This is a genomic window from Massilia polaris (assembly GCF_012927275.1).
GTDB lineage: Bacteria > Pseudomonadota > Gammaproteobacteria > Burkholderiales > Burkholderiaceae_D > Telluria_A > Telluria_A polaris.
Genome location: NZ_JABBGG010000006.1, coordinates 1 through 53,483, shown reverse-complemented (window position 1 = coordinate 53,483; position 53,483 = coordinate 1). Strand labels below are relative to the sequence as shown.

Annotated in this window: 60 protein-coding genes and 1 pseudogene; 33 read left to right on the top strand and 28 right to left on the bottom strand. The window is 62.5% G+C overall.

The genetic code is table 11. From position 1 onward, the window contains the following. Positions 1-143: 143 nt before the first annotated feature. Positions 144-1,004, top strand: a complete 861-nt coding sequence (locus HHL21_RS11630; RefSeq protein ID WP_169465971.1) for a universal stress protein — start codon at positions 144-146, stop codon at positions 1,002-1,004. Positions 1,005-1,059: 55 nt separating this feature from the next. Here the strand turns inward: HHL21_RS11630 and HHL21_RS11625 are convergent, their stop codons facing one another. From HHL21_RS11625 to HHL21_RS11605, 5 genes are all read right to left on the bottom strand, one after another. Next, the gene (locus HHL21_RS11625) at positions 1,060-1,614 is read right to left on the bottom strand and encodes a glycine zipper domain-containing protein (RefSeq protein WP_169465969.1); all 555 of its coding nucleotides are present in this window, start codon (positions 1,612-1,614) and stop codon (positions 1,060-1,062) included. A gap of 96 nt (positions 1,615-1,710) precedes the next feature. Continuing rightward, positions 1,711-2,583: a M90 family metallopeptidase gene (locus HHL21_RS11620; protein WP_169465968.1), complete on the bottom strand. Its 873-nt coding sequence runs from the start codon at positions 2,581-2,583 to the stop codon at positions 1,711-1,713. Further along, positions 2,571-3,596, bottom strand: a complete 1,026-nt coding sequence (locus HHL21_RS11615; protein WP_169465965.1) for an LLM class flavin-dependent oxidoreductase — start codon at positions 3,594-3,596, stop codon at positions 2,571-2,573. Before HHL21_RS11615 ends, HHL21_RS11620 begins: the two co-directional genes overlap by 13 nt. After that, a complete protein-coding gene (locus tag HHL21_RS11610; RefSeq protein WP_169465963.1) occupies positions 3,593-4,360 on the bottom strand; it encodes a glutathione peroxidase in 768 nt (255 codons plus the stop codon). The genes HHL21_RS11615 and HHL21_RS11610 overlap by 4 nt, the downstream gene beginning before the upstream one ends. A 177-nt stretch (positions 4,361-4,537) precedes the next feature. Further along, complete coding sequence (locus HHL21_RS11605) at positions 4,538-5,152, bottom strand: winged helix-turn-helix domain-containing protein (protein ID WP_169465961.1); 615 nt, start codon at positions 5,150-5,152, stop codon at positions 4,538-4,540. Between the two features lie 308 nt (positions 5,153-5,460). Between HHL21_RS11605 and HHL21_RS11600 the strand changes: the two genes are divergently transcribed. The 3 genes from HHL21_RS11600 (at position 5,461) to HHL21_RS11590 (ending at position 7,938) form a co-directional block, all read left to right on the top strand. Beyond that, on the top strand, positions 5,461-5,727 hold the full coding sequence (locus HHL21_RS11600) for a collagen-like protein (RefSeq protein WP_169465959.1): 267 nt from the start codon (positions 5,461-5,463) through the stop codon (positions 5,725-5,727). Positions 5,728-5,948: 221 nt separating this feature from the next. Next, positions 5,949-6,959, top strand: coding sequence for an OmpA family protein (locus tag HHL21_RS11595; RefSeq protein ID WP_169465957.1), 1,011 nt, complete (start codon positions 5,949-5,951; stop codon positions 6,957-6,959). Positions 6,960-7,020: 61 nt separating this feature from the next. Beyond that, positions 7,021-7,938, top strand: coding sequence for a YihY/virulence factor BrkB family protein (locus HHL21_RS11590; protein ID WP_169465955.1), 918 nt, complete (start codon positions 7,021-7,023; stop codon positions 7,936-7,938). Between the two features lie 16 nt (positions 7,939-7,954). On the opposite strand, the gene HHL21_RS11585 is transcribed toward HHL21_RS11590, so the two are convergent. The 3 genes from HHL21_RS11585 to HHL21_RS11575 form a co-directional block, all read right to left on the bottom strand. Next, positions 7,955-9,169, bottom strand: coding sequence for an AI-2E family transporter (locus tag HHL21_RS11585; RefSeq protein ID WP_169465953.1), 1,215 nt, complete (start codon positions 9,167-9,169; stop codon positions 7,955-7,957). A gap of 65 nt (positions 9,170-9,234) precedes the next feature. Beyond that, positions 9,235-9,549, bottom strand: a complete 315-nt coding sequence (locus HHL21_RS11580) for a BON domain-containing protein (protein WP_169465951.1) — start codon at positions 9,547-9,549, stop codon at positions 9,235-9,237. A gap of 67 nt (positions 9,550-9,616) precedes the next feature. Then, positions 9,617-10,162, bottom strand: a complete 546-nt coding sequence (locus tag HHL21_RS11575; RefSeq protein ID WP_229496345.1) for a hypothetical protein — start codon at positions 10,160-10,162, stop codon at positions 9,617-9,619. A gap of 246 nt (positions 10,163-10,408) precedes the next feature. Between HHL21_RS11575 and HHL21_RS11570 the strand changes: the two genes are divergently transcribed. From HHL21_RS11570 to HHL21_RS11560, 3 genes are all read left to right on the top strand, one after another. After that, positions 10,409-10,879: an outer membrane lipoprotein gene (locus HHL21_RS11570; protein ID WP_169465949.1), complete on the top strand. Its 471-nt coding sequence runs from the start codon at positions 10,409-10,411 to the stop codon at positions 10,877-10,879. Between the two features lie 74 nt (positions 10,880-10,953). Further along, positions 10,954-11,106, top strand: a complete 153-nt coding sequence (locus HHL21_RS11565) for a DUF3309 family protein (protein WP_169465947.1) — start codon at positions 10,954-10,956, stop codon at positions 11,104-11,106. Between the two features lie 64 nt (positions 11,107-11,170). Continuing rightward, entirely contained in the window at positions 11,171-11,608 is a 438-nt protein-coding gene (locus tag HHL21_RS11560) for a hypothetical protein (RefSeq protein ID WP_169465946.1), read from the top strand. A 105-nt stretch (positions 11,609-11,713) separates the two neighbouring features. Here the strand turns inward: HHL21_RS11560 and HHL21_RS11555 are convergent, their stop codons facing one another. From HHL21_RS11555 to HHL21_RS11525, 7 genes are all read right to left on the bottom strand, one after another. Further along, on the bottom strand, positions 11,714-12,877 hold the full coding sequence (locus tag HHL21_RS11555) for a patatin-like phospholipase family protein (protein ID WP_169465944.1): 1,164 nt from the start codon (positions 12,875-12,877) through the stop codon (positions 11,714-11,716). A gap of 142 nt (positions 12,878-13,019) precedes the next feature. After that, entirely contained in the window at positions 13,020-13,400 is a 381-nt protein-coding gene (locus HHL21_RS11550) for a hypothetical protein (RefSeq protein WP_169465941.1), read from the bottom strand. A 26-nt stretch (positions 13,401-13,426) separates the two neighbouring features. Next, a complete protein-coding gene (locus HHL21_RS11545; RefSeq protein ID WP_169465939.1) occupies positions 13,427-13,813 on the bottom strand; it encodes a phage holin family protein in 387 nt (128 codons plus the stop codon). Positions 13,814-13,831: 18 nt separating this feature from the next. Beyond that, positions 13,832-14,176, bottom strand: coding sequence for an ElaB/YgaM/YqjD family protein (locus HHL21_RS11540; protein WP_169465937.1), 345 nt, complete (start codon positions 14,174-14,176; stop codon positions 13,832-13,834). A gap of 31 nt (positions 14,177-14,207) precedes the next feature. Further along, the gene (locus HHL21_RS11535; RefSeq protein ID WP_169465935.1) at positions 14,208-14,747 is read right to left on the bottom strand and encodes a ferritin-like domain-containing protein; all 540 of its coding nucleotides are present in this window, start codon (positions 14,745-14,747) and stop codon (positions 14,208-14,210) included. A 28-nt stretch (positions 14,748-14,775) separates the two neighbouring features. Next, positions 14,776-15,666 (bottom strand): OmpA family protein, encoded by an 891-nt coding sequence (locus tag HHL21_RS11530; RefSeq protein ID WP_169465933.1) that lies wholly within the window; start codon positions 15,664-15,666, stop codon positions 14,776-14,778. 63 nt (positions 15,667-15,729) lie between these two features. Then, positions 15,730-16,101: a DUF4398 domain-containing protein gene (locus HHL21_RS11525; protein WP_370659722.1), complete on the bottom strand. Its 372-nt coding sequence runs from the start codon at positions 16,099-16,101 to the stop codon at positions 15,730-15,732. A 189-nt stretch (positions 16,102-16,290) separates the two neighbouring features. Here HHL21_RS11525 and HHL21_RS11520 point away from each other — a divergent pair, with 189 nt between their 5' ends. The 3 genes from HHL21_RS11520 to HHL21_RS11510 all read left to right on the top strand — a co-directional run bounded on the left by HHL21_RS11520 (position 16,291) and on the right by HHL21_RS11510 (position 19,051). Beyond that, entirely contained in the window at positions 16,291-18,354 is a 2,064-nt protein-coding gene (locus tag HHL21_RS11520; protein ID WP_169465929.1) for an AsmA family protein, read from the top strand. Positions 18,355-18,494: 140 nt separating this feature from the next. Then, the gene (locus HHL21_RS11515; protein WP_169465927.1) at positions 18,495-18,806 is read left to right on the top strand and encodes a BON domain-containing protein; all 312 of its coding nucleotides are present in this window, start codon (positions 18,495-18,497) and stop codon (positions 18,804-18,806) included. 23 nt (positions 18,807-18,829) lie between these two features. Further along, positions 18,830-19,051 (top strand): YMGG-like glycine zipper-containing protein, encoded by a 222-nt coding sequence (locus HHL21_RS11510; protein ID WP_169465925.1) that lies wholly within the window; start codon positions 18,830-18,832, stop codon positions 19,049-19,051. A gap of 186 nt (positions 19,052-19,237) precedes the next feature. Here HHL21_RS11510 and HHL21_RS11505 read toward each other — a convergent pair whose 3' ends face one another. Beyond that, positions 19,238-19,876 (bottom strand): Crp/Fnr family transcriptional regulator, encoded by a 639-nt coding sequence (locus HHL21_RS11505; protein WP_229496343.1) that lies wholly within the window; start codon positions 19,874-19,876, stop codon positions 19,238-19,240. 364 nt (positions 19,877-20,240) lie between these two features. On the opposite strand from HHL21_RS11505, the gene HHL21_RS11500 reads away from it, so the two are divergent. The 4 genes from HHL21_RS11500 to HHL21_RS11485 all read left to right on the top strand — a co-directional run bounded on the left by HHL21_RS11500 (position 20,241) and on the right by HHL21_RS11485 (position 22,329). Beyond that, a complete protein-coding gene (locus HHL21_RS11500; RefSeq protein ID WP_169465920.1) occupies positions 20,241-20,918 on the top strand; it encodes a glycine zipper 2TM domain-containing protein in 678 nt (225 codons plus the stop codon). Positions 20,919-21,099: 181 nt separating this feature from the next. Further along, a complete protein-coding gene (locus tag HHL21_RS11495) occupies positions 21,100-21,327 on the top strand; it encodes a hypothetical protein (protein WP_169465917.1) in 228 nt (75 codons plus the stop codon). Positions 21,328-21,416: 89 nt separating this feature from the next. Then, positions 21,417-21,563, top strand: a complete 147-nt coding sequence (locus HHL21_RS11490; protein ID WP_131422801.1) for a lmo0937 family membrane protein — start codon at positions 21,417-21,419, stop codon at positions 21,561-21,563. Positions 21,564-21,666: 103 nt separating this feature from the next. Further along, positions 21,667-22,329 carry a YiaD family glycine zipper/OmpA-like lipoprotein gene (locus HHL21_RS11485; RefSeq protein WP_169465916.1) on the top strand — a complete coding sequence of 221 codons (663 nt, stop codon included), beginning with the start codon at positions 21,667-21,669 and terminating at the stop codon, positions 22,327-22,329. A gap of 76 nt (positions 22,330-22,405) precedes the next feature. Here HHL21_RS11485 and HHL21_RS11480 read toward each other — a convergent pair whose 3' ends face one another. The 4 genes from HHL21_RS11480 to HHL21_RS11465 all read right to left on the bottom strand — a co-directional run bounded on the left by HHL21_RS11480 (position 22,406) and on the right by HHL21_RS11465 (position 28,959). Next, positions 22,406-23,011 carry a response regulator transcription factor gene (locus tag HHL21_RS11480; protein WP_169465914.1) on the bottom strand — a complete coding sequence of 202 codons (606 nt, stop codon included), beginning with the start codon at positions 23,009-23,011 and terminating at the stop codon, positions 22,406-22,408. Then, complete coding sequence (locus tag HHL21_RS11475; protein ID WP_169465912.1) at positions 23,008-24,111, bottom strand: sensor histidine kinase; 1,104 nt, start codon at positions 24,109-24,111, stop codon at positions 23,008-23,010. The genes HHL21_RS11480 and HHL21_RS11475 overlap by 4 nt, the downstream gene beginning before the upstream one ends. 19 nt (positions 24,112-24,130) lie before the next feature. Continuing rightward, a complete protein-coding gene (locus tag HHL21_RS11470) occupies positions 24,131-25,945 on the bottom strand; it encodes a CIA30 family protein (RefSeq protein WP_169465910.1) in 1,815 nt (604 codons plus the stop codon). A 197-nt stretch (positions 25,946-26,142) separates the two neighbouring features. Further along, positions 26,143-28,959 carry a M16 family metallopeptidase gene (locus tag HHL21_RS11465; protein ID WP_169465908.1) on the bottom strand — a complete coding sequence of 939 codons (2,817 nt, stop codon included), beginning with the start codon at positions 28,957-28,959 and terminating at the stop codon, positions 26,143-26,145. Positions 28,960-29,186: 227 nt separating this feature from the next. Between HHL21_RS11465 and HHL21_RS11460 the strand changes: the two genes are divergently transcribed. Beyond that, entirely contained in the window at positions 29,187-29,681 is a 495-nt protein-coding gene (locus HHL21_RS11460; protein ID WP_229496341.1) for a DUF3617 domain-containing protein, read from the top strand. Positions 29,682-29,719: 38 nt separating this feature from the next. Here HHL21_RS11460 and HHL21_RS11455 read toward each other — a convergent pair whose 3' ends face one another. After that, positions 29,720-30,556, bottom strand: coding sequence for a branched-chain amino acid aminotransferase (locus HHL21_RS11455; RefSeq protein WP_169465905.1), 837 nt, complete (start codon positions 30,554-30,556; stop codon positions 29,720-29,722). Between the two features lie 187 nt (positions 30,557-30,743). On the opposite strand from HHL21_RS11455, the gene HHL21_RS11450 reads away from it, so the two are divergent. Both HHL21_RS11450 and cls read left to right on the top strand, forming a co-directional pair. Continuing rightward, positions 30,744-32,837: a site-specific recombinase gene (locus HHL21_RS11450; RefSeq protein ID WP_169465903.1), complete on the top strand. Its 2,094-nt coding sequence runs from the start codon at positions 30,744-30,746 to the stop codon at positions 32,835-32,837. Beyond that, the gene (gene cls / locus HHL21_RS11445) at positions 32,834-34,228 is read left to right on the top strand and encodes a cardiolipin synthase (protein WP_169465901.1); all 1,395 of its coding nucleotides are present in this window, start codon (positions 32,834-32,836) and stop codon (positions 34,226-34,228) included. Before HHL21_RS11450 ends, cls begins: the two co-directional genes overlap by 4 nt. Before the next feature lie 45 nt (positions 34,229-34,273). Here cls and HHL21_RS11440 read toward each other — a convergent pair whose 3' ends face one another. Both HHL21_RS11440 and HHL21_RS11435 read right to left on the bottom strand, forming a co-directional pair. After that, on the bottom strand, positions 34,274-35,110 hold the full coding sequence (locus HHL21_RS11440; protein WP_169465899.1) for a metallophosphoesterase family protein: 837 nt from the start codon (positions 35,108-35,110) through the stop codon (positions 34,274-34,276). Between the two features lie 92 nt (positions 35,111-35,202). Continuing rightward, positions 35,203-35,916, bottom strand: coding sequence for a phosphatase PAP2 family protein (locus HHL21_RS11435; protein WP_169465896.1), 714 nt, complete (start codon positions 35,914-35,916; stop codon positions 35,203-35,205). Positions 35,917-36,056: 140 nt separating this feature from the next. Here HHL21_RS11435 and HHL21_RS11430 point away from each other — a divergent pair, with 140 nt between their 5' ends. Beyond that, on the top strand, positions 36,057-36,269 hold the full coding sequence (locus HHL21_RS11430; protein ID WP_169465893.1) for a hypothetical protein: 213 nt from the start codon (positions 36,057-36,059) through the stop codon (positions 36,267-36,269). A gap of 135 nt (positions 36,270-36,404) precedes the next feature. Beyond that, positions 36,405-37,289, top strand: a complete 885-nt coding sequence (locus HHL21_RS11425) for a dienelactone hydrolase family protein (protein ID WP_169465891.1) — start codon at positions 36,405-36,407, stop codon at positions 37,287-37,289. 94 nt (positions 37,290-37,383) lie between these two features. On the opposite strand, the gene HHL21_RS11420 is transcribed toward HHL21_RS11425, so the two are convergent. Further along, entirely contained in the window at positions 37,384-37,836 is a 453-nt protein-coding gene (locus HHL21_RS11420) for a hypothetical protein (protein ID WP_169465889.1), read from the bottom strand. 75 nt (positions 37,837-37,911) lie between these two features. Continuing rightward, positions 37,912-38,811, bottom strand: coding sequence for a porin (locus HHL21_RS11415; RefSeq protein ID WP_169465887.1), 900 nt, complete (start codon positions 38,809-38,811; stop codon positions 37,912-37,914). A gap of 225 nt (positions 38,812-39,036) precedes the next feature. On the opposite strand from HHL21_RS11415, the gene HHL21_RS11410 reads away from it, so the two are divergent. The 4 genes from HHL21_RS11410 to HHL21_RS11395 are packed head-to-tail and all read left to right on the top strand — an operon-like array spanning position 39,037 to position 43,399. After that, complete coding sequence (locus HHL21_RS11410; RefSeq protein ID WP_169465885.1) at positions 39,037-40,371, top strand: alpha-amylase family glycosyl hydrolase; 1,335 nt, start codon at positions 39,037-39,039, stop codon at positions 40,369-40,371. A gap of 7 nt (positions 40,372-40,378) precedes the next feature. After that, positions 40,379-41,809, top strand: a complete 1,431-nt coding sequence (locus HHL21_RS11405) for an aldehyde dehydrogenase family protein (protein ID WP_169465883.1) — start codon at positions 40,379-40,381, stop codon at positions 41,807-41,809. Between the two features lie 7 nt (positions 41,810-41,816). Continuing rightward, positions 41,817-42,017, top strand: a complete 201-nt coding sequence (locus HHL21_RS11400) for a hypothetical protein (RefSeq protein WP_169465881.1) — start codon at positions 41,817-41,819, stop codon at positions 42,015-42,017. A gap of 53 nt (positions 42,018-42,070) precedes the next feature. Further along, positions 42,071-43,399, top strand: coding sequence for a M24 family metallopeptidase (locus HHL21_RS11395; RefSeq protein ID WP_169465879.1), 1,329 nt, complete (start codon positions 42,071-42,073; stop codon positions 43,397-43,399). 33 nt (positions 43,400-43,432) lie between these two features. On the opposite strand, the gene HHL21_RS11390 is transcribed toward HHL21_RS11395, so the two are convergent. Beyond that, a complete protein-coding gene (locus HHL21_RS11390; RefSeq protein WP_169465877.1) occupies positions 43,433-43,735 on the bottom strand; it encodes a hypothetical protein in 303 nt (100 codons plus the stop codon). Between the two features lie 173 nt (positions 43,736-43,908). Between HHL21_RS11390 and HHL21_RS11385 the strand changes: the two genes are divergently transcribed. From HHL21_RS11385 to HHL21_RS11365, 5 genes and pseudogenes are all read left to right on the top strand, one after another. Continuing rightward, positions 43,909-44,310: a VOC family protein gene (locus tag HHL21_RS11385; RefSeq protein WP_169465875.1), complete on the top strand. Its 402-nt coding sequence runs from the start codon at positions 43,909-43,911 to the stop codon at positions 44,308-44,310. 392 nt (positions 44,311-44,702) lie between these two features. Beyond that, entirely contained in the window at positions 44,703-44,879 is a 177-nt protein-coding gene (locus HHL21_RS11380) for a hypothetical protein (RefSeq protein ID WP_169465873.1), read from the top strand. 624 nt (positions 44,880-45,503) lie between these two features. Next, positions 45,504-46,670, top strand: a pseudogene (locus tag HHL21_RS11375) (epoxide hydrolase family protein). 97 nt (positions 46,671-46,767) lie between these two features. Next, the gene (locus tag HHL21_RS11370; RefSeq protein WP_169465871.1) at positions 46,768-47,205 is read left to right on the top strand and encodes an Ohr family peroxiredoxin; all 438 of its coding nucleotides are present in this window, start codon (positions 46,768-46,770) and stop codon (positions 47,203-47,205) included. A 35-nt stretch (positions 47,206-47,240) separates the two neighbouring features. Next, positions 47,241-48,536, top strand: a complete 1,296-nt coding sequence (locus tag HHL21_RS11365; RefSeq protein WP_169465868.1) for an epoxide hydrolase family protein — start codon at positions 47,241-47,243, stop codon at positions 48,534-48,536. Positions 48,537-48,562: 26 nt separating this feature from the next. On the opposite strand, the gene HHL21_RS11360 is transcribed toward HHL21_RS11365, so the two are convergent. Both HHL21_RS11360 and HHL21_RS11355 read right to left on the bottom strand, forming a co-directional pair. After that, positions 48,563-49,273 (bottom strand): MOSC domain-containing protein, encoded by a 711-nt coding sequence (locus HHL21_RS11360; RefSeq protein ID WP_169465860.1) that lies wholly within the window; start codon positions 49,271-49,273, stop codon positions 48,563-48,565. A gap of 13 nt (positions 49,274-49,286) precedes the next feature. After that, a complete protein-coding gene (locus tag HHL21_RS11355; RefSeq protein WP_169465858.1) occupies positions 49,287-49,571 on the bottom strand; it encodes a hypothetical protein in 285 nt (94 codons plus the stop codon). A gap of 191 nt (positions 49,572-49,762) precedes the next feature. On the opposite strand from HHL21_RS11355, the gene HHL21_RS11350 reads away from it, so the two are divergent. From HHL21_RS11350 to HHL21_RS11325, 5 genes are all read left to right on the top strand, one after another. Further along, positions 49,763-50,023, top strand: coding sequence for a hypothetical protein (locus tag HHL21_RS11350; RefSeq protein ID WP_169465840.1), 261 nt, complete (start codon positions 49,763-49,765; stop codon positions 50,021-50,023). A gap of 41 nt (positions 50,024-50,064) precedes the next feature. Beyond that, entirely contained in the window at positions 50,065-50,238 is a 174-nt protein-coding gene (locus HHL21_RS11345) for a hypothetical protein (RefSeq protein WP_206085735.1), read from the top strand. Positions 50,239-50,270: 32 nt separating this feature from the next. Further along, on the top strand, positions 50,271-50,534 hold the full coding sequence (locus tag HHL21_RS11340) for a hypothetical protein (protein ID WP_169465854.1): 264 nt from the start codon (positions 50,271-50,273) through the stop codon (positions 50,532-50,534). A 515-nt stretch (positions 50,535-51,049) separates the two neighbouring features. Continuing rightward, on the top strand, positions 51,050-52,150 hold the full coding sequence (locus tag HHL21_RS11330) for a Kelch repeat-containing protein (RefSeq protein ID WP_169465850.1): 1,101 nt from the start codon (positions 51,050-51,052) through the stop codon (positions 52,148-52,150). A 78-nt stretch (positions 52,151-52,228) separates the two neighbouring features. After that, the gene (locus tag HHL21_RS11325; protein ID WP_169465848.1) at positions 52,229-52,405 is read left to right on the top strand and encodes a hypothetical protein; all 177 of its coding nucleotides are present in this window, start codon (positions 52,229-52,231) and stop codon (positions 52,403-52,405) included. Positions 52,406-53,483: the final 1,078 nt, after the last annotated feature.

Genomic DNA, 53,483 nt, shown 5'->3' with positions numbered 1-53,483 from the left:
TTTTCTCGCCATTCGCTTTGTCCGGTTCACGCGCTTGCGGCCGGCGTGAAGGGCCAAGTCGAGGAGTGCTAGCGCCACGTAATGTTGAGCGATATCAAAAAATTCAATCCGACCCAGCAATTCCACGAACACGGAGTGACGCCATGGATTTCAAGACCATCCTCGTGCATGTCGACGACAGCGTGCGCTCCGCTGCCCGGGTAGGCGCGGCGGCCGCGATCGCCAGGCGCAGCAACGGGCATGTGATCGGCGCGGCGCTGAGCGGCGTCTCGCGCTTCCTGTACCAGGCGATGCCGCCGGAAGCGAACGACCCGACCCTGGCGCTGCACCTCGACTTCCTGCGCGAGCGGGCGCGCGATGCGCTGGCGCTGTTCACGCGGCAGATGGACCACAGCGGCGCGGTATCGTATGAAGGCCGGCTGGTGGACGATGAAGCCGGCGCCGGCATCAGCCTGCATGCGCGCACCGCCGACCTGGTGGTCATCGGCCAGGCCGAGCCCGGCCATGCGACGGCGCCGCTGATGGCGGACTTTCCTGCCTATGTGGTGATCCATTCGGGGCGGCCGGTGCTGCTGCTGCCGTTCGCCATGGGAGCCTGCGATCCGGGGCGCCGCATCCTGGTGTCGTGGGACGCCAGCCGCGAGGCGGCGCGCGCGCTCCAGCTGGCGCTGCCGATGATGCAGCGCGCCGAGAGCGTGACGATTGCGGTGTTCGATACGCGCGGCGATACGCGCACGGTTGCCGACGCGACCGCCGCCGACCCGGTGCCTTTCCTGGAGCGGCATGGCATCGGCGCCGAGCTGTCGATCGTTCCGGTCGAACAGAAGCGCGGGCACCGCAGGCACGAGGTGGGCGAAGCGCTGCTGACGCTGGCCGCGGAACGCTCGGCCGACCTGCTGGTGATGGGGGCGTACGGGCATTCGCGCTTCCGCGAAACGATCCTGGGAGGGGCGACGCGGACGGTGCTGGAGGGGATGACCATACCGGTGCTGATGGCGCATTGAAATCGGACGGAAGAGCGCCGCTCTTCCGCCCGACAAATTTTACGCCGCCGTATTTTTAGGCGATCAGCACCGGCTTGCTGAGCGGATCGAAATCCACCCAGTCGCCATCCTGCACCGTGCCGTCGGCCCGTTCGATATGGTGCGCGCCGACCCGGCGCAGCACGTCCAGCGCGCGCGCTTCGTCGGCCGGGTCGGCCAGCGCCACCGCCAGCAGCATGCCAGGCTTGCGCGGTTCGCTGCGGTTCTCGCCGCCCTCTTCGCTTTCGCCCGCGTCCTTCATCTTCGAGAAACTGAACAGCGAACCGACGTGCGCGCCGACCAGGCCGCCAACGATCGGACCGATCGGGCCGGTGATCGGCGACGTCGCCGCGCCAATCGCCAGCCCGACCGCGCCACCGGTGGCCGCGCCTTCGACGACCCCGACCGGGGTTTCTTTGGCGCCCGGGGACATGGCATTGTCGCCGCCAATCGCGGTCAGGTCATGCTGGCCCGGCTGGTTGACGAAGAATCCGCTGATGCGGTCTTCAGCGAAGCCCGCGTTAACCAGTTCGCGGCGTGCCAGGTCGACTTCGTCCTGGAGTTGGAAATGACCTGCAACAATTGTCGACATGCTAAAACCCTCCTGCATCTAAGATGTTTTCAGCATGCGCCAGCGGCCGGGAATTCTCTGTTCGCTAACGCACTATAGCTTCCGAATCGCTCAGCATTATTGCCATTGCCCGTAAGCGGGCTGTCCGTAAAACGCGGGTGGGGCGGCCGCCACCGGCGCGGCCAGCCATGCGCGCGGATCGACCCGGTAGTAGCGGAGGAACTCGCCGAACAACTGCTTATGATGGCTGGCCATCTCGTGCGGCCGGGCGAAGAAGGCCTCGGTGGCGACCGCAAAAAACTCGGCCGGGCTGCTCGCGCCGTAGTGGTCCAGCACGCTTTGCTGGCGGCACATCGCATCGACCTGCAGGTTGGCGAAGTCGCGCGACAGCACTTCCGACCAGCGCTGGTAGCTGGCGCGGTCGCCCAGCCAGGGCGCGCCGTTGTTGCTGCCCGATTCGCTATCGAGCTGGTGGGCGAATTCGTGCAGCACCACGTTGTGGCCTTCGCTCCAGTTGCGCGTTCCATCAAGGACATGGTCCCAGGCCAGCACCACGCGGCCATCGCCCCACGACTCGCCAAGCAGGTCCTGGCGCGCTTCGGTCACCACGCCCGCCTCGTCCACATGCTTGCGCGGCGCCATGAAGGCGCTCGGATACACCAGCACGGTGTCGAGGCCGGCGTACACCCGGCTCGGGCGGTTCAGCAGCAACATGCAGGCCTGGGCGGCGATCGTCACGCGGACCTCGTCGTCGATGTGCTGGCCGGCGCAGCCGATGAATTTCTTCTGGTACAGGAACTGCTTGACCAGCTTGTGCAGCTGCTGCTGGAGTCCGGCATCCATGCGGCGGTACACCGGGATGTTGGCGTTCAGGATATCCAGGTGGTGCTGCGGCATCGCTTGCGCCAGCGCGCGTTGCAGCCGCCATTTCGGCAAGGCGAACGCCCCCACGACCGCCGCGACCGCCAGTGACAGGATCAACGCTTCCACGGGCCCTCCGCGCTCAGTTTGAATTCCTCGGCCAGCAAACTGTACGAGTTTAGCCGGACCGACCGTTCGTAAGCCCAGGTGTTGACCACCAGTTCGTACAGGTCGAGCCGGCTGGCAAGCGCGCGCAGCGTCTCGGCGACCTGCCCGGCGCTGCCCGCCATCGCGGTGCCGCGGATCTGCGCGATGCGCTCGAGTTCGGCCGTGGTGTACGGATAGGCGGCGGCATCCTCGGGCGACACCAGCGGCCCCGGCAGCCCCTGTTCGAAACGGACGCGCCAGTGTTCGCGCGTCCGCAGCTGGTGCGCCGCTTCCTGTTCGGTGTCGCAGGCCAGCGCCCACACGCAGACCGTGGCCTGCGGATGCGGATAGCGCTCGCTCGGCTGGTAGTTGCTGCGGTACAGGTCGAGCGCCTGCTCGGCACCCTGCCCGTCGCTGAAGAAATACGCGAAGGCGTACGGCAGGCCGAGCTGGGCCGCCAGTTGCGCACCATCGTTGGAGCTGCCGAGGATCCACAGGCTGGGACTGCCCTCGCCCTGCGGCTGCGCGGTGATGGCGCGGAAAGGATGGCCGGGCGCCATGCGGTGGCCCTCGATCCAGTCGCGCAGGTCGAGCAGCTGCTGGCGGAATTCGTCCGCACCAGGGCTGGCGTGCGGGTTCAGCGCGCGCGCCGTCACGGGGTCGGAACCGGGCGCCCGTCCTACGCCGAGGTCGATGCGGCCCGGCGCAATGGCCTCCAGCACGCGGAACTGCTCCGCCACCTTGAGGGCGGAATAATGCGCCAGCATGATGCCGGCGCTGCCGATGCGGATGTGGTGGGTGGTGGCGGCGATCGCCGCCATCAGCATTTCCGGGGCGCTGCCGACGATGCTGCTGCTGTTGTGGTGTTCCGACAGCCAGAAGCGGTTGTAGCCAAGCACATCGCAGTGGCGCGCCAGCGCCAGCGAGGCGCCCATGGCTTCGGCAGCTTGGTGGCCGGCAATCGCCGGCGACTGGTCAAGGACGGAAAGTCTCATGGCTTGCGGGAAGCCGCTTTCGGGTCGGCAACGAGATGCTGTTCGAGCGCGTCGGCATCGCCGATCAGCTTGCCGCCGATGAATACCTGCGGCCAGGTGGTCGCGCCAGACACCGCGCGCAGCACACTCGCGTTGATGTGCTGGTTCTGAGAAATGTCGGTGTAGCTGAGCCCGCGACCGTCCAGCGCCGCCTTGGCGCGCGCGCAATGCGGGCAGCCGGGCTTGGAGAACACCACCACCGGTTCCGGCACCTGGGCCGCTGGATTGATGTAGCGGAGCATGGTTTCGGCGTCGGACACTTCAAAGGGATCGCCGTCTTTTTCCGGCTCGATGAACATCTTGTCGATCACGCCGTCGCGCACCAGCATCGAATAGCGCCACGCGCGCATGCCGAAGCCGAGGTTGCGCTTGTCGACCAGCATGCCCATGCCTTCGCTGAAGTCGCCGTTCCCATCCGGGATGACGGTCACGTTGGCGGCGTCCTGGCCCTGCTTCCATTCGTTCATCACGAAGGCGTCGTTGACGGACATGCAGACGATGTCGTCGACGCCGTTTTCGTGGAATACCGGGGCCAGCTCGTTATAGCGCGGCAAATGGGTCGACGAACAGGTCGGCGTGTAGGCGCCCGGCAGCGAGAACACAATCACCGTCTTGCCCTTGAACAGCTCGTCGGTACTGATATCCCGCCACTGGTCATCCGGGCGCGCCTTGAACGTCACCTGTGGGACAGGCTTGCCTTCCAGCGATTCGGGGGTCGGTAACATGGTGTTTCCTTTCGACGAACAGGTTGGTGGGTGGCGCTGTTCCGCCGCCATGGCTCAAGTGGGGTTTGTTAACGTCTTTTCAATCACCTGGCCGCAAAAAGCACAACGCCGCGGCACCTGGAGGTGCAGCGGCGTCGGTCGCGTCGGGCCAGAAGGCCGCTGGCGGCCGCCGTGGTGTTAGATGCTGCCTTCTGGCTTCGCAGCCGGCGCGGCGCCGAACAGCGCTGCCACCAGTGGATCGCGGGCCACCGGGCTGCGGTTGACGCGGATCGCATAATGGGTGTCGTCGGCCAGGATGTGAAAGTGGCGGCCGGTGCCGGCCATGCTCTGCTCGCGCAAGCCTGGACGCTCCTTGCGGGGGGCGGCGCCTTCGCGTTTTGGCTGGACGATCGCGGCCAGGAAGGCCTTGACCCGCTCAGGATCGGGCGAGATCTGGTACACGGCCTTGCCCAGGTAAGTGGCGGTGCCTTCGATATAACGGGCCAGCTCGATCACGCCGGCTTCGCGCAGGTCGCGAATGTACTTACGCGCACCCGATGGCGAGAATTTGAGGAACCAGGCGATTTCGTCGGCCAGCATTTCGTGGGTCGACAGTTCCTGGATCAGCTTTTGCATGTTTTCAATGCGGCGCTGGGTAGCGGACGTGGAACGCACGCGCTCAATCGGCGCCATCGAGATCGGGGCACGTTCCGCCGGCTGAGGCGCGACGCGCTCGATCAGGGTGGAATTTGCCGACCGCGAAGCATTCAGTTCGCCCTGCGCGGCGTTGGATTGAGGTGTCGTTGCATGCATGTTGATTTACTCCATCAAAGAGATAGTCATTTGTTACGGACCGCTCATGTCGTTTGACAGCCTGACAACTTCGCTGGTTCCGCACTACTTGGGCTCAAGAATGCCTGTTTCACCTCATCAGGTCTGTGCGCCATCGAACATTCAAGAAAATTCCTGCCGTCTGTCATCTTTTTCCGATGAATCGGGAAGCAGAGCCGGTTATGTGCGTTCCCGTACAGAACGAACCGGGTGAGGTATTTATTCTGTGCTTGTCCGCGCTGACAGCGTGCGCATCGACATTGATGAACTATTTTGATAAGGAATCCACCATGAAGATCACCCTACTGGCAGCACTGCTGGCCGTCGTCGGCCTGACCGCTTGCGAAAAGACCGAAAGCACCACCGTAACGCCACCCGCTACCACGGTTATTGAAACCCCTGCTGCGACGCCTGCCGCGGTCCCTGTTCCAGTCCCAGTGCCTGGCCCAGCCGGCGCGCCTGGCGCTCCCGGCGAAAAAGGCGAACCAGGTGCTCCTGGCGAGCCTGGCAAGGAAGGCGATACCGTCATCGTCGTTCCAGAACAACCTGCCAAGTAATCTTTCCAGCTGTAACAGACAGCGCCGTCCCGGCTTTAGTTCCGGCACGGCGCTTTTTTTCGCGCTGCGCAGTACCGGAACGACGCAATGTTGTAAAAAAATGACAACGCGGATGCATGGTGCGGGAACGCACCGAACGCTTGAACTCACCCGCTTATTCTCCAGTCGAACCTCACAGAACACTGTCAACAATTACGTTTAATTACATTTCTGGAGTTCCTGTGAACAATATTAAGAGCGTTGCGGTCGCGCTTGGCCTGGCCTGCGGTGCAGGCGGTGCTATGGCACAAGAAATCCATCCCTCCTGGTACATCCAGCCCAGCATTCACTATTTCGAGCCGGACAGCGAGTTCGGTACGGACGAGCGCGATGCCGGTGGCGGACTGCGTTTCGGCAAGCCGGTGGCGGAGATGTGGGACCTGCAGATTGGCGCCAGCCATGCGCGTTCGGAAAGCGGCGCCTTCAACTACCGCCAGACCCTGGTCGGGGCCGACGCCCTGCTGATGATTTCGCGTAAAAATTTCCGGCCGTTCCTGCTGTTCGGTGTCGGCGCCCAGCGCGACAAGGTTGAAAACCCGCTGCGCCGCGTGCACGAAACCTCGCCCTACGTCAGCGCCGGCCTCGGCTTCCAGCTCGGCCTGTCCGACCAGTGGGCGATGCAGGCCGACCTGCGCACCGTGCGCGGCCGCCTGCGCCACGACGAGGACTTCGGCTTCGAGCGCAGCAACAATAAATACCTGGCGATCGGCTTCAACTACGCCTTCAACAAGCCCGCCGCGCCGCCAGCGGCCGTCGAGCAGCCGGTCGCGCCGGCGCCGGCGCCGCCGCCGCCGCCCGCGCCTGCACGGTTTGAAAAAGTGACGCTGTCGGCCACCGAGCTGTTCGAATTCGACAGCGCCACACTGAGGATGCCGCAGCCGCGCCTGGACGAGATCGCCGCCGCGCTGACGGCCGCCCCCAGCATCACCGACGTCGACATCACCGGCTACGCCGACCGGCTCGGTTCTGACAAGTACAACCTGACGCTGTCGGAACGACGCGCCCATGCCGTGCGCGACTACCTGGTCGCCAGGGGCATCGACGGCGCGCGCCTGAAAGCCTATGGCAAAGGGGAAACGAACCCGGTAGCAAGCTGTACCAACAAGAACCGTGCCGAACTCATCAAGTGCCTCGAACCCAACCGCAGGGTCGAGGTCGAGCAGATCAACATTGAACGGCGGATATCGGAATAAACCCCGCTGTCAGCAAAATAAAGGGGCGAACAGGCCCCTTTACTATTCTGGAGACGAGTTTATGGAAGTAAGCAAGGATTGGCTGCCGTTCTCCAGGAAGCTTGTGCATGTGATGCGCTGCACGGTGACGGAATGGTTCGCGGACCGTGCCGCCAGCAAAGGCGCGGCGCTGGCCTTCTATACCCTGTTCTCGATGGCGCCGGTGCTGGTGGTGGTGATCGCCGTGGCCGGATTCTTCTACGGGCATGAAGCGGCGCAGGGACAGCTGTTGACCGAACTGAAGGGCCTGGTCGGCACGCATGGCGCGGAAGCGATCCAGCTGGTCCTGGCCGGTGCGCGCGACAAGGAAAGCGGGATGTGGGCCACCATCGTTGCCACTGCCCTGCTGCTGTTCGGCGCCACCAGCGCATTCGCGGAGCTGAAGGACAGCCTCGACGAAATCTGGAACGTGCCGCCGCCGAAAGACGCCAGCTGGTGGGACATCGTGCGCACGCGCCTGCTGTCGTTCGGACTGATCCTGGTGCTGGGTTTCCTGCTGATGGTGTCGCTGGTGGTCAGCGCGGTGCTGGCTATTCTCGAAAACTATTTCACCGGCGTGTGGCAGGACGCGACCGTGCTGCTGTCGTGGATCGCGCACATCATCAGCTTCCTGGTGATCGCGACCCTGTTCGGCACCATCTATAAACTGCTGCCGCGCATCAAGCTGTCGTGGAGCGACGTGACGATCGGCGCGGTGGGCACGGCGGCCATGTTCACCTTGGGTAAGTTCGTGATTGGACTTTATATCGGTAACAGCGGCGTGGCCGACAGCTTCGGTGCGGCCGGCTCGATGATTGCGCTGCTGCTGTGGGTCTACTACTCGGCGCAGATATTCTTCCTCGGCGCCGAATTCGCCCGCCAGTATGCGCTGCAAATGGGCAGCCTGAAGAACATGCCGGCCGAAGAAACCGGGGCCGACAAGCTGCAGAAAGTCGCTTGATTTGCGGCAGCCGGCCCTACTCCCCCAGCAGCTCCGCAATCACGTCCATCCCCTCGACCCGTTCGGCCACGACCTTGATCATGACGACCACGGGCACGCCGAGCAGCAGCCCCCACATGCCCCACAGCCAGCCCCAGAACAGCAGGCTGACGAACACGGCGGCCGCATTCATCTTGGCGATCCGTCCCGTCATCCAGGTCGCGATCAGGCTGCCGACCAGGGTCGCGATCGCCAGCGACGCCCCGGCCACCAGGACCACCATGCGCAGCGATTCGAACTGCATGAATGCCGCCAGCGCCGTCGCCGAGGTGATCAGCAAAGGCCCGAAGTACGGCATGATGTGGGTCAGCCCCGCCACCACCGCCCACGCGCCGGCGTTCTCCAGCCCGATCGAGCGCAGCGCCACCCACATCAGCAGCGCCAGCATCGTGTTCGTCACCAGCAGCATGAACATGTAGTTCTGGATCGAGGTATTAATGTCGTCGAGGATGTGGACGGTCACCTTCTTGCGCGTCAGCGAAGGCCCGGTCAGCTTGACCAGCTTGCGCTTGAAGGTATCGCCCGCAAGGAGCAGGAAGAACACCAGGAAAATCACCATCGTGGCCTGGGTGACGAAGGTGACCAGGCCCATCGAGCCGGCCAGTACCCAGTCCATCACCTTGAAACTGCTGCTGCCGCCCAGTGAAGGCGGCGGCTTGCGCGGCGCGGCGCGCTTGCCTTCCATGCCGACGCTGGACGTGGCCTGCTCGATCTGGGCGGCCGCGGCCTGCACCTGCTGGATCGTGCTTGGCTGTCCGCCGGATGATTTCGCCAGCACCCGGGTCAGCTTCTCGGTAATCTGCGGCAGGTCGTCGATGATGTTGAAGAACTGGTCCTGCACCCGGTGGATCACCAGCCCCATCAGGCCGACGATGGCGACGGTAACGAGGGTCGCGCCGATGGCGCGCTTGATGTGCCAGCGTTCGAGCCACAGCACGACGGGATTGAGCGTGTAGGCGATGAAGATGCCGAGCAGCAGCGGGACGAGGAATTTCTGCGCCCACTGCAGCGCGAACACGAACGCGACGGTCGCAATGATGCCCAGCGCGAGGCCGCGCGCGTTGACGTGGATCGGCAGGCGCAGCACGGACGATTGCACGGCAGTGTCGGGGGATTCGGAAAGTGGCGCGGGGGGGGCGTCCACGACGGCTTCGGCGGCGGTGCCCACGGCGCTCGGGTCTGCTAGCTGCATGTTGACTTCACAAAAAAAGGGCCGGCTAAAAGGCCGGCCCGGGATTGGTCCGGCCGGACCAATGATTATTTTACGCGTACGTCATTCTTCACCGATGTTACACCCTTGATGCCGCGTGCAATTTCAGCGGCGCGCGATGCGTCCGATGGCTGCGCCACGAAACCGGACAACTGGACTTCGCCCTTGAAGGTTTCGACGTTGATTTCGGTTGCCTTGACGTTAGGGTCGGCAGCGAAAGCAGCCTTTACCTTGGCGGTGATCATGGTGTCATCGATGTACTCGCCGGTGCCTTCGCGGTTGGCGGTCGGTGCGCAGGCAACCAGGGTGGTGAGGACGGATGCGGCGATCATCATTTGGGCGACGCGGTGTGCGATTTTCATGCTGGAACTCCTTCAGTGGTTAATCAAAAAAATGCTCGGGGTGAGCTGGACGGTACGGCTGACAGCCTTACTTTCCGTACTGGTTTTTCGCGGCAGTGACACAGCCGTCCTTGGCCGCGCCGGCAAACGCATCGCACTTTTCAAGTGCGACTTTGTATTCCGCCGTTCGTTTGTCGTCACGCGCATCGTTGCGCGCTTCGATGGTTTTCTTGTCGGCGCGGGCGTCGGCCTGGGCCGCCACCAGTGTTGCCCTGGCCTGCTGCAGGCAGACATCCTTGTTGTTGCCGGTCAGTGCGGAGCACTTGGCCTTGTCGACATCGAAGTAAGCCGACGCGATGCGCAGGCGGGCCTGGGTGTAGGCTTTCAGCGTGTTCTTGTAATGCGCCTGGGCTTCCTCATCGGTGTGAACGCGGGCCGCTTGCGCTTCGGCCAGGCAGACATCTTTCGGGTTGCCGGTAATCAAGCCGCACTTGGCGCGCGACGTTTTGTATTCCAGCGCAGCGCGGTCGCGCGCTTCGTTGTACGCAAGCTTCGCTTCCGGCGTCGCTGCCTGGGCCAGCCCGGTCATCCAGGCGCCGCTACACAGCAGGGCAATGGCGAGGTGAGCTCTCATATTGTTTTTCTCCAGTTATCAAAACGATCAGTGCTGATGATGTTTTACGCGGGTTGCGCATGCTGTTCTGTACGCTGCCGAACACAGGAAAATTTATTTGTAAAAAGCTGCGCAAGGACGCAACGCAAGCGGGCGCAAAATACATGAACTGTCGCGAAATCGCTTTGTCCAAGGTGCGGAAACGCACAGACCTTGCAAATCTGTCAGGACTATCCTGAGCTAACACATTTGCAAAAGGAGAACAAAATGAAGTCGACACCTACCACTATTGCAACACTGATGATTGCCAGCGCAGCACTCCTGGGCGGTTGCGCAAGCACCTCCTCCGATCCGTACAACACCGGAACTTCCGGCGCGTATGGCACACCATCGAGCGCGGCGATGGGCTACGGCACGATCGATTCGATCCAGGTAACCCGCGGGCAGGCAAGCACCAGCGGCACCGGCGCAGTTGTCGGCGGCCTGGTCGGCGCACTGGTCGGTAACCAGGTTGGCAGCGGCAGCGGCCGTACCGCGGCAACCGTGGCCGGCGCAGTCGGTGGCGCAGCACTGGGCAACAAGGTCGAAGGCGACCGCGCTGCCAGCGGAAGCGACATGTATCAGATCAACATCCGCATGGATAACGGCGAGTACCGCTCGGTGATGCAAGACAGCGTCTATGACCTGCGCGTGGGCAACCGCGTGCGTATCGTCGACGGCCGCGCATACCGTTATTAATGGCGTTACCTGGCAGCAGAGAAATTTAACACTGGCGAAGCTCATCTCGTCTGACACTTATTGAGGAGATGACCATGGGAACAATACTGCTGATCATTCTGATCCTGGCACTGGTCGGGGCTCTCCCGACCTGGAACCACAGCCGCAACTGGGGCTACGGGCCGGTCGGCATCACCGGGATACTGGTGATCGTCCTGATCATCCTGCTGCTCACCGGGCGGCTGTAGAACAAGCTGAACCGGCGCCGCGTGCGCCGGTTTTCTTTTCTGATGCACTTTCTGTGGAGGTGACATGACACATCCGAGATTCTTGCGCACGATTCCCGTAGCACTGGCACTGATGCTGGCCGCCGCCGCCGCGCCGGCCCAGACGACGCCGCCGGCCGACACCACCAGCGCATCCGCTACGGCCAGCGCGTCGGCCCAGGTCGACGCGACGGCCAAGCCGCAGGATTCCAGCGACCAGAACATTCCGCCGGCAACCGCGCGCAAGCAGGCGGCCGAAGTCGCCACTGGCGATCCGCAACGCTGGTACCGCGAAGATGCGACGGCGGCCGCGCGACTGCGCACGATTCAAAAGGAAATTGCCGCGGGCTTGCAGGAGGCGCAGGGTAATTGCCGCCGCCAGCTGACCGCCGAACGCACCGCCTGCCTGAAGGACGCGCGCGCGATTTATCAGAAGGAAATGGCGGAGGCGCGCAGCCGGGCCATGGCCGACACCGCCCGCTGACCGCGTGCCGGCGCGCCTGCCGCGTCATGCGTCAACCCGACGCAGGCATGGCCGATTGCGCTACGCTTATCCACACCCTAGCTCGTGACCGTGCGCGTGATGCCGTCAGGGGCCCTGGCGGGTGCCGTTGTGCCTGCGGTCGCGGATCGACGGCAGTTCATGCACCACGACCGCCGTGTCTTCTTCGATTTTCCTGAGCCAGGCCGCGTCGCCGACGGCGCGCATGCCGTCGGCGTAGCCCTGGTTCCAGCGCCAGTCGATCGAGCCCTTCGAGAAATTGACGTCCTTGGCCGCCATGTGCCAGTCGCGCCCGACGTACGGCAGCCGCACGATGTGCAGCGTGCTTTCGCAGCCCAGTTCGGCCAGGTCGCGCTCGTCGTCGGCAGTCCGCTTGTCAGGCGGCAGGCGCTCGTACAGGTCGCGCATCTTGTCTTGCAGGCGGTGCATCCTGGCGTAGTCCTCGATATGCCGTATCGAGCGCGATGCGTAGGTGACGTCCTTCTGCCGCGTCTGCACCTGGTCCAGGGTCATAGGCTCGGGGCCGCGCGAACTCCACAGGTCGACCATGAAGCACAGCGTGTCGCCTTCCGGCAGGGAGTTGAGCACCGATTCCAGCGGCGTGTTCGAGTACAGGCCGCCATCCCAGTACAGCTGGCCGTCGATGCGCACGGGTGGAAACGCCGGCGGCAGGCTGCCGCTGGCGCGCACATGGTCGGGTTCAAGCCGCATCTTGCGGCTGTCGAAGTGGGTCAGCTGGCCGCTGGCGACGTTGACCGCGTTGATGGTGAGGCGCGTGCTTTCCGGGCTGTTCAGGTAGTCGAAGTCGACCAGCTCGGCGAGCGTGTCGCGCAGTTCGGCCGTGTCGTAGAACGACGCCGCTTCGGGGGCGACCGGCCAGCCGAAGGCGAAGCCATTCCACCAGCGCGGCGTGAAAAAGCCAGGCACGCCACTGAGTACGGCGTGGATGGTGTTGAAGGTGATATTCGAACGGCGCTGGCTGTCGCTGACCTGTTCCATGTCGATCCGGTCGGGGTGCGAGACCCGTTCCCAGAAACCGCGGATGCGGGTCAGCCGGTTTTCCTTGCGGTTGCCGGCGATCAGGGCCGCGTTGATGGCGCCGATCGAGGTGCCGACGATCCAGTCGGGCGCCAGGCCATGTTCGTGCATGGCCTGGTAGACCCCGGCCTGGTAGGCGCCGAGCGCGCCGCCGCCTTGCAGCACCAGGACGATGCGCAAGCCATGCGGATTGAGGGCGTTAGGCTGGGACACGGTCAGCTCCCGTGAGCGGCCTTCATGCCCTGCATGGGCAGAAGTAAGTACACGTCCCCTCCAGAAAAAAAGCGGCGCCGAATCTGCGATTGCGACGCCGCCCAAGCCCCACCATATTTCAAGCGTTCGGCGTGACGCCGCGTTACCGGTGCGCCATGCGCGCCTTGTGACGCTGTGCGTACCAGGCTGCGCCAGCCATCAGCAGCGCCACGCCGAGCGCTGGCTTGTGCAGCCGGCGCCGGTTGATGAAGCTGATGATGCTCATCGCGTAAGGCATGACGGCGCCGACACTGATGCCTGTCGGCCGCAGCAGGCCGTCCACCCTGGAACGCAGCGCGAACGTCGCGTGGTCCATCGCGTTGTGAAAAATCGTTTCCGGCCTGGCCCCATGCTTGATGTGGGCCTTGGCCTGGACGATGCCGGCGCGATAAAAATCACCTTGGCGCAACAGGCGCGCCTTGCGTTCCGACAGGTCCGATGCGCTGTCCGCATCCTTCTTGATCAGCTCGCCGTCTTTGTCCATGTAGTTCCCCTCTTGTTTTCAGCTGCTCACAGCAGCATGTCGCGGTCGTTCTTCAGCTCGTTCATCGTTTCCGGGAATGCGAGCTTGCCTTCCTTGAGCATGGCCCTGGCCTTGAGTACCAGCGCCGCGGTAATGGCGATGAACACCAGGAACATCACCAACAGGATGGTCCATCCCATCGATTCCCACGTCAGTGCGACGATCATCGCGGTGCCGTACGCAATCGCAAACCAGCTGCAGATCAGCGCCAGCGCGCCAATCGCGATCAGCTCGATGACGTGATTGCGCACTTCGGACAACTCGAGTGCCGCAAGTTCAACCCGCGACACGACGAGTCCGAGAATGTTTTTCGCCAGCCCGGTCAGGCCGCTAAACAAGCCGGGGCCATGTACTGATGTGTTCGTGTGGTCCATGGCTTCTCCCGGCGTTGATTATTTGCGGCCCAGGATGACGCCGACCAGCAGGCCGACGCTCGCAGCGGCGGCAATGGTGCGCCATGGGTTGTCTTTAACGTAGACATCGGCGGTGTGTGCCAGTTCCTTACCGCGCACCATCGCCTGGCCCTGGTATTCCTTGCCCTTGCCCATGGCCTGGTCCAGCAGCTGCATGCCGCGGCCGCGCATTTCATCGGCCTTCTCGCCGGTCAGCGAGGCTGCCGCGGTCAGCAGCGACTGGGCATCCTTGACCAGGGTCTTGATGTCGGTCTGGACGGTGTCCAGGTTGCTGTTCAGGGCGGACGGCGAGGTGCTGTTGGTGCGGATATTGGTATCGATCATGATGAACTCCGTGAGTGAATGAAAAGGTGGTTTAGTGGGACAGAAGATCGCGCATGTCATCCGCGTGCTCTTCTTCCACCGCCATGATGCTGACCAGCATCTGGCGGGTGGTCGGGTCTTTGTCGCCGATGGCGGCGATCATTTGCCGGTACGACTCGATGGCGACGCGCTCGGCGATCAGGTTGGCGCGTATCATCGCTTGCACGTCTTCCGATTCGTCGTACTCGGCATGGCTGCGTGCCGTCAGCGTGGCCGGGTTGAAGTTCGGCGAACCGTTCAACTGGACAATGCGTTCGGCGATGGTGTCGGCATGGTCTTGTTCCTGCTGCGCATGCTCCAGGAATTCCGCCTTGACGTGGCCGGTGTTCGGGCCGCTGACGGTGTAGTAATGGCGCTTGTAACGCAGCACGCACAGCAGTTCCGTGGCGAGTGCGTCGTTGAGCATGCCGATCACGGCTTCACGGTCGGCCTGGTAGCCTTCCGTCACCGCGCCGTCGTCCATGTTGGCCGCGGCGGCGCGGATAGCCGCCACGTCGAACCCGTGCCCGAGCGGCTTGTTGGTATCTTCCATGATGATGTTTCCTTGCTTAAAAAATTAGTTAGCGCGGTGGAATCGTCCGGCCTTCGTTCGACAGCACAATCTCGACGCGGCGGTTCAGCTGGCGGTTGCCGGCGGCCTCGTTCGGCGCCACCGGATGGGCTTCGCCATAGCCGCGCGCGGCGACGCGTTCGCGTCCCACGTCCATGCCCAGCAATGCGTCGCGCACCGAGCTGGCGCGGCGCTCGGACAAGGCCTGGTTATGCGCGGCGCTGCCGGTGCTGTCGGTAAAACCTTCGACAAGCACAGTGCGCTCCGGGTTCTGTACCAGCACCTCGGACAGCTTGCGCACGGTGGCCACGCCGGCCGGCGTCAACGTGGCCTGGTTGGTGGCGAACAGCACGTCGCCGATGGTGATGATCATGCCGCGTTCAGTCTGCTTGGCTTGCAACTCGGCCATCATCGACTCGAGCTGGGCTGCCTTGGCCTGGGCGGCGCGCGCCATCGCTTCGGCGTCCGCGGCCTGGCGCTGTGCATCGGCAGTCTGGGCCTGGGCGGTGGCGGTGGCGGCCTTGGCGCGGTCGGCCTCGGCGGTACGGGCTTCCAGGCGGACCTGGTCGCGCTGCTGGCCGGCCATGGCGATGTCGGCCTCAGCGGCTTTCTGCTTGGCGACTTCCTGCGCGGTGGCGATCTTCTGCTTGGCGATATAGGCCAGCTTGTCGACCGTTTCCAGGCTTTCCTTCTTGGCAGCGGCGGCGTTGGCCTGGTCGAGGGCGTCGCTGGCCTGCTTGAACTCAAGCGGCGCGTAGGTCGCTACCTGCGGGTTGTTGTTCGCCGCGATGAAATCGCCACGGGCCTGGTCGAGGACGGGCGTGGTCAGCGGGACGCTGCTGCATGCGGACAGCAACACGGCACCAGCCAGGATGGCCGATTTCAGCAAGTGATGTTTCATGATCAGTTCCTTTTTTGTTTTTGAGGGAGATACATGGCGCGCGCCGCGCGCCGTGGAGCCGGATTACTTGGCGCGGTCGACTTCTTCGCGCAGTACGCGCAAGTCTTCCTGCAGCGCATTCGAGGCCGCCGTGGCCTTGGCCGAGTTGGCCTTGCTCTGCGCCAGCTTGGCATCGGCCTGGGCCTGGTTGGCCAGGTCGCGCGCCAGCGTGTAATCCTTGGCTGCGAGGGCTGCGCTGGCGCGCTGCATCTTGGCGCGCGCCGCGCTGATTTCTTCCGGCGCCAGGTCCGATGCACCCGCGCTCACCGCGTTTTCAACGGCGGCTTTGGAGACCGCGACATCGGCGGTCGCCGGCGCTTTCTGCGATGCGCAACCGACCATGGCCAGCAGCAGCGAGCCGCACAGCAACGTTGCCAGACGATTCTTCGATTCCATATTCATCTTTTTCTCCGTGTGTCGTTGATTGATGTCGTAGTAACTTTATAAGCTGATTCAAATGCAAGTTCGGTTCGCTGACGCACATATCATCCAGATAAGAAAACTCAGCGTTGCCGTGGGTGCGTCAGCGCACAAAGAGTGCCTGTAAATCGAGCTAAGCTGGGCTCCTCGATTGGAAGGAACGCCATGACCGAAGCTCAAGCAGGCAGCGGCGCCGGCAAGCCGGTAACGCGCCGTACCAAAATCCTCCTCGCCGTTGCCGGCGTGCTGGTCGCCATCCCGGCCATCGCGCTGGCCGTCCTGCTGACCTACGACTGGAACAAGGCGCGGCCATGGCTGAACGCGCGTACCAGCGAAGCGATCGGCCGGCCGTTTGCGATCACCGGCGACCTGTCGCTGTCGTGGGAACGCCCTTCCGGGAAGATGGCCGAGCGCAACCGCACCTGGCGCGACTTCATTCCCTGGCCCCACCTGGTCGCCAACCATGTCCACGTCGGCAACCCGGCCGGCATGCCGGCCAGCGACATGGCCAGCGTGCGCCAGTTTTCGTTCTCGCTCGACCCGCTGGCCCTGCTCGACCAGCGCATCATGATTCCGCTGCTGCAGTTCCGGGCGCCGGTGGTGCACCTGCAGCGCAATGCGGACGGCAAGAACAACTGGACCTTCAAGAAGGAAACGAAAGAGTCGCCCTGGGTGCTGGATCTCGAGCGCGTGGTCTTTACCGAAGGCATCGTGCATTACAAGGACGCGATCACGAAGGCCGACTTGACCGCCGATGTCGATACGCTGGAGGGCGACCCGGAATACGGCGTCGGCTGGAAACTGCGCGGCACCTACAACGGCGCCCCGGTCACCGGCAGCGGCAAGGCCGGCGCGGTGCTGTCGCTCAAGCAGCAGATCACGCCCTACCCGCTGCAGGCCGACTTCCGCATGGGCGCCACCCGCATCGCGTTCGACGGCACCCTGACCAAGCCGACCCAGCTGGCCGCGCTGGACCTGAACCTGAAGCTGGCGGGCCCCAGCATGGCGCGGCTGTATCCGCTGATCGGCGTGCTGCTGCCGGAAACGCCGGCCTACAGCACCTCGGGCCGCCTGATCGGCGCGCTTGGCCCGGACAGCAGCCGCTGGACCTATGATAGATTCAGCGGCAAGGTCGGATCGAGCGACCTGGGCGGCACCCTGACCTTCCAGACCGGCGCGCCGCGCGGCAAGCTGAGCGGCACTGTGCGCTCGAAGCTGCTGCATTTCGACGACCTCGGTCCGCTGATCGGCGCCGACTCCAACGCCAGCAAGGCGCGGCGCGGCGTCGCGCCGGTCCAGCCAGCCAACAAGGTGCTGCCGGTCGAAACCTTCCGCACTGAACGCTGGACGGCGATCGATGCCGATGTGCGCTACGCCGCCGACAATATCGTGCGCGAGAAGCAATTGCCGATCACCAAGCTGTCGACCCACCTGATCCTCAAGGACGGGGTGATCACGCTGGCGCCGCTGAATTTCGGCATGGCAGGCGGCACGCTCACCTCGAACATCAAGATGGACGGCAGCGGCCGCCAGGGCAAGAATGCGATCAAGGCTACTGCCAAGGTCACCGCGCGGCGCCTGCAGATCAAGCAGCTGTTCCCCGCCATCGAAGGGCTGCAGGCCTCGGTCGGCCAGGTCAACGGCGACGCCGCGCTGTCGGCCACCGGCAATTCGATCGCCACCCTGCTGGCGGCATCGAACGGCGAGATCCACACCCTGATCGACGAGGGCACGGTCAGCAAGATGCTGCTCGAAAAAATGGGCCTGAATATCGGCAGCATCGTGCTGACCACGCTGTTCGGCGACAAGCAGGTACGCATCAACTGCATGGCCACCGATTTCGCGGTCGACCGCGGCGTGATGTATTCGCGCATCTTTACCGTGGACACCGAGGAAGCCATCATCAACGTCGACGGCGTCATCAGCCTGGTGGACGAAACCCTGCACCTGACGATCAACCCGAAAACCAAGGGCTTGCGCATCATCTCGCTGCGCGCCCCGCTGTATGTGCGCGGCCCGTTCAAGCAGCCTTCGGTCAGCGTCGACAAGGGCGTGCTGGCGATGAAGGCCGGCGGCGCACTGGCGCTGGCCACGCTGGCGGCCCCGGTCGCCGCGCTGCTGCCGCTGGTCAGTGCCGGCCCGGGCGTACAAAGCGAATGCGGCAAGCTGCTGGCGGCGGCGCGCCAGAAGCCGGTGGCCCCGCCGCCGGGCAAGCGGCAGGCCCGCTGATGCCCATCAGAAATGGCTGGTCCGCACTACGTGCGTTGGCGTACAGACCAGCTAGCGAGCAGGCTCTACTCTAGCCTCATCGGTGACGGCAACCCCGCGCCGCAACGCATGCCCTACAACCCACTACAGAGGATAAAAACATGAAAAACCTGAAGTTTGCAGCGACCCTGCTGGCCGCGCTGATGCTGACCCAGGTCGTCGGCTGCGCCAATACCGCCAAGCAGGAAAGCGTGGGCGAATACATCGACGATACCGCGATCACTGCTGGCGTAAAAGCAGCGATCCTGAACGAACCTACCCTGAAAGTCGCCGAAATCAATGTCGAGACGTTCAAGGGCGTGGTGCAGCTGAGCGGCTTTGTGTCCTCGGCGGACAGCGTGGCAACCGCATCCTCGGTAGCACGCAGTGTCAAGGGCGTGAAGTCGGTCAAGAACGACATCCGCCTGAAATAAAACCAACGTTAGGAGGACCCAAGATGAAATCCATTCAACAACTCGCAGCAACTGCAGCACTGGTCACCGTCGCCCTCGGCCTGGGTGGGTGCGCAGGCATGTCGCAACAGGATAAAAACACCGCGATCGGCGCTGGCGCCGGTGCCGTGGTCGGCGGCGTACTGACCGGCGGCAGCACTGCCGGTACGGTCGGCGGCGCAGCGGTCGGCGGCGTGATCGGCAACCAGGTCAAGCCGCCGAAGTGATCTGCTAACTTGCATGCTTGCTGAAGCACGCCCCGCTTGCCGGGGCGTTTTTTTGGCTACGAGCAAATCCGTCTTTCCCGCCCAGGGGAACTCCATACCGACGCGATCCGGGCAAAGCGCCGCCGCGCAATGACAAACGCCCCATCGCTGGGGCGTTTTACTGAGGTGGCGCCGCACTGCGCGCCGCTACACGAACGCGCTCGACAGCGCTTCCTCCCCGGCATCCTTGACGATCGCGTAGCACTTGCACGAAGCCGCAGTCAGGCCCGGCACATCGAGGATCTCGATATTGCCGCGGCTGTAAATAATCAGCCCCTGCTGCTGCAACGCGCTCGCCGCCTTGGTGACGCCGACCCGCCGCACACCCAGCGCATGCGCCAGGAACTCATGCGTCAGGTGGAACTTGTCCGACTGCAGGCGGTCGCGCGTGATCAGCAGCGAGCGCGCGAGCCTGGCCTCGAGCACGTGGAACCGGCTGCACACGGCAATCTGGATCGCCTGCGCCAGCAAGGTATCGGTGTAGCGGTACAGCACCCGCTGCAAGGACGGATTGCGCGCGAACTCGGTGCGGAACTCGGCGCTATCCATGCGGCTGGCGCTGCCGGCGCGCTGGACGATCGCGCGCACCTGCGGCAGCTCATGGCCCAGCGCGATCGTCGCGCCAAGCATGCCCTCCCTGCCGACCAGGCCCACCTCCAGCGTCATGCGCCCTTCCGCCACGCCCAGCAAGGAGATCAGGCTGTCGTGCGGAAAGTAGATGTGCTGCAGCGGTTCTGACGGCTCGCACAATACGGCGCCCACTTCGATTTGTACTGGCTCAAGCATGGGAGCGAGGCGCGCAAAGTCATTCTCCGGTAGCGCCGCCAGTAATTTGTTGCAGTTCGACTGCGCTAAGTCTGGAGGTGCGCCTGGCTTTGGCCCCTCCCGAGCGCGATGCGTGTGTTCATACATAATTCGGACCGGTTACAAACGTACATGAATGGAGCTTGCCTGTAGTAGTGCTTACATTTGCAAACAATTTCAATCAGCGTAGCGGCAATAATAGTGAAAGTATGTACGGTGACGCACGGAAGCGCCGGTACTACATAGGGAGAATGACCGCATTGGACGGACCATGTGCTGGGCCTGTCCGACGCCGGAAATGGCCGGTCAACAAAAACAGCAGGTACGACAAAAGGAACCCTCCATCATGAATACACCACTCCACAGCACCTTCAAACGTCCCGGCATGCATCCGATGCTGATCCTGGCTGCGCTCGCCGTCATCCTGTTCTGCCTCGCCGGCACCGCCGCGATCATGGGCTGGATCCCGTCATCGGTTGGCGGCAACCCGGCACGCGGCGACCTGAGTGAAGCGGACCGCCTGGCCCTGTCGACCCAGATGGCGCCGGCGTCGGCGCCGCAACTGGCAGCCGCAGCGCCAGCCGGCATCGACCTGCGCGACCAGCCTTCCGGCAAGATCGCCGAGCCTAAGCGCTACGACGAGCCGGTCAAGCGCGCTCCTGCAAAGGTAGCGGCCGCTGAATCATGGTGCTCGAATTGCGGCAACGTCGAGTCGATCCGCCAGGTCAAATCGCGCGCCGAAGGCAGCGGGCTTGGCGCGGCGGGCGGCGCCGTACTGGGCGGCCTGCTCGGCAGCCAGATCGGCGACGGCAGCGGCAAGAAGCTCGCCACGGTCGCCGGTGCGGTCGGCGGCGCGGTGGTCGGCAACCAGGTCGAAGGCAACGTGCGCGCCACCACCAGCTACGAAATCAAGGTGCGCCTCGACGACGGCAGCGCGCGCACCTTCCGCCAGGACCATGCGCCGCAATGGCGTACCGGCCAGCGTGTAAAAGTGGTCAACGGATCGCTGCGCTCGGTCGCCTGACCGAGGGCGGCGGCGCCGTCTCCACCTCCAAAAAACAACGCCCCGGGGCGCATCCCCCGGGGCGTTGTCTTTTCATTTGTGCAATGTGAGCCACCGCACGGAACTACTGTTGAGCTGCAAGCAAACTAGATTCACGTCGGAAACAAATTCGGCGGCACATAAAACGAATGGGGGAGCGTACATGAACAGCCTTGCATGGATCGGCATCATCGTTTGGGGCATCATCGTCAGCGTATTCGGCCTGACCATGGCCGGGCCGCCACAGGCGCATCCGGGCGCCATGCAGCCGCAGGACGTGGTCTTCCTGATCACCGGCGGCCTGCTCAGCTGCCTGATCGGCATGGTCGGCCTGATGGGCATGATGGGATGGGTGCCAGGGTTGCGCAATGAACAAAAATCTTGTGGCTAGTGTACGCTATCGAACAGAGTGCAAATACACACCTGAGCATACTTCAGTCACGGCCTGCGGGTCTTCTAAAACATAACCGAGGACAAATCATGCTCTATACAATCGCTGTCATTCTGCTGATACTGTGGCTCCTGGGCCTGGTCACTTCCTACACCGTGGGCGGCTTCATCCACATCCTGCTGGTCGTTGCAGTCATCATGATCCTGGTACGCCTGATCACCGGGCGAGGCATTTAGTACGCCATACACCCAACCATTGTTTGAAACCGATTCGTTTCGCGGTCGTGCCAGGCTCAGCCTGGTGTGACCGCGAAACGAATCAAATTTTAAGGAGCACCCAATGAAAAAAATCTTCAATAAATCCATCGTCGCAGCAACCGTCGTCGTACTGGCCGCATCCGGCTGTGCGGACATGTCCGCTACCCAGCGCGGCACCGCAACCGGCGCTGGCGTCGGCGCGGGCCTTGGCGCCATCCTGGGCGGTACCACCGGCGGTGGCGGCGGATCGCGCGCGGCCAAGGGCGCTGTCATCGGCGGCGCCGCTGGCGCGCTGATCGGCAACATCTGGTCGAACCGCATGGAGAAGCAGAAGCAGGCCATGGAGCAGGCTACCCAAGGCACCGGCGTGCAGGTCACCCAGACCTCGGATAACCGGCTGAAGCTGGAGATCCCTGCCGACGTGTCGTTCGACACCGGCCGTTCCGACATCAAGTCGAACTTCCGTCCGGTGCTGGAGCGCTTCGCCCAGACGCTGAACGAGAACCCGGCTGCGGCCGTGACCATCATCGGCCACACCGACAACACCGGCGACGATTCGGTCAACCAGCCGCTGTCGGTCGACCGTGCCGCGCATACCCGCGACTACCTGGCGCAGCGCGGCGTGTCGTCGAACCGCATCATCATCGAAGGCCGTGGCGAACGCCAGCCGATCGCATCGAACAACGATGCCAGCGGCCGTGCACGCAACCGCCGCGTCGAGATCTATGTCGCAGAACGCGGCTAAGTCACAGCGTCCCCTCACCGGGGACTGTTTCAAGGGGGCGGCCTTCGCGGGCCGTCCTTTTTGCGTTTACGTGCCGCTACAGCCAGCCGGCGTCGCGCGCGAGGCGGAATGCCTCGACCCGGTTACCCGCGTTGAGCTTGCTGATCGCTTCCGACAGGTAGTTCCTGACGGTCCCTTCGGACAGGTGTACCTGGCGCGCGATCTCGGCGCTGCTCCTGCCTTCCCCGGCCAGCCGCAGCACTTGGCGCTCGCGCTCGGACAGCGGATCCTGGCCGCCACTCCAGCCCTCCAGCGCCAGCTCGGGCGCCACCGCACGCCCGCCGCCGTGTACCGTGCGGATCGCCGCCGCAAGCGTGTCGGCCGGCGCATCCTTGAGCAGGTAGCCCCGTACGCCGGCCGCCAGCGCTCGCCTGAGGTAGCCGCTGCGGGCGAAGGTGGTCACGATAATGACGCGCGTTGGCAGGCCAAGTTCGGCCAGGGCGGCGGCAAGTTCGAGTCCGGTCATGTGCGGCATCTCGATATCGGTCAACACGATGTCCGGCGCCAGTTCCTTGCAAAGTTCGTGTGCGTCGCGGCCGTTGCCGGCGGTCGCCACGACGTCAAGGTCGGGCTCGAGCCGCAGCAGCGCCGCGAGCGCGCCCAGCACGAGGGCCTGGTCTTCGGCAATCAGTATGCGGATCATGCGGCACCCGGCGCAGGCAGGCGCAGCTCGAGCGACAGGCCTTTGGCGACGTTGACCGCGAGCGTGCCACCCAGAGCGGCCGCGCGTTCGCGCATGCCGGTGAGTCCATTGCCATGTCGGATACCTGCATGCGCAGCGCTGCCGTCATCGGCCACGCGCAGCACGATCGTCCCGTCCTGCATCCCCAGGCTCAGGGTGCAGTTGGCCGCCGCCGCGTGGCGCACGACATTGGTCACGGCCTCGCGCAAGGCCAGTGCGACCACGTGCTCGGCGGCTGGCGACAGCGGGATCGCCTGCACGTTCTCATGCAGCCCGACGTTGGCCGCCGCCAGGCTGGCACGCGCACTGGCAAGCGCATGCGCCAGCCCGCTCTCCTGGTAGCCGCTGACAGCTGCGCGCACTTCCGACAGCGCGCGCCGCGCGGCCGTTTCGATATCGAGGATCTCGCGCCGGCAGGCATCCGGGTCGCGTGCTGCCAGTTTTCCGGCCAGTTCTGCCTTGAGCGCGATCAGCGACAGCGAATGCCCGAGCAGGTCGTGCATGTCGCGCGAAATGCGCTCGCGCTCGGCGATTGTCGCCATGTGCTCGACCTCTTCCTGCTTGCGTATCACCAGCTTGCGCGACCGCTCCAGGCCGGCCTGCATCACCGACGCGATGCCGACCGGAATACCAATCGTCAACGCTGGCAGCAGGAAAGCCAGACGCAGCCGTTCGGGTATCGCCAGCGAAATCACCAGCGCCAGCAGCATGACACCCGCCAACAGCAGGTAGGCGCGGACCGGCTTCAACCCGGCGCACATGGCGCTGGCATAGATAAAGAATGCGCTGGCGCCCACGTTCCATGGCGCCCACAGCGTGCCGATCAAGGCGGTCACGAGCACGCACAGAACGGCATGCTTGCCCCTGGCCCAGAAGCTGGCCAGGTACAAGGGAAAGAACACGGCGAGCGTCAGCAGCAGCAGCGGGATTTCGTACCGGCCAGGCGCAACGTTCACGTACTTCCACACCATGAATACCAGCGAAAGCGCCCACAGGTACGGCATCTTTCCCAGTTCCGGCGGCACCCAGGCCCCGCTCAGCACGCTCTTGATCGTTTTCATTGCGCCTTCTTCGTATGGTTCAGCGTTCGAGCAGCCGCACGTCGGCCAGTTCGAACCGGTAGCCGCCAAGTTTCGGTCCGGCATTAAATCCTATCATGGTCACTGCCGCCGGATCGATCCCCGGCATCGCGCTGAAGGGCACGGTGACTTCGGCCCAGTCGGCGCCGGCGGTAAATGGGACAGTGGCCGGGATCGTGACGCCGGTCGACATCATCATGAGCTGGTAGCGCTGGCCGTCGCCGCGGACCCTGAAGCGGATCAGCTTCGCGCCGCTCAGGTCGGCGGCCTGCATCGGCCGCGCGCCTGGCATGAAGGCGACGCCGGCCCACGGGTAGGGAAATCCCGGCGCCACCGTGGCGTCGATCGACACGCCTGCCTGACCCTCCGCTGCGGCCGGCAGCAGCGCCAGCTTGACGGTCGAACTGCCGCCCATCATGCCGTCATGCGAAGGTCCCCAGCCGGTGCCGACCGGGCTGCCGAACTTCTCGGCGGTGAACAGGCTGATGCGGCCATCGCCAGGCAGGCGCACACGGTTTTCCGGCGACGGGACAAGCTCCTGGGCGACGCGCTGCCGCTGTTTGGCGCGCAGCGCACTGACGCTCTCGCCATCCTTCCATATTTCTTCAATTTGCTGGGTGGCCGAAATGTCGGTGAGAGGATTGCCGTTCACCAGCAGCAGGTCAGCCTTGTAGCCGTTGGCAATGCGCCCACGTTTCCCCAGCCTGAATGCAGCCGCAGGGGCCGAGGTGGCGGCCGCCAGTGCTGCCTGCGGTGAGAGCCCGGCTTCAACCAGCGCCGCCAGTTCGCGATGCATGCTGATGCCGTATTGGGTGCCGGGATTGCCGGCATCGGTTCCGGCCAGGACGACGACGCCCGCCTTGTGCAGGGCCGCGGTGACGGTTTTCGGGACGGCCAGCTTTTCGGGCATGGGCTTCGGGCCGTAGCTCGATGTCAGCGGCACCTGCTGCTCCTTGTCGAGCAGGCCGGCGAGCGGGCTGTCGGCGCCGACCGGCGGTACCCGCACGCCGGCAGAGCTCTCCAGTACCGTGAAGGTCGGGATGACGAAGGCGTCCTTTGCGCGGGCCAGCCGAGCAAACGCGGCCGCTTCCTGCTGGCCGATCCGATCGCCGATGAACAGGTGCACCAGGCCGTCGGCCCCGGCATCGAGTGCGGCGCGCGCGTTGGCCAGGGTGCTGATGTGAACCACGGCCAGTTTGCCGCGCCGGTGGGCTGCATCGATCGCCGCTTTTACCGTTGCCAGGTCCAGGCTCTGCATCTTGTGTTCACCATGGCCTTCTTCGAGCACGATCTTGATGAAGTGCGAGCCTTCGGCAATCCGGGCGTCGACAAACGCCTGCGCTTCGGCCGGCTTTGCCAGCGTTGGAATCGGCATGCCGAACTGGGTGCCATGGCCGCCCGCCGCTGTGACCAGCGTTCCGGCGGAAAACAGGTCGGCCTGGTCGCGGTTCTCACCGGCCGCCATCGCGCGGGTGATCTGCTGCATGGCCTGCACGCCGGTGAACATATCGACCTGGGTGGTGACCCCGAACAGCAGCGGTAGCTCGAAATGGCGGTAGGCGTGTACGTGCGCATCGATCAGCCCTGGCAGCAAGGTGCGGCCGGCGCCGCTGACAACCCGCGCACCGGCTGGCGCCGCGCCGCGGTAGTCCGCATTGGCGATCACGCCGTTCTCGATCAGCACCGAACGCTTCGGGTGCACCTGCTTGCCGTCGAAGACGCGGACGTCCTGTACCAGCGTAGCCGCAGCAAAGGCCGCCGCCGGGCAAGCCAGCACGCACATGGACAATATCGCTTTTACGGTGATCGTTTTCATACATCCCTTTCATGTTGGTGTGAGGTCAGTATGTGGATCGCTGCGGGGCGGCGCCAGAAGCAAGTGCCATGATCGCGGCCTGACATTTGTCATGTGGCCACGTCCCGGGTCAAACGTGTTGGGGCGGAAATGGGATGGGGGATGTTTTCGGCCGGGACTTGCCCGGCCGAAAACAGGTGTTGCCGGCCTACTTCAGATTACTTCTTTGCTTCGGATGGCTTGCCGGACTTGGCGAAGTCGCCGGCGCTGACGATCGAGACGCTGGCTGGCTTCAGGTTGGTACGCAGCGCTTCGTTTACCTGCGCTACCGTCAACGCAGCTACCTTGGCTTCGAGGTCCTTGTCGAAGGCCATCGTGCGGTCCAGCGTCAGGTAGTTGGCCAGGCGGCCGGCCAGCGAGCCGTCTTCGGTGCGATACACTTCCTCGCCCTGCTTCCAGCCCTTCTTCGCTTTGGCCAGTTCAGCGGCGGTGAAGCCTTCCTTGATCGCCAGGTCGATTTCTTCGCGCAGCGCCGCTTCCACCTTGGCGGTGTTCTGCGGGGCGCTGATGGCGTACGCGAGCCACAGGCCGGCCGGGTCACGCGCCGGGATATTCAGCTGCGAACCGACGCCGTACGACAGGCCTTCCTTCTGGCGGATACGGTCCGCGAGACGGCTGCGCAGTGCGCCGCCGCCCAGCATGTGGTTCGCCATCAGCAGCGCCGGGAATGCCTGCGCGTCGTCCTTCAGCAGCATCGGGTGCACCGCGACGAGGACGCTGTTTGCCTTGTCCGGCGTTGCGAGCGCGATCTTTTCGCCTACGGCGTTCTTGATGGTGCCCGGGATGCGTACGTACGGCTGCGCCGCGCGCCAGTCGCCGAACAGGGTCGCGAGCTGCGCCTTGACTTCCTTCGGATCGAAGTCGCCCACCGCCGCGAAGGTCGCGTCGCCCGCGCCGTAGAACGACGAGTGGAATGCCTTGACGTCTTCCACCTTCAGCGCGCGCACAAGCGCCAGCTTCTGCGGCAGCGTCTCGACGTGCTTGACGTGGCCTTCCGGCGTAGCGTCGAGCAGGCGCTGGAACGCGTTAAATGCGAGCGGCTGCGGTTCGGGCATGTCCTGCTCGATGCGGCCGATGCGCTCGCGCTGCAGTTCGGCGAACTCGCTGTCGGCAAACGCAGGCTTGCGCAGCACTTCTGCCAGCAAGGCCATGGCCGGGGCCAGGTTCTCGCGCGTGGTCGTGACCGATGCGCTGACGCCTTCGGCGCCGCCGCCTACCGCTACCTGCGCCTTGAGCTTGTCGAAGGCATCCTTGATTTCCTGACGCGACAGGCGCTCGGTGCCGCGCATCAGCAGCGACGCTGCGAATGCGCCGGCGTCGGCCTTGCCTTTCAGGCTGTCGACGGTGCCGGTGCGCAGCACCAGGTTGGCGCTGACCATGCCGCCTTTGGTCTTCTTCGGCAGCAGCGCGCCTTTCAGTCCGTTCGCCAGCGTGAAGCGTTCGGTGCGCGCTTCGATGTTGGCCGGGCTTGGGTCGAATGCCTCGCCCTGCGCGACCATCGCGCGGCCCTTGTAGCCGTCCACCAGCGCCGCGATATTCGGCGTGCCGGGTACTTCGGTGCGGTCCACGGTGTCGGTCGGGATGAAGCGGCCGAGGGTGCGGTTGGTCGGCTTCAGGTATTTCAGCGCCACAGCCTGCACGTCAGCCGCGGTGGTCTTCTCGGTGCGGTCGCGTTCGAGGAAGAACAGGCGCCAGTCGCCGGCTGCCATCGATTCGGTCAGCGCGATCGCCAGTTGGGCGGTGTCGTTGGTGGCCAGTTCGATCTGCTTGTTGATCGCGACGCGCGCACGCGCGACTTCGGCTTCGGTGATCGGCTGCGACTTCAGGTCTTCCAGCACCTTGAGCATCGCGTCCTGGGTCGCGTCGAGCTTCACGTCTTTCGGCACGACGGCGCCGAAGATGCGGTAGCTCGGTTCCAGGTTGTTGACGGCATCGACCTGCACCTTGGTGGCGAGCTTGGTTTCGACCAGCGCCCTGTGGAGGCGGCCGCCTGGCGCATCGACCATGATGCGCGCCAGCAGCGACAGCGCCGCCTCGTCCGCATGGCCCGACGGCGCGACGTGGTAGCCGGCGCCGACGAACTGGGTGCCGCCGTTGCGGCGTACGGTCACGGAGCGTTCGCCGTCCTGCGTTGGTTCGGCGGTGTAGGTTGGCTGGATGGTGCGGGCCGGCTTCGGAATGCGTCCGAATTTTTCATTGACCTGCTTGAGCACCTTGGCTTCATCGAAGCGGCCGGCCACCATCAGCACCGCATTGTCAGGCTGGTAGTAGTTCTTGTAGAAGGCGCGCAGGCGCGGGATGTTGACCTGCTCGATGTCGGAGCGCGCGCCGATGGTCGACTTGCCGTAGTTGTGCCAGTCGAAGGCGACCGCCTGCAGGCGCTCGGTGGTCACGCCGATCGGATCGCTCTCGCCCATCTCGAATTCGTTACGTACGACCGTCATCTCGCCCTTCTGGGTCTTTGGATTCCACAGGTCGTTCTGGTCGATCGGCGAATTGATCATGCGGTCTGCCTCGAGCGCCAGCATGGTCGCGAGGTTTTCCTCGTTGGCCGGGAAGGTCGAGTAGTAGTTGGTGCGGTCGTACCAGGTGGTGCCGTTGAATTCGGCGCCGGTCGAGTTCAGCACTTCAACCGGGGTTTTGCTGCCCTTCTTGATGCCGAAGTTGGCGGTCGGCTTGAACAGCAGGTGCTCCAGCAAGTGCGCCATGCCGGTCTCGCCGTAGTTTTCGTGGCGCGAGCCGACCATGTAGACGATGTTGGTGGTCAGGGTCGGCTTGCTTGCGTCAGGGAACAGCAGCACGCGCATGCCGTTACCCAGGCGATATTCGGTGATGCCTTCAACTGTCGTCACTTTGACAGGGGCGGCAAGCCGTGCGGATTTTACCGCGGCCGGGGCCGCTGGTGCGCCAGCGGCAGAAACGAAAGCGGGCGTCAGGATGCCGGCGCTGAGCATGAAGGCGGTGAGTAGTTTCACGTGATGCTTCCTATCGGTAATAAGTGACGGGAGAAAAGTATGCCATACGCAGCAAGGTCGGGAAACCTCTTTTGTATGCATACGTGACGAGGCCGCTGGCGTGCGATTTCGGCTATGCTAACGGGATAAGCAACCCACACCAGGAGTCATCCATGCCAGTCCGACTTACCGCACTTGCCGTTATAAGCTCGGCGATTTTTATCGCGTTGCCATGTTCTGCGCAAAACATGAAGCCTGGTTTGTGGGAGATCAATAACAAGATGCAAAGCAGCAATGGCCAGCTGGAACAGGCGATGGCGATGGTGCATGAGCAGATGGCGCAGATGACGCCCGAGCAGCGCAAGCAGATGCAGGACATGATGGCGAAAAATGGCATGCAGATGCCCACTGTTGGCGCCGGCGGCAGCATGTCGGTCAAGATGTGCATGACGCGCGAGATGGCGGCGGCCAACACGATGCCCATGCAGGAAGTTGGAAACTGCACCCACAAGCGCTCGGCGGTGGTGGGCAATACGATGAAGGTATCGTTCCGTTGCAGCAAGCCCGACGCCAACGGCGACGGCCAGGTGACCTTCAACAGCGACTCCGATTATTCGATGAAGATGAAGGTCACCACCAGCGCCAGCGGAAAGCCGGAAACGATGAACATGGATGCAAGCGGACGCTGGCTCGGCGTCGATTGCGGCGACATCAAGCCGACCGCGATCCCGAAGGCGAAATAAGCGCTTCAATCCTTGGGCATGTCGAACACCCCCAATGCTTACTCCTGTTCCATAAAGGCCAGGTACCGGTCGCGCGCCAGCGTCGCGACCGGCCCGGCCTCCAGGGTGCGCTCCTCATACCGCACGCAGGGCGTAACCTTGGCGTAATTACCGGTGCTGAAAATCTCCTTTGCGCTGTCCAGCTCCGCCGGCTCGACGGTACGCTCAACCACCTTGACACCCGCCTCTTCCAGCAACGCCATCACGCGCGCCCGTGTAATGCCGGCCAGGAACGTTCCGTTCGGCACCGGCGTTGCCACTTCCCCCGCCGCAGTCACGAGGAACAGGTTCGACGACGCAAACTCGGCAACCTTCCCGCGGCTGTCCAGAACGACGGCGTTGTCGTAACCGCGCTCTTTCGCTTCGCGCAATGCGCGGGTGGTATTGGCGTACAGCGCCGAGGCCTTGGCGTCGGTCGGCGCCATGCTCGAATCCGGACGGCGCAGCGCCGACAGGCAGGCGGAAAATCCGCTGAACGCGGGCATCGGCGCGTCGAACAAGGTCAGTGCGAAACCGCTCTTGTCCGCATCGGGAATCAGGAAGCCGTCGGCGGCGTACACAAGCGGCCTGATGTACAGCTCCGCATCGGCCGGGAATTTGGCGACGCCCTCGCGCACCAGCGTTTCCATCTCATCGACGGTGTAAGGACAGTTCAGGCCGAGTTGCTGCGCGGACTTGATGACCCGCTTCAGGTGCAGGCGCAGGTCAGGCAGGTGGCCGCGCACGGCGCGCGCGCCATCGAACACGGACGAGCCCAGCCATACGCTGTGATCCATCGCCCCAAACAAGGGTGTATTGCCTTCGGCCCATTGTCCCTTGAAATAAGTCAGGTACATATTCTTCCCCAATAGTTGTGATTCCGCGCGCCGCTCTGTCGGCAGCCCATGCGTCCTTTTAAAGTGTAACCGATGGCCTTAGCGCGTGCAGCGCTTGGCTTCTATGGCTGAGTTTGTACGCTACCGAACAAAGTTCCCGGCGTAAGCGAAGTACACTGTATCTTTAGTATCAAATGTCTCGCCGGCCATGCTTTCCACCCTTGAACGGATCGATCCCCACAGTGACCGTATCGACGTTCTCGTCGAGCTGGTGCACCAGTTGCGCCCGCGCCGGCCACGCGATACCGAGTACGCCATCCAGCGCGTGCGCCTGCTGTGCCAGCTGCTGAAGGGCCAGCCCGCGCAAGCGTCGGCGTTGCACAGCTACATGACACGCCTGCTCGAAAGCCGCCGCCATGCCAGCCTCTACACGGACATCGGCATCCTCTCCAACGATGGCTTCGTCACCGAGCTCAAGGCGCGCTTCGCCTACCGTTTCCTGCCGCCCGCGCTGGGCGACACCTATCTGGCGGACGCGATCGACCAGGTGCTGTACGTCGAGACCGATTACCTGTGGGTGAATGCCGTCCCGGCGGTGTACTGGCTGGAACTGTTCGACGTCGTGAACCACGCCCCGCCTGTCGCGGATGCAGCGCCGGCCAAGGTGCGCCAGGCAACCGTGCTGGGCATGCTGGAAGCGATCCGCACCCTCTCCTGCCGCGTCTGCGCACTGGGCCTGGAGCCGCGCCTGATCCGCAGCCATGCGGCGATCGAGGACTTCGACTCGCCCTTCCTGATGCAGAACATCGAGGTCAACGACTACCTCGACGGCTATGCCCGCCTGCTGGATGGCGCCGAGGGCGACCTGGACGACGCCAAGCACCTGCTGGTCATGCTCGACCAGTGCGATACCGTGGTGGCCAAGATCCGCCGCAATGCATCGAGCCAGGGCACCAGCGTTGCACTGACCTACCTGCTGGTCGCACTGAGCCAGAGCATCGAGCGGCTGCGCAAGCTGCTGTTCCTGGTCGACGTCAGCGGAGAACTGCCGGCCGTGCCCACGCTGGACCTGGACATCATCGCCAGCGATGCAGCGTTGGCCAGTGTCGCGCCGCCCACACCGCACCGGGCCGCAGCCATCTCGCTGGCGCGCGAACTGGTGGAAGCGCACAACAATAAATACGTGATGCGCGACCTGGTGGCGGACAACATCGACCTGCTGGCGCGCAACGTCACCGAAAATGCCAGCCGCACCGGCGAACACTACATTGCCGATACCCGCGGCCAGCTCGGGCACATGTTCCTGTCCTCCGCGGGCGCCGGCTTCATCGTCGGCGTGATGGCGCTGATCAAGATCCTGTTCGGCTACCTGCGCGCCGCGCCCTTGGTTGAGGCGTTCCTGTTCAGCATGAACTACTCGCTCGGCTTCGTGCTGATCCATATACTGCACTTCACGATCGCCACCAAGCAGCCCGCGATGACGGCCTCCCGCATTGCCGCCGAACTATCGGTCAAGGAAGGCCGCCACCTCGACATCGACAGCATGGCCGAACTGGTCAACAAGGTGTTCCGCACCCAAACCATCGCGGTGTTCGGCAACCTCGCGACCGTGATTCCAAGCGCATGGGCGATTGCGTACGGCTGGCAATGGATGACGGGCAAGCACCTTGTCACACCCCAGAAGGCGCTTGGCTTACTGCACGACATCGACCCGCTTAACAGCCTGGCATTGTTCTACGCGGCGATTGCCGGCGTCTGCCTGTTCGTCGCCGGCCTGATTTCCGGCTACTACGACAACAAGGCGCTGTACACGCGCATGGCGCAGCGCGTGTCGCAGCTGCGCCGGCTCGGACGCTTGCTGGGACCGGAACGCATGCCGCGCTTTGCCGCCTATGTCGAGAACAATCTCGGCGGCCTGATGGGTAACTTCTTCTTCGGCATCCTGCTTGGCACGATGGGCACGCTTGGCTACCTGCTCGGGCTGCCGCTCGACATTCGCCACGTCACCTTCTCCGCCGCCAATTTCTCCACCGCGATGGTGGCGCTCGACAACAACGTCACCTGGCGCCTGGTGGCGCTGTCGGTGGCCGGCTTCTTCGCCATTGGCACCGTCAACCTCGTGGTCAGCTTCGGGTTGGCGCTGTGGGTGGCGCTACGCGCCCGTGAAATCCATTTCGACCAGGGGATTCAGTTGCTCCAAAGCCTGGGTCGGCGCTTTGTGGCCGCGCCGATCCAATTTTTCATTGGGCCAAAAGATAGTGCGCCGGGCGAGCCCGGCATTCAAGCAAGGGGAACAAAATGAACGTCGCGCGCTGGTTGGCCACCTCGTTGGCAACATTGGTGGTCGGGGCAAGCATGGCGGCTTGCGCCTCACTGCCTGATTCGTCCGAATTCAATCAAACCCCGGTCGCCAAGGCAAATCCGACCGTTGCGACGCCGAAAGGCCGATTGCAGGGGAAACAGGCAGCCGAGCTGTTGAAGCGACGTTGGGCGCATGCGGCGCCCGACCTCAAGGAACTGGCGGTGCTGGAAGAAGCGGCGACCGGCGTGCCCCTTATTGCCGGCAACAAGGTAACGCTGCTGTTCGATGGCCCGGCAACCATGCGCGCGATGATGGAAGCGGCCAAGGCCGCCACGACCACGATCAACCTCGAGACCTACATTTTCGACCAGGATGAAATCGGCATACAGTTTGCCGACATTCTCATCGAGAAGCAGAAACAAGGCGTCACCGTCAACGTACTGTACGACAGCGTCGGCACCATCGGCACGCCGAAGGAGTTCTTCGAACGCATGCGCAATGCGGGCATCAGCCTGATTGCGTTTAACCCGGTCAATCCCGCGGCGCGCGGCGGCAAATGGGAAATCAACAACCGCGACCACCGCAAGCTGATGATCGTTGATGGGCGTGCGGCATTTACGGGCGGCCTCAACATCAGCAGCACCTACGCCAACAGCTCCTTCTTCCGTTCGCGCCGCACACCGGCGACGGTCAACGCAAAGGATGTCGGCTGGCGCGATACGCACATCAAGATCGACGGGCCGGCTGTCGCCGCTTTGCAGTGGACCTTCATCAATGCATGGGTGCAGCAAGAAGCAGGCGAACTGCCGCAGCGCGAGTACTTCCCGAAACTTGCGCCGGCGGGCGACAAGGTGCTGCGCGTGCTTGCCACCGAGCCGGGGCGGGATTCCGAGATTTACAAATCGTTCGTGGTGGCGATCCGGGAAGCGAAGAAATCGATCCATGTTACGTCGGCTTACTTTGTTCCGGACCCGCAGATCGTGCGCGAACTCAGCGCGGCTGCGCGGCGCGGCGTGGACGTCAAACTGGTGCTGCCGGGCGTCACCGACCATGGACTGGTGTTCCACGCGGGACGGGCGTTTTATGACGAGTTGCTGGAAAACGGCGTGAAGATTTACGAACTGCAGGTCGCGGTACTGCACGCGAAGGCGGCGGTGATCGACGGATCGTGGTCGACGGTCGGGTCGGCCAATATCGACCGGCGCAGCTTCCTGCACAACTACGAGCTCAACGTTGTGGTGCTTGATCCCGCCTTCGGGACGGAGATGGAGAGCGCGTTCAACGAAGATTTGCGCGATTCGAAGCAAGTGACACTGGAAAAATGGCGCGACCGGCCATGGGCGGACCGCCTCAAGGAATGGGCCGCGCGGCTGACCGAATACTGGATCTGACCGGCGCATGCACCTTATCTGATCGGGCGGCGACGGTACCTGCCCTCACAACCCTGCCGCGTACAAGCCATCCGTGTGCGCGGCCCACACATTCCCTGACCGAAGAAACTTCTCGGTACTGATCACCGAGAACATCTTCCCCACCATATCCCAGCCGTAGCGATCGACCTCCACCTTGTCATGTTCGACCCGCACCACGTTAAAAGAGTTCACCTCGCCGCGTCCGCGGGTTGATGTCGCCGTACCCGCCTGGACCACCAGCGCCGCGTACTCGCTCATCTGATAGCGGTCCGCGGTACTGCCCGAATGACTGGCGTGCATGTGCCCCGACAGCAGCAAATCGACGCCGCACTCGGAGAACGCCGCCATCGCCATCGGCGCACGGTCGACCAGGTCCCCTTCATCTGCATGCGCCGGCAGGTCGAACGGATGGTGGGTAACGACAATGCGCGTGATATGGCGGTCCAGCCCGCCGAGCCTGGCGCGGATCGCCGCCACCTGTTCGTGGTTCACGCGCCCGTCCTTGAACGTGAGCGAACGCGCGGTGTTAACACCCATCACTGCGATCTCATCGTCCATGTACACCGGTTCGAGCTCATCGGTGATATAGCGCTTGAAGCGGTCGAGCGGCAACACGAAGCGGCGGAACACGTTGTACAGCGAAATGTCGTGATTGCCGGGCACGATAATCTGCGGCCCGGGCAAGGTATCGAGCCAGGCCTTCGCCTGCTCGAACTGCCCGCTCCTGGCACGCTGGGTCAGGTCGCCCGACACCACCACCACGTCCGGCGCGATGCGGTGCACCAGGTCGCGAAGCGGGACCAACAATTCCTCATCGACCCGGCCAAAATGAAGGTCGGACAAGTGAACCAGGGTACGCATGTCAACTCCTCGGGACGCGCTTCGCGGTTTCCGCCGGCGCAAGGTGCCAACATTACCCCGACTTCGTCCTGACCGGCCACACGGATGGCGTTTCAGGCGGTCGCCCGGGCGGCGCGGCGCCGGCGCAAGGTCGACACCCCGGTAATGCAGACGGCCAGCCAGCCGCATCCCTCGGCGATTGCGGCCAGCACATCGCTCAGGTAATGCACGCCCAGATACATGCGGCTCAGGCCCACCAGGCCCACCATCACGCACGCGCCAAGCACGATCAGGCAGCGCGCCTTCCAGCGGCTTGCGACACAGACCAGGTACGCCGCGACCAGCCCATACAACAGCGTGGCCGCGACCGTGTGCCCGCTGGGGAAACTGTAGGTGGTCAAGGTGAGCAGCGGGTTGTCCAGGCTCGGTCGTGCGCGCTGGAAAATATGCTTGAGCACGACGTTCAGCAGCATTCCACCCGGCACCGAAACAAGCAGCGCCAGCAGCCAGTACGGCGCCTTGCGCAGGTAAAAATAAATGCCGAGCACGCTCGTCATGACCAGCATGCCGGCCGTATTGTGAGCGTGCGTCAGGTACAGCATCGCCTGCGTAAAGGCGGGCGTGGCGCGCGCGTTGAACCAGCGCGCAAGCCATTCATCCAGGATCGTGATCTCTTCCGCGTCGACGACTTCCTCCGCAATGCCGCCGAACACCCAGGCGGCGCACAGCATCAGCGCGATGCCGACCGTGAAATGGAGGCCCAGTTCTTCACCGGGGGTCAGGCGCGCGGCAATGAACTTGTGAACGCGGGGGTAAACTTCTTTCATGGAGACATCGATTCCGGCAGTTGGTCAAAAAACCACACATCTAAAAATAACTGTTTATTCGTACAGTAGCTGTGGATTTATACAGTGGCTGTGCTATTCTGGAATCACTCGATCAACGCAAACCTTTAAAGGACCTTGTCATGACCACCTTGAACAGCACCTTCGGTATGGAATACGCCCCAACTCCTTTCATGATCCGCTTCGGTCGTCGCGAAATGCTGGTGACGCGCGATTTCCGCAAGCGCTTCTATGCGGTCAACCCGTTCATCGAATGCGATACCGGCGTCGAGCCAGGCCACGTCGAGATCCTGCTGTTCAGCCGCTGGCTGCTGATCCTGTCGAAGGCTCACTAAGCTTCGCGCATAATAGACCACATCTCCGGCTCACCTCGCATCGTCGTCTATGCGTGTGCGGATGAAAACCGCGTTATCATCGATTCTCAAGCAGAGCAAGTCCTGAGAATCCGACCAATAACAAGGAGACCGGCAATGACGCGCAAGACCGCAAACGACTTCGATCCAGAATTACTGAAACTGTTCGACCAGTATGTACACGGCCAGATTGACCGCCGCGGCTTCCTGTCCTCGGCCAGCCGTTACGCGGTAGGCGGCGCGACCGCCGCCAGCTTGCTCGCTGCCCTGTCGCCAAGCTGGGCTGCCCAGCAGGTAGCGCCAACCGATGCGCGCATCAAGACCAGCTACGTCACCTACCCGTCGCCAAACGGCTACGGCGAAATGCGTGGCTACCTGGTCCAGCCGGCCAACGCCAAAGGCAAGCTGCCGGCCGTATTGGTGGTGCACGAAAACCGCGGCCTGAACCCGCACATCGAAGACATCGCCCGCCGCGTCGCGCTTGAAGGCTTCATCGCGTTCGCGCCCGACGCCCTGTTCCCGCTCGGCGGCTACCCCGGCGATGAAGACAAGGCACGCGAGCTATTCGGCAAGCTGGACCAGGCAAAAACGCGCGCCGACTTCGTCGAAGCCACCAAGGTCATCGAAAAACTTCCGAACGCAAGCGGCAAGGTCGGCGTGGTCGGCTTCTGCTACGGCGGCGGCATTGCGAACTATCTGGCGACGGCCGTCCCGGATATCGATGCAGCCGTGCCGTTCTACGGCCAGCAGGCGCCAGCGGCGGACGTCAAGAAGATCAAGGCGCCCTTGCTGATCCATGACGCCGAGCACGACGAACGCATCCTTGCGGGCTGGCCGGCGTATGAAGCAGCGCTCAAGGCCAACAAGGTGGACTACCAGCACTTCATCTACGCGGGAACGCAGCACGGCTTCAACAACGACACGACACCGCGTTACGATGAAGCCGCCGCCAAACTGGCATGGAAGCGCACCATCGACTTCTTCAAAACACACCTCGCCTGATTACTGCGCACGTAAAAACGCCAGGCCGTGCAAGCATGCGCGGCCTGGCGTTTTGCTCCTCGTCCTTCCCGCGAAGGCCCCGGGGGACTGGCTTTTACTTGCGGCCAGCATCCTCGCGGCGGCCGGTATGCTCGCCCGGCGGAGCGCTGCCGAGAAATTCAATATCGTCCTCGCTCAGCGCTTCGGTCGGCATCGTCTCGATGTGATCGACATCGATGTCGGCGCCGTCACGTGCGATGCTGTCGCGGCCCGCTGAGGCGCGCTCGCCGGTACCGCTTGAATCGCTGTCGCTGTCCAGGTTGGCGTCGCCCACGTCAGGGCCTGCGCCGCCAGCGCTGCTGGTGTCCATGTCGGAGGTGGTGCCGCCGCCAAGGTCAAGCGATTCGGTCCGCTCGAGATCCAGGCCAAGGCCAGGGCCGCCGGCGATGTCGCTGCCGCTGTCGGAAGAATCGCTCGGCCCGAGCGCGCCGGTGCCATGGCCACGTCCAAGGACGCGGTCCGGGCTCTCGGGGAAATTATCGGGATCTAAGGTGCTATTGCCAGACATACTGCCTCCAACGACGGTGAGTGGATTTGTTAAAACAGGCTACGCTTTCTTTGCGCCAGGCGGCGCACGAGGCAATCAGAAAGCGTGCCGCATGCCGACGTTAATGGCAGCGTTCTTGCTGCCCGGCATAACAGAACTGTGGATGGCCTGGCCCGCGATGCTGCGGATTTTGGTCACCGAGCATGTGGTGTAGAAGTCGGTACGGCGCGAGACCGCGTAGGTGGCGCCGAGCGCGAATTGGTCGGCGTCATAGTTGGCCAGGTCGCGGTCGTTCTTGCGGATGAATGAAGCGAGGAAGGTCGTTTCGCCCATCGGCAACGCGATGCCAATCAGTTTGTCGCGGCTGTCCGTTGACGGCGTCGCGCTGAGCGATGCACCGTAAGGATTGTCCGGGTTCCACAAGGGCGAGCTGCCCCAGCCGCGGCTGGCGCTATAGGCGGCGTACACCTTGGCGGCGCCGAGCTTGATATTCGCGGCGATGACGCTGTTCTTCGCCGACATGTTATTCCCGAACGACATGGCCGGCACGATCTTCGCGACGTTCTTGTTCTGGTGCGCGATGCGCATCATCACCCCGCTGCGCTCCAGGCCTAATGACACGCCCCAGGCGCGATTGCCGGAGGCGTTACCGCGTGAGTCGATGATGCCGTAGCGCGCGACAGACGAGCCGCCGTCGTTTTCCCTGGTGTAGTACTGGACGCTGCCGGTGATACGCTTTCCCTCACGCTTGGCGCCAAGCGCAAACGGCGCCTCGGCGACGCCGTCGAAGGCTTCGCCAACGCCCAGCAAACTCAGGTAACGAAAACTATAGGGCTTCAGTACCGACAGACCGTCATGCTGCGGCGCGCAGTCGGAACAGGCGCCTTCGATCACGCCGTCCGCTTCGAGCACACCGTAGACCGACACGGACGACTGGGCATGCGCCAGCCCAGCGCAAGCGCTGAGGACGACGACAACGAGGCAGGATGCTTTCATGACTGTGATCCGGAATTAATCTTTCGACATGCCCCTTTATCCCCCAATTTCCCCCTGAGTTCCGTCAGTTACCACACATAAGCGCAGCTTGCTTTAAACCAAGCTTATCCGTTGAACCACCTGACAGGCCCATCTTCCCTCTAGCCCACGTATCGGCGCCCCTCGCCAGCGTGTATTATTCTCACCGCAACTAATTTCTTTTACTGCTGACATAAGGTGACACAGATGAGATTCGCCGCGCGCCGTTTCGCTTCCCTGATTGTTGCACTGTGCGCCGCAGGCGCTCCCCTGGTCCATGCGAAAACGCCTGCACCTGCAGCCCCCGCCGCGGCGAACCACGTCGAATGGTCGCGCAACGCGAACATCTATGAAGTCAACATACGCCAATTTACGAAGGAAGGCACGATAAATGCGTTTGCCACCCACCTTCCGCGGCTAAAAAAGATGGGCGTCGACATCCTGTGGCTGATGCCGGTGCAAGCAATCGGCGAAAAGAACCGCAAAGGCAAGCTCGGCAGCTACTACGCCGTGCGCGATTACACGGCAGTCAATCCCGAATTCGGCACCATGGACGACATGAAGCGCCTGGTGAAACAGGCGCACGGCCTGGGCATGCGCGTCATCCTCGACTGGGTGGCCAACCACACCGCGTGGGACAACCCGTGGGTCACGCAGCACAACGACTGGTACAAGAAAAACGAAAAAGGTGAAATCTACCCGGTCACCTTCCACGAAGGCGCCGAACCCGAATACTGGACCGACGTTGTCGCGCTCGACTACACCAAGCCGGAAGTCTGGAAGGCAATGACCGACGCGATGGGCTTCTGGGTACGCGAAGCCGACCTCGACGGCTTCCGCTGCGACGTCGCCGGCCTGCTGCCGATTCCGTTCTGGAACCAGGCGCGCGCCGAGCTCGACAAGATCAAGCCGGTGTTCATGCTGGCCGAATGGGCCGAACCGAAGCTGCATGAACAAGCCTTCGACATGACCTACGGCTGGGACCTGGCCGACGTGATGAAACAGGTCGCCCAAGGCAAAGCCGACGCGGACGAACTCAAGCGCGTGTTCACGCATCCGGATAAGGTATTCCCGGCGCACGCCTACCGGATGCGTTTCACCAACAACCACGATTTCAACTCCTGGCAAGGCAGCGATACCGAGCTGTACGGCCCGGCATTCAAGACGATGGCTGTGCTCGCGGCCACCCTGCCCGGCATGCCGCTGATCTACAGCGGCCAGGAATCGGTCCTCGACAAGCGCCTCGCGTTCTTCGAGAAAGACCAGATCGACTGGAAAAACTACCCGCTGGAAGGCTTCTACAAAAACCTGCTCAAGCTGAAGAAAGACAACAAGGCGCTGTGGAACGGCCAGTACGGCGGCACGCTGGAGTTCATCGACACTGCCAACGACAAGGTCATCGCCTACCATCGCAAGCTGGACGGCAATACCGTTACCGTTGTCGCCAACGTTTCCGGCAACGACCAGCAATTCGCGTTAGGGGGTGCGAAGGCGCGCAAGACCATGGCGGCCTGGACCTGGCAGATCCTCACCAAACAATAGGACAATAATGAAGCAGAACTATATCGACGGCGCCTGGGTTGACGGCGCAAGCAGCACCGCGAACATCAACCCATCGAACACCAATGACGTGATCGGCCACTACACGCAGGCCGACGCGCAGCAGGCGCAGCTGGCGATCGCCGCCGCCGCCGCGGCAGCGCCTGGCTGGGCCCTGTGGAACATCCAGATGCGCGCCGACGCGCTCGACAAGATCGGCACCGAAATCATCGCCCGCAAGGAAGAACTCGGCACCTTGCTGTCGCGCGAAGAAGGCAAGACCCGCGTCGAAGGCATCGGCGAAGCGGGCCGCGCCGGCACCATCTTCAAGTTCTTCGCGCAGGAATGCCTGCGCCTGCGCGGCGACAAGCTGCCGTCGGTACGGCCCAACCTGGATATCGAGATCACGCGCGAGCCGGTCGGCGTGGTCGGCATCATCGCCCCATGGAACTTCCCGATTGCGATTCCTGCATGGAAGATCGCCCCCGCCCTCGCCTACGGCAATTGCGTACTGTTGAAGCCAGCGGAACTGGTTCCCGGCAGCGCCTGGGCGCTGGCAGAAATCATCAGCCGCGCCGGCTTGCCGAATGGCGTGTTCAACCTCGTGATGGGCCGCGGCAGCGTGGTCGGCCAGGCATTCCTCAACGACCGCCGCGTGAACGCGATCAGCTTCACGGGCTCGGTCGGAACCGGCGCGAAGGTAGCGCAGGCAGCGATTGGCCGCCTCGCCAAGATGCAGCTGGAAATGGGCGGCAAGAACCCGATGGTCGTGCTGAATGACGCCGACCTCGCCACGGCCGTCAACTGCGCCGTGCAAGGCTCGTTCTACTCCACCGGCCAGCGCTGCACGGCATCGAGCCGCCTGATCGTCGAGAAAGGCATCTACCCGGCATTTGTGGCGGCAGTAAAAGAAAAGCTGGCAAGCCTGACGATCGGCGATGCACTTGCGGCCGGCACCGACATCGGCCCGGTCGTCGACCAAAGCCAGCTTGAGCAGGACCTGGACTACATCCGCATCGGCCGCGACGAAGGCGCCACGCTGGCATTTGGCGGCGAACGCATCGAATGCGCCACGCCGGGCTTCTACCTGCGCCCTGCCCTGTTCACCGACTGCAGCAACGCCATGCGCATCAGCCGCGAAGAAATCTTCGGCCCTGTCGCCAGCGTGATCCCTGCCGACAATTACGAACACGCGCTGGCCCTGGCCAACGATACGCAGTTCGGCTTATCGAGCGGCATCGTCACGCAATCGCTGAAACACGCCACCCACTTTAAACGCCACGCTCAGGCCGGCATGGTGATGGTCAACGTACCGACGGCCGGCGTCGACTATCACGTGCCATTCGGCGGCAGCAAGGGATCGAGCTACGGCTCGCGTGAGCAAGGCACCTACGCCGCCGAATTCTTCACGACGGTCAAGACCGCGTACTGCGGAGTATAGCGAGCGCATGAAATACCTGATCACGCTCGCCGCCCTGTTTTTCCTGTTCTGGACGATCATGAACAAGGCGAGCAAGCGAGGCAAGCTCAACGAAGGCGCGAACAAGGCCGTGAAGTCGCTGGCGACAGCGATGCGCTATTTCATCATCGGCCTGATCGTGCTGGGGCTCATCGCCTTTGTATTTGTATTCGTCAGCCACCCACGCTAAAAAGCGTCGTTCGCGCGCAGGCGGGAACCGATAGAACAACGGAGTCGCTCGAAATGAAAAAGCTTCTGCTATCCCTACTCCTCATTGCGGCCGGCGCGGCTCAGGCACAAGCCCTGCCGGTACGAGACCAGGCGCGCATCGTCAACGAAATCCTGGCAGAACGCCTCGATCTACTGCTGCCGGCGCTGATGAAAAAGAACGACATCGACATGTGGGTCCTCATCTCGCGCGAATACAACGAAGACCCGGTCCTTAAAACCATGCTGCCAGCCGAGTGGCTCAATGCACGCCGCCGCACGATTCTCGTGTTCTACCATAATCCCAAAACATCGAAGTATGAAAAGCTCGCCATCGCACGTTACGACGTCGGGGCGGCGATCAAGGGCGCGTGGGACATGAGGCGTTTCCCCGATCAGTGGGACGCGCTGGCCGACGTCATCAAAACGCGCATGCCCACCAGAATTGGCATCAACACCTCCGCCGCGTACGGGCACGCGGACGGCATGGATCAGACTGATTACGCAGAGTTCATGCGTACTCTGCCATCTGGCTACAAGAACAAGGTGGTGTCAGCTGAAAAGCTGGCCGTGATGTGGCTGGAGGCACGCACCGACCGTGAAATGCAGTTCTATCCGCAACTGGTCAATGCAACCCACAAGATCATTGCCAACGGTTTCTCGGAACAGGTAATTACTCCGGGCGTGACGACGACCGAAGACCTTGAATGGTGGTTCCGCCAGAAAATCCGGGACAGCGGCTACGACACGTGGTTCCACCCGACCGTATCCGTACAGCGAAACGACCCAGCTGAAGTCAAAAACTTCGCTGTTCGTCCCAAGCGCAATATCATCATCCCTGGCGACCTGTTGCACGTCGACATAGGCATTAGCTACCTGCGCCTCAACACGGACGTGCAACAGCATGCCTACGTGCTGAAGCCTGGAGAGAAGGACGTTCCGGCTTCGCTGAAAGCAGCTTTCGCCAACGGCAACCGTCTGCAGGACATTTTGACCAGCCACTTTAAACAAGGGCGCAGCGGCAACCAGATTCTGGCCGCTGCACTGGCCCAGGCGAAAGCCGAGGGCATCGGTGCGACGATCTACACGCATCCCCTCGGGCTGCACGGGCATGCAGCGGGCCCGGCGATCGGCATGTGGGACATGCAGGGCGGCGTGCCGGGCAGCGGTGAGTTCCCGATGCACTACAAGACGGCCTATTCGATCGAGCTTAATGCCGAATCGACCGTGCCGGAATGGGGCAAGACGGTCCGCATGATGCTCGAAGAGGATGGCTATTTCGATGAATCTGGCTTCCGCTATCTCGACGGGCGGCAAAAGCAGATCTACCCGATTCCACGGCCAACTGGACAGATCGGCTTCTAGCCGGCCGGGGCGAAGTGATTCTGTTCCGCCGTCCTACCGCGTTTCCTTGACTGCGATATCGACCAAGGTTTTGCCGTCAGGACTGACAATGCACTTCGCGACCATCCGGGAGGCCATGCCCATCTCATTCTTAGCGGAGAACGCGATCGAGACGTCCAGCTGTCCTTTTGCGTCCTTTGCCACTGCCGGATCTTCGTTGGTGTAGTCAACCGACTTGCTGTTGACAGCGCGCGACTCGATGGTATCCATGCAGGTGCGACGCGCGGCAGCGTCGAGCGGACTGACAGGCGCTGAGGTTTTTCCGCATCCAGCCACTGCAACGGCAATCAAGAACATTATTTTCTTCATTTTCCCTCCATACTTTTTGCAGATAATACACGAGGAAAAACGACCGCTGCAAACCAGTATTCCTGGCGTTCGTCGGAAAAATTCGGCTGACCTGTCGATTTCGGCGACGTTCGAACGTCGTAGTGGATGAAGCATCTTTCAATCCACCATGAGGGACTACCATGAACAAGCAAATTTTCGTCAATCTACCGGTCAAGGACCTGAACAAGTCCAAGGCATTCTTCGCTGCATTGGGATACACCTTCAACCCACAATTTTCCGACGACCACGCGGCCTGCATGATCATTTCGGACGACAGCATCTACGCCATGCTACTGGTGGAAGACTTCTTCAAGACGTTCACGAACAAGCGGATCGCCAACGCGCACGAGGTTACGGAAGTGCTGACTTGCCTGTCCTGCGAGAGTCGTGAGGAAGTCGACGGTCTGGTGGCAAAAGCCCTGGCGGCCGGCGGCAAGGCGCCACGCGCTCCACACGACCACGGCTTCATGCATGCCCACGGCTTTGAGGATCTTGACGGGCATATCTGGGAACTTGTGCATATGACTGGCCGGCCATGGTAATCGCCGCTCCTGGATGAAATGTCGCAGAAGAGCCAGTGAAACAATCTTCTCCATCCGGCACAAAACGCCCGGATTTTCTATCCCGGGCGGCTGCTTCGCACGGCGAATGTTCAATATGGGCTCGATGCGGGCTCGCCCGAAGTGTTCGTCCAGGTATCGTCAGGTAGCGTGCGGTCGCGATGGCACACCCGGTCGTGTTCGGGATAGGTGATCTTGTCTGAGCGGGCTTTCTTCCTTTAATCGATGAACGCGCCCCAGGCTGGAGGATTGAAGCCAAAATGAGCGATTCCGCCCGTCTCGGAAAAGCCAATAGTGCACGACATTTCGGTCGCAGAAGGCTGAGAAGTTGCTTTTTTTATTGAAGCGTGACTACAATTCCAAGAATATTCCAATTGATCGCACTGACGAATCTGTCTCGTGGGCCTGTCGCGGCCGGCCTGGAGCTGCTGCGTGAATTGGGCGCGATCACGTCCGCCAAGAACGGCAACGGCTGCATCTGTACCCTGGTGGGAATCGACACGCCCGGCGACTACTGCGAACTGCCGCAAGGGCATTTGCGTACAGGATAATTTTTGGGCCACCCTTCCAAATCTGCAAGTGCCGCATATGCAGGACGGTGTTTCGGGCAGCGTTGAGCGCCAATGCGCGCTTCACTGGCGACAACACGCCAATCATCACTATGATTCTTCGCAAGCCGGGCGGTAAACAATGAAGCGCGCGGTTTGATCAGAAAGAATCATGCCCCTGCCGTTTGGGGCAAAAAATTGCACTGGTCCGGGAATCCCTGCTCGTCCGCTCGATTGCAAGCGGCTTGTAGGATTCCCTTGCGTCTGCCAAGTCGGCGACAGCGACCGGAGTTTCCGACGCTTTTGTCGGCGGCGTTTTAACGCCAACGGCACTAAATACTTTCGGTACCTTGGTAGCGAGCATCGCTGCCAGTTCGCTTTGGATCTTCAAACTCGCTGCCGCATCCTTCGAACGGAGAGGGGCAGTCCAGTAGGCCGGTGCGTAGCTCGGACCAAGCAGTTTCAGACTGAGTAATGGGTCTTGCAATAACTTTGCGAGCGCCTACACTGCTATATGCTCCTGTTTCGTATAACCCCGGCGTTCGATCTGTACAAAGCCCCGATATGTTGTTCGGCATGATTCGCCATTGCTGAGCCTCCTTCGGTAGCAAGCATGAGTCAGGGAAAATGAAACCATTTCGCGTTGAGGTGCCCGATGAAGTGCTCAGCGATCTGCAGGCGCGTCTCCAGCGCACGCGTTGGGTCGATGACTTCGCTAACGAAGACTGGCAGTACGGCACCAACACCGCCTACCTCAAGGAACTGGTGGCCTAACTGGTGGCCTACTGGATCGACGGCTACGACTGGCGCAAGCAGGAACGCGCAATCAATGCGTATCCCCAGTGCCTTACCGAGATCGACGGGATGCCGATCCACTTCATTCACGTGCGCGGCAAGGGGCCCAATCCGAAGCCGCTGATCCTTTCGCACGGCTGGCCCTGGACCTTCTGGGAGTATCGGAAAGTGATCGATCCCCTCAGCGATCCCGGCGCGCACGGCGGCGATCCCGCGGATGCCTTCGACGTGGTGGTGCCGTCATTGCCGGGCCATGGATTTTCTACGCCGCTGCGTCAGACCGGCATCAATTTCTGGCGCACCTCCGGGCTGTGGGTGACGCTCATGGAACAGCTGGGCTATCCGCGTTTCGCCGCGCACGGCGCCGACTGGGGCGCATTGATCACGGCCGACCTGGGGCACCGCTATCCCGAGCGCGTGATGGGCGTGCACTTCCCGATGATGCTGCCACTGGACCTGTTCAGCGGCGGCCTGCCGGCACCCGAAGACTACGACGCCGACGAAGCATCGATGGCCGCACGCCTGCAGCACTTCTTTTCCGCCGAGTCGGCCTACTCGGCACTGCAAAGCACGAAGCCGCAGACCATCGCGGCGGCGCTCAACGATTCGCCGGTGGGACTGGCAGCGTGGATAGTCGAAAAGCAACGCAGCTGGAGCGATTGCCACGGCGACGTCGAAATCCGCTTCACCAAGGACGATCTGCTGACCACGATCATGATCTACTGGGTCACGCAGAGCTATGGCACGTCGGCGCGGTACTACTACGAGGCCGCACACCATCCCTGGACGCCGGTGCACGAGCGCATGCCCGTGGTCGAGGCTCCGGTCGGCATTTCGGTGTTGCCGGAGGAGGTATGTAGCGCCCCACGCCGCTGGGCCCAGCGCTACTACAACCTCAAGCAGTGGCGGCATCACACCAGCGGCGGCCACTTTGGGGCCTGGGAAGAACCGCAAGCCATCATCACGGACGTCCGCGATTTCTTCCGGGCGCTGAGTTGAGGGGGAATCGGCCAGCTTCCCTGATGCACGCGATCAGGGAGGCCAGGGAACGTCGTCGCGTGTGAAAAATACCAAGCACAACTATAAGGAGATAACCATGAGCAAAATTGAAAAGGTCCTGGTCACCGGCAAATCCAACACCACTGCCAGCGGCGGCCATGGAGGCAACGTGACCATCAAGACCTCGTCGCCTGGCAACAGTGCCGCACGGGGAGACGTGTTCGAGGCCATCCCGCCCCATCCGATGGCGGAACAATTATTTGCGGGAGCGTGGTCGGCCTGCTACAGCGCCGCAGTCGCTCTGGTGGCCAAAGAAAAGAATGTGACACTGCCGGATGGAATGGCCGTGGAGATCGAAGTGGATCTGGGGCAGACCGGCGATGCGTACTTCATCCAGGGCCGTATCAACCTCATCGTGCCGGGCCTCGCACACGATGTCGCCACCGCGATTGCGCACGCCGCCGACCAAGTTTGTCCGTATTCGAAGGCCACGCGCGGCAATATCGACGTGGTCGTGCGCGTTACCACCGCTTAATTCGACAACCATATGCCGCGCTAAAAGGAGTAACGATGAATACCAAAGAGCTCAACTATTATCGCCGTCGCCTGGTCGGCACTGTTGCCGCGGGTATTGCCGCCGCAGGGATGGGCGGCTTGTTTCCAGGGATGGCTGGTGCGGCAACCGGTGGCAACGCCATCCGCCCGTTTCGGGTCAAGATTGCTGAAGCGGAGCTTGTCGACATGCGCAGGCGGATCAACGCGACCAGGTGGCCGGAAAGGGAAACCGTCAAGGATGATTCGCAAGGGGTACAGCTCGCCACGATTCAAGCGCTCGCACGCTACTGGGCGAAAGACTACAACTGGCGCAAGGTGGAGGCGAGGCTGAATTCGCATCCGCAATTTATGACCGAGATCGATGGGCTGGACATCCACTTTCTTCACATCCGCTCGAAGCACGAGAACGCGTTGCCGCTCATCGTTACACACGGATGGCCCGGGTCGATCATCGAGCAGATGAAGATCATCGAACCGCTGACCAATCCCACCGCGCACGGTGGCAGTGCCTCGGATGCATTCCATCTGGTGATTCCATCGATACCCGGCTATGGCTTCTCGGGCAAGCCCGGCACCACCGGCTGGAACCCCCAGCACATCGCGCGTGCCTGGGTCGTGCTGATGAAGCGCCTCGGTTACACGAAGTTCGTGGCGCAGGGCGGCGATTGGGGCGCGGTCATCACCGAGGAGATGGCCGTGCAGGCTGCTCCAGAATTGCTCGGCATTCATACCAACATGCCCGGAGCGATTCCTGTCGACATCGACAAGTTGGCGTTCTCAGGTGCGCCGGCGCCATCCGGTCTGACGCCTGACGAGAAGATCGCCTACGATCGCCTGCAATTCGTCTACCAGAAGGGCATCGGCTATGGCTTCCAGCTGGGCTTGCGTCCCCAGACCATGTACGGCCTGGCCGATTCTCCGGTCGGCCTGGCTGCCTATTTCCTCGACCACGACGAGCGCAGTTACCGGCTGATCTCGCGCGTCTTCGCAGGGGAGAGCGCCGGCCTCACCCGCGACGACATCCTCGAAAACATCACCCTCACCTGGGTGACGAACACGGCAATTTCGTCGGCCCGTCTCTACTGGGAGAACAAGCTCTCGTATTTCGGCGTCAAGGGAATCACCATCCCGGTCGCCGTCAGCGTCTACCCTGACGAGCTCTATCCCACGCCGCGCAGCTGGGCCGAGCGGGCATACCCCAAACTCATCTATTACAACAAGCTCGACAAAGGCGGGCACTTTGCAGCCTGGGAACAACCAAAGATCTTTTCAGAAGAGGTTCGCGCGGGCTTCCGGCCGTTGCGAACCTAGTTGCCTGCGCCTTCAGAGGCGCAGGCTTACGGTTCATCAAGGCGGCGCGTCCAGTCTTCCATACGTCCTGACTGGACTCGCCGCGCGAACGTGGTTTTCCAGTTGGCCGATAACTGCTCAATGGTGGCGGCCTGAAGCCACTCGTCCAGTAAGTTGTCCGCAGCAAGGTCCGAGGGAAAGAGCGCGCCGATCAGCCGTTCCAGCGGCCACGCCGGGCAAGGCCGCTGTATCAGTTCGAGCCGATCGTGTCGGGCGATCCGGCCTTCCTTGAGAACGCGGTAATACCAGCCAGTGGCGCCCGAGATTTGCATCGCGAGCGCTGCGCCCTGACGCCCAAGATGGCGGTTCAGTTTCCAGCATGGCTGGCGACCCTGCGAAACCTGTAGCAGCGCGGTGCCGGCCTGGTAAATATCGCCGATAAAGACACTGCTTTCCGTCATGCCTGTGGTGGATAGGTTTTCACCAAATGCGCCAGGCACCAGGGGCACGCGACTGTCCGGGTAGCGTGAGCGCCAATGTTCGTAATGCTCGCTCGCATATTGATGGACGGCCTTTTCTGGCCCGCCATGAAAGACCGTGTCCCCCTGCTCATCGCCGCTCAAGCCTCGAAAGGAAAGTTGCACTGGCTCTTCGAGCGAACTTTTCACGATACCACTTAATACGGGCGATTCACCGTTCCGTGCCAGCGGCCTGGCGCGGCCAATGAACAGCGCTTCAATCGAAGCCGGGGCGTGCATTTGGGCTGCTCGCTCAGGCCTGGTGCTCTTGCGCGCCGATATGGGCGATTTCGGAGTGGGGCGCAATCGACAATACTTTCGTTCCCACCACCAGGCTTGGCAACTCGACGACACCGTGTGCGACAGCGCGGAATTTGAATTCAGGATGCAGGCTCAGGTCGATGATGCTCAAGCCAGGAATAGTGCGTTCCAGGGTTTGCGCGATATCGAGACATAGATTGCAGCCGTCATGAAAAAGGACTGGCTGGCCGTCAATGTCGTCGGCCGGGTTCCCGACGGCGTTTGCGGGTTGGTTCATATTGCACCTCTTTGGTTGATTTGGTTAGGCGTCCTAATAATATGCTCGAATCATACCAGAAAAGACCAGGTAGTGAAGTGCCGTGCCTAACTCGCGGAGGGCGGAGGGTAATCTGTTGCCTATTCGTACAACATTTCCTTGTAGGTTGATAAGGGAGCGAATAAATCGGACGATGACTGCATCCTTAGTTAATGCAGTCCGCAAATACGCGGAAGTGGGTCGGCACGTTCGTGCGTTGGTACAACGAGGAGCATCGTCACAGCGCCATCAAGTTCGTTACGCCGGCACAGCGTCACGCGGGGCTGGAGCGACATCATTACTTCAATGCGTTCGGAAAGACCAAAGGCGCCATGAGCCTGGCTCAGATCCTCGAATCGCGTCAACGCAAAGACAGACACGGCACACCAGGGCCATTGCTTTCTGACATTAGCCGCAAGACGCTGTACTTCTAACGGTGCACCCGGACGACCATCCAACGTTTTCATACTGGCGCGTGGCGGCAAAAGACCAAGCGATCTTCACCGACTCGTCGAAGCAGACAGTGGCCTATCTGTATTTCCCTTTACCCAATGATGGTGTGCATGATGGTGAAGTCAAACAGGGTCACAGCATGTTGGAAGTGCTGCGCCGCGCATTTATTGGCGATCCGATCATGCCATCGGCGTAGCGGCCGAACAGTTAACAATCGCATTCAATGCCATGGCCAAACCGAAGCGCAAACTGACCGCCGCCCAGAAGAGGGAGAAGGCGCAGTTCATGACTATCTTCATCAACGGAAAACAAAGGCGCGTGCGTCGTCCGGTCCTGATCGACGGCCTGGATCCCGATGAGTTCTACTTGCGAAATGCCGATTCGATCGCGCTGCATCAAGACGGGCTGTGGGAATGCATGGCGGAGGCCGAACAAGGCGACATCGCTTTCACCAATGCGAATGACGCGGATTGCTTCGGTCATTCAGGCTGAACAGTTACGAAGAAGATACGTTGATCAAGATGCTCACTCAGATGATCGCCGCATCTCAGGAACGATCTCTTGAATTTGGATTTTCTAAAAGCAAGTAAGTATAGTTGAGGCGGGAAACTCGGTTCGGCACTGAGTTTTCCCTCCCCTGGAGTTCCCCAGCCGATGTCGAATTTGCAATCCACAACCCACTGATGGGCTACTCGCCATCTGAACACCATACGGTGTTCGTTGATGTTGCCGCTACCCGGTTCGGCAAGGCCGTGAAGAACAGTTCGCTTGTCGATAAACCCAATCAAGCATCGGTAGCTGTCAGTTACACAAGGCGCCCGACGGCTACGGGCCGGCAATCGTCCAATGGCTGGGCGACCGCACCGGCAGCCGGCGCGTGGTGCGGCCGGCGGCGAAATAAGCGGAAGCAGCTGATGCCGACGGGAAAATTGGCACGCCACTATAATAAGCCTGGTCTTCACGGCGCCACGGGCGCCGCCCCCGATTAAACTACCAGGTCCCTACCCATGCCTACATCAGCGCGCATTGCCCTCTTGCTCATCGGTGCCTTCAGCCTGGGCGGCCCCGCCCTGGCCCAGCATCCCCGCGCTGCCGCAAAGGCCGCGCCGGTCAAGCTGTCGCCAGCCCCCGTCGCCCGCGCAAACTGGGCCGTTACCCGCGCCGGCAACGAGGTGTTTGCGTTCTACGGCCTGGGCGAAGGCAAAGCCAGCAGCGACATCGCGCGCGATGTCCATGCGCTCGACCTGACTTCGGGGCAATGGCGAAAAGTCGGCGACATCCCTGTCAAAGAGGGCCGCCTTGCCAGTGCCGCCGTCACCGTTGACGGCTCGGTTTACCTGTTCGGCGGTTACACCGTGTCGCCCACGGGCGAAGAAGTATCCACGCCGGAAGTGCTGCGCTTTGCGCCGGCCAGCGGCCGCTTCGAGACCGAATCGACCATGCCGGTCCCGGTCGACGACATGGTCGCCGTGTCCTGGCGCGATCGCTGGATCGTGCTGGTCAGCGGCTGGCACGACAAGGCCAATGTGGCCGACGTCCAGATTTACGATACCCAGACCAAACAATGGACGAGCGGAACGCCTTGGCCGGGCAAGCCGGTATTCGGCCACGCCGGCGGACTGGTCGGCGACGCCATGGTCGTCTGCGATGGCGTTACCTCGGCCAAGGGTGCGGATGGGAAGAATGTATTTGCCATCACCAATGAATGCTGGCAAGGCAAGCTTGATGCGGGCCAGGTTGGCAAAATCAGCTGGCAGCAGCTTCCCGCGCACCCAGGCGCACCGCTGTACCGGTCCGGTTCGCTCGGCACCACCACCGGCGGCGCGGCGCGCATCGTCTTTGCCGGCGGCAGCGGCCGGCCGTATAACTTCAACGGCATCGGCTACGACCGCCTGCCCTCGGAGCCGTCGGCTGCGGTGTTCAGCTATGTGCCTAAAAGCGGAAAGTGGGAAACCCACGCGCCCCTGCCCGAAGCGGGCATGGATTTCCGTGGACTGGTCGACCTCGGCGGTGACTACGGCTTGTTCGGCGGCATGCGCGCCGCGCAACAAGTCAGCGCCGATATCATCCGCTTCCGTGTGCAGCCAGCAAAGGCGGGCAAGCGCTGAATTGTTCCGCCTCATTGGACGCCGACATTTCCTGTGTACCATCAATCCCATCGCTGTTGACGGGAATGGAACGCAGTTATGGACGACTCAACCAGGCTTACCGCGGAACACGACCAGCACACCTATGAGCTGACGCTCAAAATGTGGGAGCAGCGCAATACCACGCTGCTGTTCCTGCTGCTGGTTGTCGGGGCGGCCGAGTCGGCCGCGTGGTGCCACCGCAAAAGATGCAGCCATTCACCGGGACGAAAATGAGATTCTTGCCATGGGCCTCGATCAAGAGCTGGATTTCGCTTAACGTGATCAAGCAGCCAGTACCGGAAATCCGCGCGAGCAATGCCAACATAACGCAGGGTGCTACCTGTGCCCACAAGGCCGTTGTGTGGGTGCGCTAAACGACCGCGATGACCCCGACTTGGCGAAGCCTCCGCCGTCAACGTCGGGCCGTTGCATTCTCGTACCCGGCGCGGTTGGATTCGTGCGACTGAGGGTTTCGATGGAGGCAGCGTACGCGCACGCCGCGCGGCGAGCAGCAAAGGAGCAGGAAAACGTTCCGCCCCACCTCTGGAAGCCGCCTGGCTACGATGAACAAGACCTACCAGCGTTCCTCAAGTCAGTTGCCGATTGAGGTCCCGTCCGGCGTGCGACGTTTTCATGTGCTTTGGCGAGCCAGGCCATGTGTGACACAGCGCCACCATGCACCACACGTTCATGGCATGGATGACGATGAGTGCAGTGAGTAGAAGTACATCGAATGTCATGATCATCGGCGGCTGAATGGGATTAACAGATCATGCCATCGCCGAACAAATTCGCCTTGGTGAATTACGCCATACGACCCGCGGTCGCGTGCGAATCCAGAACACGCCGAAAAAATTTTTGATTTTTCTATGCGCGAAAATTTTTGAGGGAAGTGTCTATAAATTACACACGAGGCCGGGGGTGCCTTCGACCTCCCCCCGTGGGGGTGGGGGTGGGGGTGGACGTGACAAGCGCGCCAGCGGGCCTAACTCAGGACTCGGGCGAACGAAAATGCGGTTGATCGCGTACATACGACGTGCGCGCAAACTGAGTGGCCATGGATCAAGGGCCGCCCCCCCGACTGCACTCACCCGAAGTGGACATTGCCGATGAACTAAGTCTTTGATTGGGTATTCCGGCCCATCGTGACCAGTGATTCCGGTCTATCGTGACCGGTCATTCTGGCCATCGTGACCACCCATTCCGGTCTATCGTGACCGATTTCGGCCGCCACCGGAATCAGCGGTCACGATGCCGGAATCAGCGGTCACGATACCGGAATGGTGTCGTACAACACCGAAATGATGTTACG

What these genes read in the sequence shown, in the direction of transcription:
- HHL21_RS11630 (WP_169465971.1), top strand. Translation starts at nt 144, where the DNA reads ATGGATTTCAAGACCATCCTCGTGCATGTCGACGACAGCGTGCGCTCC.
- HHL21_RS11625 (WP_169465969.1), bottom strand. Translation starts at nt 1,614, where the DNA reads ATGTCGACAATTGTTGCAGGTCATTTCCAACTCCAGGACGAAGTCGAC.
- HHL21_RS11615 (WP_169465965.1), bottom strand. Translation starts at nt 3,596, where the DNA reads ATGAGACTTTCCGTCCTTGACCAGTCGCCGGCGATTGCCGGCCACCAA.
- HHL21_RS11610 (WP_169465963.1), bottom strand. Translation starts at nt 4,360, where the DNA reads ATGTTACCGACCCCCGAATCGCTGGAAGGCAAGCCTGTCCCACAGGTG.
- HHL21_RS11605 (WP_169465961.1), bottom strand. Translation starts at nt 5,152, where the DNA reads ATGCATGCAACGACACCTCAATCCAACGCCGCGCAGGGCGAACTGAAT.
- HHL21_RS11600 (WP_169465959.1), top strand. Translation starts at nt 5,461, where the DNA reads ATGAAGATCACCCTACTGGCAGCACTGCTGGCCGTCGTCGGCCTGACC.
- HHL21_RS11590 (WP_169465955.1), top strand. Translation starts at nt 7,021, where the DNA reads ATGGAAGTAAGCAAGGATTGGCTGCCGTTCTCCAGGAAGCTTGTGCAT.
- HHL21_RS11585 (WP_169465953.1), bottom strand. Translation starts at nt 9,169, where the DNA reads ATGCAGCTAGCAGACCCGAGCGCCGTGGGCACCGCCGCCGAAGCCGTC.
- HHL21_RS11580 (WP_169465951.1), bottom strand. Translation starts at nt 9,549, where the DNA reads ATGAAAATCGCACACCGCGTCGCCCAAATGATGATCGCCGCATCCGTC.
- HHL21_RS11575 (WP_229496345.1), bottom strand. Translation starts at nt 10,162, where the DNA reads ATGAGAGCTCACCTCGCCATTGCCCTGCTGTGTAGCGGCGCCTGGATG.
- HHL21_RS11570 (WP_169465949.1), top strand. Translation starts at nt 10,409, where the DNA reads ATGAAGTCGACACCTACCACTATTGCAACACTGATGATTGCCAGCGCA.
- HHL21_RS11565 (WP_169465947.1), top strand. Translation starts at nt 10,954, where the DNA reads ATGGGAACAATACTGCTGATCATTCTGATCCTGGCACTGGTCGGGGCT.
- HHL21_RS11560 (WP_169465946.1), top strand. Translation starts at nt 11,171, where the DNA reads ATGACACATCCGAGATTCTTGCGCACGATTCCCGTAGCACTGGCACTG.
- HHL21_RS11550 (WP_169465941.1), bottom strand. Translation starts at nt 13,400, where the DNA reads ATGGACAAAGACGGCGAGCTGATCAAGAAGGATGCGGACAGCGCATCG.
- HHL21_RS11545 (WP_169465939.1), bottom strand. Translation starts at nt 13,813, where the DNA reads ATGGACCACACGAACACATCAGTACATGGCCCCGGCTTGTTTAGCGGC.
- HHL21_RS11540 (WP_169465937.1), bottom strand. Translation starts at nt 14,176, where the DNA reads ATGATCGATACCAATATCCGCACCAACAGCACCTCGCCGTCCGCCCTG.
- HHL21_RS11535 (WP_169465935.1), bottom strand. Translation starts at nt 14,747, where the DNA reads ATGGAAGATACCAACAAGCCGCTCGGGCACGGGTTCGACGTGGCGGCT.
- HHL21_RS11530 (WP_169465933.1), bottom strand. Translation starts at nt 15,666, where the DNA reads ATGAAACATCACTTGCTGAAATCGGCCATCCTGGCTGGTGCCGTGTTG.
- HHL21_RS11525 (WP_370659722.1), bottom strand. Translation starts at nt 16,101, where the DNA reads ATGGAATCGAAGAATCGTCTGGCAACGTTGCTGTGCGGCTCGCTGCTG.
- HHL21_RS11520 (WP_169465929.1), top strand. Translation starts at nt 16,291, where the DNA reads ATGACCGAAGCTCAAGCAGGCAGCGGCGCCGGCAAGCCGGTAACGCGC.
- HHL21_RS11515 (WP_169465927.1), top strand. Translation starts at nt 18,495, where the DNA reads ATGAAAAACCTGAAGTTTGCAGCGACCCTGCTGGCCGCGCTGATGCTG.
- HHL21_RS11510 (WP_169465925.1), top strand. Translation starts at nt 18,830, where the DNA reads ATGAAATCCATTCAACAACTCGCAGCAACTGCAGCACTGGTCACCGTC.
- HHL21_RS11505 (WP_229496343.1), bottom strand. Translation starts at nt 19,876, where the DNA reads ATGCTTGAGCCAGTACAAATCGAAGTGGGCGCCGTATTGTGCGAGCCG.
- HHL21_RS11500 (WP_169465920.1), top strand. Translation starts at nt 20,241, where the DNA reads ATGAATACACCACTCCACAGCACCTTCAAACGTCCCGGCATGCATCCG.
- HHL21_RS11495 (WP_169465917.1), top strand. Translation starts at nt 21,100, where the DNA reads ATGAACAGCCTTGCATGGATCGGCATCATCGTTTGGGGCATCATCGTC.
- HHL21_RS11490 (WP_131422801.1), top strand. Translation starts at nt 21,417, where the DNA reads ATGCTCTATACAATCGCTGTCATTCTGCTGATACTGTGGCTCCTGGGC.
- HHL21_RS11485 (WP_169465916.1), top strand. Translation starts at nt 21,667, where the DNA reads ATGAAAAAAATCTTCAATAAATCCATCGTCGCAGCAACCGTCGTCGTA.
- HHL21_RS11480 (WP_169465914.1), bottom strand. Translation starts at nt 23,011, where the DNA reads ATGATCCGCATACTGATTGCCGAAGACCAGGCCCTCGTGCTGGGCGCG.
- HHL21_RS11475 (WP_169465912.1), bottom strand. Translation starts at nt 24,111, where the DNA reads ATGAAAACGATCAAGAGCGTGCTGAGCGGGGCCTGGGTGCCGCCGGAA.
- HHL21_RS11470 (WP_169465910.1), bottom strand. Translation starts at nt 25,945, where the DNA reads ATGAAAACGATCACCGTAAAAGCGATATTGTCCATGTGCGTGCTGGCT.
- HHL21_RS11460 (WP_229496341.1), top strand. Translation starts at nt 29,187, where the DNA reads ATGAAGCCTGGTTTGTGGGAGATCAATAACAAGATGCAAAGCAGCAAT.
- HHL21_RS11455 (WP_169465905.1), bottom strand. Translation starts at nt 30,556, where the DNA reads ATGTACCTGACTTATTTCAAGGGACAATGGGCCGAAGGCAATACACCC.
- HHL21_RS11450 (WP_169465903.1), top strand. Translation starts at nt 30,744, where the DNA reads ATGCTTTCCACCCTTGAACGGATCGATCCCCACAGTGACCGTATCGAC.
- cls (WP_169465901.1), top strand. Translation starts at nt 32,834, where the DNA reads ATGAACGTCGCGCGCTGGTTGGCCACCTCGTTGGCAACATTGGTGGTC.
- HHL21_RS11440 (WP_169465899.1), bottom strand. Translation starts at nt 35,110, where the DNA reads ATGCGTACCCTGGTTCACTTGTCCGACCTTCATTTTGGCCGGGTCGAT.
- HHL21_RS11435 (WP_169465896.1), bottom strand. Translation starts at nt 35,916, where the DNA reads ATGAAAGAAGTTTACCCCCGCGTTCACAAGTTCATTGCCGCGCGCCTG.
- HHL21_RS11430 (WP_169465893.1), top strand. Translation starts at nt 36,057, where the DNA reads ATGACCACCTTGAACAGCACCTTCGGTATGGAATACGCCCCAACTCCT.
- HHL21_RS11425 (WP_169465891.1), top strand. Translation starts at nt 36,405, where the DNA reads ATGACGCGCAAGACCGCAAACGACTTCGATCCAGAATTACTGAAACTG.
- HHL21_RS11420 (WP_169465889.1), bottom strand. Translation starts at nt 37,836, where the DNA reads ATGTCTGGCAATAGCACCTTAGATCCCGATAATTTCCCCGAGAGCCCG.
- HHL21_RS11415 (WP_169465887.1), bottom strand. Translation starts at nt 38,811, where the DNA reads ATGAAAGCATCCTGCCTCGTTGTCGTCGTCCTCAGCGCTTGCGCTGGG.
- HHL21_RS11410 (WP_169465885.1), top strand. Translation starts at nt 39,037, where the DNA reads ATGAGATTCGCCGCGCGCCGTTTCGCTTCCCTGATTGTTGCACTGTGC.
- HHL21_RS11405 (WP_169465883.1), top strand. Translation starts at nt 40,379, where the DNA reads ATGAAGCAGAACTATATCGACGGCGCCTGGGTTGACGGCGCAAGCAGC.
- HHL21_RS11400 (WP_169465881.1), top strand. Translation starts at nt 41,817, where the DNA reads ATGAAATACCTGATCACGCTCGCCGCCCTGTTTTTCCTGTTCTGGACG.
- HHL21_RS11395 (WP_169465879.1), top strand. Translation starts at nt 42,071, where the DNA reads ATGAAAAAGCTTCTGCTATCCCTACTCCTCATTGCGGCCGGCGCGGCT.
- HHL21_RS11390 (WP_169465877.1), bottom strand. Translation starts at nt 43,735, where the DNA reads ATGTTCTTGATTGCCGTTGCAGTGGCTGGATGCGGAAAAACCTCAGCG.
- HHL21_RS11385 (WP_169465875.1), top strand. Translation starts at nt 43,909, where the DNA reads ATGAACAAGCAAATTTTCGTCAATCTACCGGTCAAGGACCTGAACAAG.
- HHL21_RS11370 (WP_169465871.1), top strand. Translation starts at nt 46,768, where the DNA reads ATGAGCAAAATTGAAAAGGTCCTGGTCACCGGCAAATCCAACACCACT.
- HHL21_RS11365 (WP_169465868.1), top strand. Translation starts at nt 47,241, where the DNA reads ATGAATACCAAAGAGCTCAACTATTATCGCCGTCGCCTGGTCGGCACT.
- HHL21_RS11360 (WP_169465860.1), bottom strand. Translation starts at nt 49,273, where the DNA reads ATGCACGCCCCGGCTTCGATTGAAGCGCTGTTCATTGGCCGCGCCAGG.
- HHL21_RS11355 (WP_169465858.1), bottom strand. Translation starts at nt 49,571, where the DNA reads ATGAACCAACCCGCAAACGCCGTCGGGAACCCGGCCGACGACATTGAC.
- HHL21_RS11350 (WP_169465840.1), top strand. Translation starts at nt 49,763, where the DNA reads ATGCAGTCCGCAAATACGCGGAAGTGGGTCGGCACGTTCGTGCGTTGG.
- HHL21_RS11340 (WP_169465854.1), top strand. Translation starts at nt 50,271, where the DNA reads ATGGCCAAACCGAAGCGCAAACTGACCGCCGCCCAGAAGAGGGAGAAG.
- HHL21_RS11330 (WP_169465850.1), top strand. Translation starts at nt 51,050, where the DNA reads ATGCCTACATCAGCGCGCATTGCCCTCTTGCTCATCGGTGCCTTCAGC.
- HHL21_RS11325 (WP_169465848.1), top strand. Translation starts at nt 52,229, where the DNA reads ATGGACGACTCAACCAGGCTTACCGCGGAACACGACCAGCACACCTAT.